Source organism: Stutzerimonas tianxiuensis (genome assembly GCF_053470365.1).
The window spans coordinates 1-53866 of the sequence record NZ_JBPVWS010000021.1 but is presented as its reverse complement, the minus strand read 5'-3'; the positions used below and the strand labels follow the sequence as shown (position 1 = coordinate 53866).

General features: G+C 61.1%; 60 protein-coding genes (1 of these 60 cut by a window edge). 31 read left to right on the top strand and 29 right to left on the bottom strand.

The genetic code is table 11. From position 1 onward, the window contains the following. On the top strand, nucleotides 1–726 hold the 3' portion of the coding sequence (locus ACSSNI_RS20540; protein WP_102835533.1) for an HPP family protein. 414 nt of this gene lie to the left of the window's left edge; only the last 726 of its 1140 coding nucleotides appear in the window; its start codon lies beyond the left edge, outside the window; the stop codon is at nucleotides 724–726. Nucleotides 727–763: 37 nt separating this feature from the next. Here the strand turns inward: ACSSNI_RS20540 and ACSSNI_RS20535 are convergent, their stop codons facing one another. From ACSSNI_RS20535 to ACSSNI_RS20480, 12 genes are all read right to left on the bottom strand, one after another. Next, complete coding sequence (locus ACSSNI_RS20535) at nucleotides 764–1624, bottom strand: LysR family transcriptional regulator (protein ID WP_200638405.1); 861 nt, start codon at nucleotides 1622–1624, stop codon at nucleotides 764–766. Nucleotides 1625–1736: 112 nt separating this feature from the next. Beyond that, entirely contained in the window at nucleotides 1737–3230 is a 1494-nt protein-coding gene (locus ACSSNI_RS20530; RefSeq protein ID WP_200638406.1) for a nitrite reductase, read from the bottom strand. Then, a complete protein-coding gene (gene cobA, locus ACSSNI_RS20525) occupies nucleotides 3221–4066 on the bottom strand; it encodes a uroporphyrinogen-III C-methyltransferase (RefSeq protein ID WP_200638407.1) in 846 nt (281 codons plus the stop codon). The genes ACSSNI_RS20530 and cobA overlap by 10 nt, the downstream gene beginning before the upstream one ends. Before the next feature lie 65 nt (nucleotides 4067–4131). Then, nucleotides 4132–5319: a heme d1 biosynthesis radical SAM protein NirJ gene (gene nirJ, locus ACSSNI_RS20520; RefSeq protein ID WP_200638409.1), complete on the bottom strand. Its 1188-nt coding sequence runs from the start codon at nucleotides 5317–5319 to the stop codon at nucleotides 4132–4134. Between the two features lie 247 nt (nucleotides 5320–5566). After that, complete coding sequence (ahbB, locus tag ACSSNI_RS20515; protein ID WP_200638411.1) at nucleotides 5567–6079, bottom strand: siroheme decarboxylase subunit beta; 513 nt, start codon at nucleotides 6077–6079, stop codon at nucleotides 5567–5569. Beyond that, the gene (locus ACSSNI_RS20510; protein ID WP_200638412.1) at nucleotides 6054–6497 is read right to left on the bottom strand and encodes an Lrp/AsnC family transcriptional regulator; all 444 of its coding nucleotides are present in this window, start codon (nucleotides 6495–6497) and stop codon (nucleotides 6054–6056) included. The genes ahbB (ACSSNI_RS20515) and ACSSNI_RS20510 overlap by 26 nt, the downstream gene beginning before the upstream one ends. Next, nucleotides 6490–7005, bottom strand: a complete 516-nt coding sequence (ahbB, locus tag ACSSNI_RS20505) for a siroheme decarboxylase subunit beta (protein WP_200638413.1) — start codon at nucleotides 7003–7005, stop codon at nucleotides 6490–6492. Before ahbB (ACSSNI_RS20505) ends, ACSSNI_RS20510 begins: the two co-directional genes overlap by 8 nt. Next, on the bottom strand, nucleotides 7002–7460 hold the full coding sequence (locus tag ACSSNI_RS20500) for an Lrp/AsnC family transcriptional regulator (RefSeq protein WP_200638414.1): 459 nt from the start codon (nucleotides 7458–7460) through the stop codon (nucleotides 7002–7004). The genes ahbB (ACSSNI_RS20505) and ACSSNI_RS20500 overlap by 4 nt, the downstream gene beginning before the upstream one ends. A gap of 1 nt (nucleotide 7461) precedes the next feature. Next, a complete protein-coding gene (locus tag ACSSNI_RS20495; protein ID WP_200638415.1) occupies nucleotides 7462–8640 on the bottom strand; it encodes a cytochrome D1 domain-containing protein in 1179 nt (392 codons plus the stop codon). Beyond that, nucleotides 8637–8978 (bottom strand): c-type cytochrome, encoded by a 342-nt coding sequence (locus ACSSNI_RS20490; RefSeq protein WP_178114599.1) that lies wholly within the window; start codon nucleotides 8976–8978, stop codon nucleotides 8637–8639. Before ACSSNI_RS20490 ends, ACSSNI_RS20495 begins: the two co-directional genes overlap by 4 nt. Before the next feature lie 16 nt (nucleotides 8979–8994). Beyond that, the gene (locus ACSSNI_RS20485; protein ID WP_102835543.1) at nucleotides 8995–9309 is read right to left on the bottom strand and encodes a c-type cytochrome; all 315 of its coding nucleotides are present in this window, start codon (nucleotides 9307–9309) and stop codon (nucleotides 8995–8997) included. Nucleotides 9310–9361: 52 nt separating this feature from the next. Then, complete coding sequence (locus tag ACSSNI_RS20480) at nucleotides 9362–11071, bottom strand: nitrite reductase (protein WP_234484523.1); 1710 nt, start codon at nucleotides 11069–11071, stop codon at nucleotides 9362–9364. Nucleotides 11072–11425: 354 nt separating this feature from the next. Here ACSSNI_RS20480 and ACSSNI_RS20475 point away from each other — a divergent pair, with 354 nt between their 5' ends. The 6 genes from ACSSNI_RS20475 to ACSSNI_RS20450 all read left to right on the top strand — a co-directional run bounded on the left by ACSSNI_RS20475 (nucleotide 11426) and on the right by ACSSNI_RS20450 (nucleotide 17142). Continuing rightward, the gene (locus ACSSNI_RS20475; protein WP_200638416.1) at nucleotides 11426–12232 is read left to right on the top strand and encodes a CbbQ/NirQ/NorQ/GpvN family protein; all 807 of its coding nucleotides are present in this window, start codon (nucleotides 11426–11428) and stop codon (nucleotides 12230–12232) included. After that, a complete protein-coding gene (locus tag ACSSNI_RS20470; RefSeq protein WP_234484524.1) occupies nucleotides 12216–12800 on the top strand; it encodes a cytochrome c oxidase subunit 3 in 585 nt (194 codons plus the stop codon). The genes ACSSNI_RS20475 and ACSSNI_RS20470 overlap by 17 nt, the downstream gene beginning before the upstream one ends. A gap of 10 nt (nucleotides 12801–12810) precedes the next feature. After that, on the top strand, nucleotides 12811–13062 hold the full coding sequence (locus tag ACSSNI_RS20465) for a cytochrome C oxidase subunit IV family protein (RefSeq protein WP_200638417.1): 252 nt from the start codon (nucleotides 12811–12813) through the stop codon (nucleotides 13060–13062). 284 nt (nucleotides 13063–13346) lie between these two features. Continuing rightward, nucleotides 13347–13787: a c-type cytochrome gene (locus tag ACSSNI_RS20460; RefSeq protein ID WP_102835547.1), complete on the top strand. Its 441-nt coding sequence runs from the start codon at nucleotides 13347–13349 to the stop codon at nucleotides 13785–13787. A gap of 3 nt (nucleotides 13788–13790) precedes the next feature. Continuing rightward, the gene (locus ACSSNI_RS20455; protein WP_200638419.1) at nucleotides 13791–15218 is read left to right on the top strand and encodes a cbb3-type cytochrome c oxidase subunit I; all 1428 of its coding nucleotides are present in this window, start codon (nucleotides 13791–13793) and stop codon (nucleotides 15216–15218) included. A 79-nt stretch (nucleotides 15219–15297) separates the two neighbouring features. After that, nucleotides 15298–17142: a nitric oxide reductase activation protein NorD gene (locus ACSSNI_RS20450; RefSeq protein WP_200638421.1), complete on the top strand. Its 1845-nt coding sequence runs from the start codon at nucleotides 15298–15300 to the stop codon at nucleotides 17140–17142. Between the two features lie 642 nt (nucleotides 17143–17784). Here ACSSNI_RS20450 and ACSSNI_RS20445 read toward each other — a convergent pair. From ACSSNI_RS20445 to ytfE, 4 genes are all read right to left on the bottom strand, one after another. After that, the gene (locus tag ACSSNI_RS20445; protein ID WP_200638423.1) at nucleotides 17785–17976 is read right to left on the bottom strand and encodes a DnrP protein; all 192 of its coding nucleotides are present in this window, start codon (nucleotides 17974–17976) and stop codon (nucleotides 17785–17787) included. Between the two features lie 142 nt (nucleotides 17977–18118). Then, on the bottom strand, nucleotides 18119–18802 hold the full coding sequence (locus ACSSNI_RS20440; protein WP_102835551.1) for a Crp/Fnr family transcriptional regulator: 684 nt from the start codon (nucleotides 18800–18802) through the stop codon (nucleotides 18119–18121). A gap of 197 nt (nucleotides 18803–18999) precedes the next feature. Continuing rightward, a complete protein-coding gene (locus ACSSNI_RS20435; RefSeq protein ID WP_234484525.1) occupies nucleotides 19000–19215 on the bottom strand; it encodes a hypothetical protein in 216 nt (71 codons plus the stop codon). A gap of 56 nt (nucleotides 19216–19271) precedes the next feature. Beyond that, a complete protein-coding gene (gene ytfE, locus ACSSNI_RS20430) occupies nucleotides 19272–19943 on the bottom strand; it encodes an iron-sulfur cluster repair protein YtfE (RefSeq protein ID WP_200638426.1) in 672 nt (223 codons plus the stop codon). A 147-nt stretch (nucleotides 19944–20090) separates the two neighbouring features. Between ytfE and norR the strand changes: the two genes are divergently transcribed. From norR to ubiT, 5 genes are all read left to right on the top strand, one after another. Next, on the top strand, nucleotides 20091–21620 hold the full coding sequence (gene norR, locus ACSSNI_RS20425; RefSeq protein ID WP_200638427.1) for a nitric oxide reductase transcriptional regulator NorR: 1530 nt from the start codon (nucleotides 20091–20093) through the stop codon (nucleotides 21618–21620). 108 nt (nucleotides 21621–21728) lie between these two features. Continuing rightward, nucleotides 21729–21938 (top strand): hypothetical protein, encoded by a 210-nt coding sequence (locus tag ACSSNI_RS20420; protein ID WP_102835554.1) that lies wholly within the window; start codon nucleotides 21729–21731, stop codon nucleotides 21936–21938. 317 nt (nucleotides 21939–22255) lie between these two features. Next, nucleotides 22256–23251, top strand: coding sequence for a ubiquinone anaerobic biosynthesis protein UbiU (gene ubiU / locus ACSSNI_RS20415; protein ID WP_200638428.1), 996 nt, complete (start codon nucleotides 22256–22258; stop codon nucleotides 23249–23251). Nucleotides 23252–23273: 22 nt separating this feature from the next. Continuing rightward, the gene (locus ACSSNI_RS20410; protein WP_200638429.1) at nucleotides 23274–24164 is read left to right on the top strand and encodes a U32 family peptidase; all 891 of its coding nucleotides are present in this window, start codon (nucleotides 23274–23276) and stop codon (nucleotides 24162–24164) included. Further along, the gene (gene ubiT / locus ACSSNI_RS20405) at nucleotides 24158–24652 is read left to right on the top strand and encodes a ubiquinone anaerobic biosynthesis accessory factor UbiT (protein ID WP_200638430.1); all 495 of its coding nucleotides are present in this window, start codon (nucleotides 24158–24160) and stop codon (nucleotides 24650–24652) included. The genes ACSSNI_RS20410 and ubiT overlap by 7 nt, the downstream gene beginning before the upstream one ends. A 54-nt stretch (nucleotides 24653–24706) precedes the next feature. Here the strand turns inward: ubiT and ACSSNI_RS20400 are convergent, their stop codons facing one another. Together ACSSNI_RS20400 and ACSSNI_RS20395 are read right to left on the bottom strand one after the other, a co-directional pair. After that, on the bottom strand, nucleotides 24707–25102 hold the full coding sequence (locus tag ACSSNI_RS20400; protein ID WP_200638431.1) for a putative zinc-binding protein: 396 nt from the start codon (nucleotides 25100–25102) through the stop codon (nucleotides 24707–24709). 97 nt (nucleotides 25103–25199) lie between these two features. Then, nucleotides 25200–25877 carry a Crp/Fnr family transcriptional regulator gene (locus tag ACSSNI_RS20395; RefSeq protein ID WP_200638432.1) on the bottom strand — a complete coding sequence of 226 codons (678 nt, stop codon included), beginning with the start codon at nucleotides 25875–25877 and terminating at the stop codon, nucleotides 25200–25202. A 237-nt stretch (nucleotides 25878–26114) separates the two neighbouring features. Here ACSSNI_RS20395 and ACSSNI_RS20390 point away from each other — a divergent pair, with 237 nt between their 5' ends. The 3 genes from ACSSNI_RS20390 (at nucleotide 26115) to ACSSNI_RS20380 (ending at nucleotide 29141) form a co-directional block, all read left to right on the top strand. Further along, nucleotides 26115–28121, top strand: coding sequence for a ribonucleoside triphosphate reductase (locus ACSSNI_RS20390; protein WP_200639752.1), 2007 nt, complete (start codon nucleotides 26115–26117; stop codon nucleotides 28119–28121). Nucleotides 28122–28278: 157 nt separating this feature from the next. After that, nucleotides 28279–28443: an anaerobic ribonucleoside-triphosphate reductase gene (gene nrdD, locus ACSSNI_RS20385; RefSeq protein WP_045430017.1), complete on the top strand. Its 165-nt coding sequence runs from the start codon at nucleotides 28279–28281 to the stop codon at nucleotides 28441–28443. Nucleotides 28444–28445: 2 nt separating this feature from the next. Further along, entirely contained in the window at nucleotides 28446–29141 is a 696-nt protein-coding gene (locus ACSSNI_RS20380; RefSeq protein ID WP_148926783.1) for an anaerobic ribonucleoside-triphosphate reductase activating protein, read from the top strand. 199 nt (nucleotides 29142–29340) lie between these two features. Here ACSSNI_RS20380 and ACSSNI_RS20375 read toward each other — a convergent pair whose 3' ends face one another. Genes ACSSNI_RS20375 through ACSSNI_RS20360 form a run of 4 tightly spaced genes read right to left on the bottom strand, consistent with a single transcriptional unit; the run spans nucleotide 29341 to nucleotide 32472 of the window. Next, a complete protein-coding gene (locus ACSSNI_RS20375; protein ID WP_200638433.1) occupies nucleotides 29341–30717 on the bottom strand; it encodes a 4Fe-4S binding protein in 1377 nt (458 codons plus the stop codon). Further along, entirely contained in the window at nucleotides 30714–31571 is an 858-nt protein-coding gene (locus ACSSNI_RS20370; protein WP_200638435.1) for an FTR1 family iron permease, read from the bottom strand. The genes ACSSNI_RS20375 and ACSSNI_RS20370 overlap by 4 nt, the downstream gene beginning before the upstream one ends. A 21-nt stretch (nucleotides 31572–31592) precedes the next feature. After that, the gene (locus ACSSNI_RS20365; protein WP_073301263.1) at nucleotides 31593–31925 is read right to left on the bottom strand and encodes a cupredoxin domain-containing protein; all 333 of its coding nucleotides are present in this window, start codon (nucleotides 31923–31925) and stop codon (nucleotides 31593–31595) included. Nucleotides 31926–31938: 13 nt separating this feature from the next. Next, nucleotides 31939–32472, bottom strand: a complete 534-nt coding sequence (locus ACSSNI_RS20360) for an iron transporter (RefSeq protein WP_200638437.1) — start codon at nucleotides 32470–32472, stop codon at nucleotides 31939–31941. A 328-nt stretch (nucleotides 32473–32800) separates the two neighbouring features. On the opposite strand from ACSSNI_RS20360, the gene mdtD reads away from it, so the two are divergent. After that, nucleotides 32801–34210: a multidrug transporter subunit MdtD gene (mdtD, locus tag ACSSNI_RS20355; RefSeq protein ID WP_200638439.1), complete on the top strand. Its 1410-nt coding sequence runs from the start codon at nucleotides 32801–32803 to the stop codon at nucleotides 34208–34210. 12 nt (nucleotides 34211–34222) lie between these two features. Here mdtD and ACSSNI_RS20350 read toward each other — a convergent pair whose 3' ends face one another. After that, complete coding sequence (locus tag ACSSNI_RS20350; protein ID WP_029404662.1) at nucleotides 34223–34438, bottom strand: hypothetical protein; 216 nt, start codon at nucleotides 34436–34438, stop codon at nucleotides 34223–34225. 447 nt (nucleotides 34439–34885) lie between these two features. On the opposite strand from ACSSNI_RS20350, the gene ACSSNI_RS20345 reads away from it, so the two are divergent. Further along, nucleotides 34886–35146, top strand: a complete 261-nt coding sequence (locus tag ACSSNI_RS20345) for a hypothetical protein (RefSeq protein WP_306109790.1) — start codon at nucleotides 34886–34888, stop codon at nucleotides 35144–35146. Between the two features lie 26 nt (nucleotides 35147–35172). On the opposite strand, the gene ACSSNI_RS20340 is transcribed toward ACSSNI_RS20345, so the two are convergent. Together ACSSNI_RS20340 and ACSSNI_RS20335 are read right to left on the bottom strand one after the other, a co-directional pair. Then, on the bottom strand, nucleotides 35173–35922 hold the full coding sequence (locus ACSSNI_RS20340; protein ID WP_200638441.1) for an MBL fold metallo-hydrolase: 750 nt from the start codon (nucleotides 35920–35922) through the stop codon (nucleotides 35173–35175). Between the two features lie 12 nt (nucleotides 35923–35934). Beyond that, nucleotides 35935–36369, bottom strand: a complete 435-nt coding sequence (locus ACSSNI_RS20335) for a hypothetical protein (RefSeq protein WP_064481552.1) — start codon at nucleotides 36367–36369, stop codon at nucleotides 35935–35937. 207 nt (nucleotides 36370–36576) lie between these two features. Here ACSSNI_RS20335 and ACSSNI_RS20330 point away from each other — a divergent pair, with 207 nt between their 5' ends. Beyond that, nucleotides 36577–36897 (top strand): ArsR/SmtB family transcription factor, encoded by a 321-nt coding sequence (locus ACSSNI_RS20330; protein ID WP_372239384.1) that lies wholly within the window; start codon nucleotides 36577–36579, stop codon nucleotides 36895–36897. Nucleotides 36898–36946: 49 nt separating this feature from the next. On the opposite strand, the gene ACSSNI_RS20325 is transcribed toward ACSSNI_RS20330, so the two are convergent. Together ACSSNI_RS20325 and ACSSNI_RS20320 are read right to left on the bottom strand one after the other, a co-directional pair. After that, nucleotides 36947–38329, bottom strand: coding sequence for an ATP-binding protein (locus ACSSNI_RS20325; protein ID WP_200638443.1), 1383 nt, complete (start codon nucleotides 38327–38329; stop codon nucleotides 36947–36949). Continuing rightward, entirely contained in the window at nucleotides 38326–39021 is a 696-nt protein-coding gene (locus tag ACSSNI_RS20320; protein WP_200638445.1) for a response regulator transcription factor, read from the bottom strand. Before ACSSNI_RS20320 ends, ACSSNI_RS20325 begins: the two co-directional genes overlap by 4 nt. A gap of 205 nt (nucleotides 39022–39226) precedes the next feature. On the opposite strand from ACSSNI_RS20320, the gene dsbD reads away from it, so the two are divergent. From dsbD to ACSSNI_RS20295, 5 genes are read left to right on the top strand one after another with little or no spacing between them, the layout of a single operon-like run. Next, entirely contained in the window at nucleotides 39227–40972 is a 1746-nt protein-coding gene (gene dsbD / locus ACSSNI_RS20315) for a protein-disulfide reductase DsbD (protein ID WP_200638447.1), read from the top strand. Continuing rightward, nucleotides 40972–41787, top strand: a complete 816-nt coding sequence (locus tag ACSSNI_RS20310; RefSeq protein ID WP_159968940.1) for a TlpA family protein disulfide reductase — start codon at nucleotides 40972–40974, stop codon at nucleotides 41785–41787. Before dsbD ends, ACSSNI_RS20310 begins: the two co-directional genes overlap by 1 nt. Continuing rightward, on the top strand, nucleotides 41784–42563 hold the full coding sequence (gene dsbG / locus ACSSNI_RS20305) for a thiol:disulfide interchange protein DsbG (protein ID WP_200638449.1): 780 nt from the start codon (nucleotides 41784–41786) through the stop codon (nucleotides 42561–42563). Before ACSSNI_RS20310 ends, dsbG begins: the two co-directional genes overlap by 4 nt. Before the next feature lie 56 nt (nucleotides 42564–42619). Then, complete coding sequence (locus ACSSNI_RS20300; protein WP_200638451.1) at nucleotides 42620–43267, top strand: c-type cytochrome; 648 nt, start codon at nucleotides 42620–42622, stop codon at nucleotides 43265–43267. Further along, nucleotides 43264–44181, top strand: a complete 918-nt coding sequence (locus tag ACSSNI_RS20295) for a c-type cytochrome (RefSeq protein WP_200638453.1) — start codon at nucleotides 43264–43266, stop codon at nucleotides 44179–44181. The genes ACSSNI_RS20300 and ACSSNI_RS20295 overlap by 4 nt, the downstream gene beginning before the upstream one ends. A gap of 660 nt (nucleotides 44182–44841) precedes the next feature. Here ACSSNI_RS20295 and ACSSNI_RS20290 read toward each other — a convergent pair. Further along, entirely contained in the window at nucleotides 44842–46842 is a 2001-nt protein-coding gene (locus ACSSNI_RS20290) for an ATP-binding protein (protein WP_200638455.1), read from the bottom strand. A 473-nt stretch (nucleotides 46843–47315) separates the two neighbouring features. Between ACSSNI_RS20290 and ACSSNI_RS20285 the strand changes: the two genes are divergently transcribed. From ACSSNI_RS20285 to ACSSNI_RS20250, 8 genes are all read left to right on the top strand, one after another. Then, entirely contained in the window at nucleotides 47316–47534 is a 219-nt protein-coding gene (locus ACSSNI_RS20285; protein ID WP_045429958.1) for a hypothetical protein, read from the top strand. Continuing rightward, the gene (locus ACSSNI_RS20280) at nucleotides 47531–47695 is read left to right on the top strand and encodes an Arc family DNA-binding protein (protein ID WP_200638456.1); all 165 of its coding nucleotides are present in this window, start codon (nucleotides 47531–47533) and stop codon (nucleotides 47693–47695) included. The genes ACSSNI_RS20285 and ACSSNI_RS20280 overlap by 4 nt, the downstream gene beginning before the upstream one ends. After that, complete coding sequence (locus ACSSNI_RS20275) at nucleotides 47692–47910, top strand: hypothetical protein (protein WP_200638457.1); 219 nt, start codon at nucleotides 47692–47694, stop codon at nucleotides 47908–47910. Before ACSSNI_RS20280 ends, ACSSNI_RS20275 begins: the two co-directional genes overlap by 4 nt. Next, complete coding sequence (locus ACSSNI_RS20270) at nucleotides 47903–48292, top strand: hypothetical protein (protein WP_200638458.1); 390 nt, start codon at nucleotides 47903–47905, stop codon at nucleotides 48290–48292. The genes ACSSNI_RS20275 and ACSSNI_RS20270 overlap by 8 nt, the downstream gene beginning before the upstream one ends. A 452-nt stretch (nucleotides 48293–48744) precedes the next feature. Continuing rightward, the gene (locus ACSSNI_RS20265) at nucleotides 48745–50025 is read left to right on the top strand and encodes a hypothetical protein (protein WP_200638459.1); all 1281 of its coding nucleotides are present in this window, start codon (nucleotides 48745–48747) and stop codon (nucleotides 50023–50025) included. Beyond that, on the top strand, nucleotides 50025–51008 hold the full coding sequence (locus ACSSNI_RS20260) for a phage integrase (protein ID WP_200638460.1): 984 nt from the start codon (nucleotides 50025–50027) through the stop codon (nucleotides 51006–51008). The genes ACSSNI_RS20265 and ACSSNI_RS20260 overlap by 1 nt, the downstream gene beginning before the upstream one ends. A 47-nt stretch (nucleotides 51009–51055) precedes the next feature. After that, nucleotides 51056–51409: a type II toxin-antitoxin system RelE/ParE family toxin gene (locus ACSSNI_RS20255; protein ID WP_200638462.1), complete on the top strand. Its 354-nt coding sequence runs from the start codon at nucleotides 51056–51058 to the stop codon at nucleotides 51407–51409. 3 nt (nucleotides 51410–51412) lie between these two features. Next, on the top strand, nucleotides 51413–51742 hold the full coding sequence (locus ACSSNI_RS20250) for an XRE family transcriptional regulator (RefSeq protein WP_200638464.1): 330 nt from the start codon (nucleotides 51413–51415) through the stop codon (nucleotides 51740–51742). Between the two features lie 981 nt (nucleotides 51743–52723). On the opposite strand, the gene ACSSNI_RS20245 is transcribed toward ACSSNI_RS20250, so the two are convergent. After that, nucleotides 52724–53866: IS1182 family transposase (locus tag ACSSNI_RS20245; protein ID WP_342408000.1), on the bottom strand; the 1143-nt coding region annotated here is incomplete at its 5' end.

Sequence of the window (53866 nt, the reverse complement as noted above, 5' to 3'; positions counted from 1 at the left end):
ATCAGCGAATTGGGTTATGGCCTGCTGCTCCCGGTGGCCTTCAACTCGCTGTTGCTGATCGCCGCTGCGCTGGTCTACAACAATCTCACGCGCCATCCCTATCCCAAGCCTCGCGCTGCCAGTAGCGGCGAGCAGAGCGGCAGTGTCCCGCTGGGCGAGGAGCACATGAGCTTCACCAGCGACGACGTGGACCGCGCACTGGAGGATTTCGGTGAGTATGTGGACGTCACCCGCGACGACCTGGTCGAGCTGATCAAACGCACCGAAACCCATGCCATCCGCCGCAGCATGGGCACGGTGGCCGCTGCCGACATCATGTGTCGCGAGTTGCACTGGGTCGATCCTGCGGCGCGCATGCGTCAGGCCTGGGATGTCGTGCGTCGGCACCGGCTGCACTCGCTGGCCGTGGTTGAAGCAGGCAGTGGCAAGCTGGTGGGCATTCTCACCCTGACCGATCTGCTGCAGCATTTCGAGCCCAGCCCCTCACGGCTCAACCTGCGGCGGCTGACGTTTGGTCGCGAAATGCGCGTGGAAGGGATCATGAGCGCGCCGGTGGTCTCCGTGCATGAGGATGCCCAGCTCGCCGATCTGGTCCATCTGCTGGCCGACCGCCGCATGTCCTGCTTGCCGGTCGTCGACGCCGAGCAGCGTCTGGTCGGCATGATTACCCAGAGTGATCTGGTCGCCGGGCTGTACCAGAACTGGATGAAGCGGCTGAGCGACTGAGCCGTCGTTGAGCCAGCGCCTCACCGGAAGCGACCGGCTAGATTTCGTAGTTCCAGCGCGACCAGTCGTACTCCTCTTCAGCAGCTTCTCGCAGCAGGTCAATGGCAAGCCGCAACGCCGGCGACTCGGCGGCGCGCGGGTACACCAGATAAACCGGGTAGCTGAACTCCGGCGCCTGCTCGACCCGCTTGAGCAGGCCTTCATCGAGGTAGCGCTGGACCACCCGCGTGCGGAAGTAGCCGCGACCGCCATGCTGCAGCAGAAACTGCAGCGCCAACGGGCCGAGACTGAAGGAGAGCGCGGCGCGGATGTGTTCCGGCAGCGCGCGATCATGCTGGCTTCGAAACGCGGGCCCCCAGTCGACGTACAGGTAGGGGTCGGGAACATAGCTGTGAACCACCTGAATCAGCTTTTCTTCGAGCAGCTGCTCTACCTGCAGCCCAGGCCAATACTCGGGCTGATGCACCAGCGCCGCATCCAGCGCGCCGAGGCCTAGCTGCTTCTGCAATTCCTCGCCGCTGGCCACCTCGTTACGAAAGGCATGGTCCGGCATCATCTGGCGCAGCCGCTGGACCCAGGCCAGCATCAGTGGATTGCACAGGCTGATCTCGGCGCCCAGCGACAGCAGCTTGTCGTAGCCGCGTGGCAGCGGCAGATCACGCCGGGCGGTTTCCCAGGTCTGCACCAACTGGGTGGCGTAGGTGACGAAACGCTCGCCGTTACTGGTCAAGCGCGCACCGGCGCGGTTACGCACGAACAGCCGGCAGCCAAGTTGCGTCTCCAGGCTGCGCACCCGTGCAGTGACCGCAGTCTGGGTAATGTGCAGTCGCTCGGCGGTGGCGATGAAACTGCCACTGCGGATGATCTCGAGAAAGGTGCGGGCGAGATCGATGTCCATGGGCAGCTCATATCAAAAGGGCTGATATGAAAGCAGTTTGGTATGAAAAAGGACAGCGGTCGGCTCTAGGCAACTGCTGAAACCAACCGCCTTTTCATGCTCGATGCTGCTGTCAGTGCGAAGTGCCTTCGGCAAACTCGATCTTGTTGCCGACGTTGTATTTGCCGGACGGCTTGTTCATCGGGATGCGTTTGACCTCCTCCAGTGTTTTGGCGTCATAGACGATCAAGGCGCCATCGGTGTCCCAAACGCTGAGCAGGGCGTAGCGGCCGTCGTTGGTGAACTCGACATGGGCAGCATTCTTCCCCGGCATCGGCCGTAGCGTATGGGCGACCTCCAGGGTCTGCTTGTCGATCAGGTGCACGGCATCGTTGTTCGGGCCGAAGAAGACGTCGGTCCAGGCATAGGGCGAGTTCAGGTGACTGCGCATGAAGAAGCCGGGCCCTTCGGTGGGGATTTCCTTGATCAGTTTCCAGCTCTGCAGATCGAGCACGGAGATCAGCCCCTTGCTCACGTTGGGCGTGGCGAACACCCAGTCGCCGCCGCGCTTCCAGTAGATGCCCGAGCCCAGGTGTGGCATGCCCGGCAGCGGGATATCGGTGACGGCCTTGCCGGTGTCCAGGTCGATGACCTGCCCACCGAGCGCCTTGCGCGAGGTGGCCAGCAGGTAGCGGTAATCCGGGGTAAAAGAGAAGTCGTCGAGAAAGTCGGCCGCCTCGATGCGCCGTGGCTGGAAGTCCGGCTCGCCGGCGTAGGACAGTTCCCAGACTTCCTTCACATCCTTCAGCGCCACCACGAAGCTGTCACGCGGTGGGGCGGTGTAAACGGCGCTGACCCGCGATTGGGTGCCGTCGGCAGCGACGGCAGGGATGTGCTTGACCAGCGACAGGTCGCGCGCGTCGAGCAATACCAGATTGCCCGGCAGGTAGTTGCCCACCAGCACCCAGCGCCCATCGTTGCTAACGGCGAGGTTACGGGTGTTCAGCCCCGCGCGTACCTCGGCGATCATGGTCAGGTTGTGCAGATCGTACACACTGATCCAGCCGTCACGCGAAGCGAAGTAGACGAAGCGGCCATCCGGCGAGAATTTCGGCCCGCCATGCAGGGCAAAGTGCGAAGGGAAATTGGCCAGTTCCTCGAAGCGATCACCGTCCAGCACGCGCACATGATGGTTGCCGGCCTCGACCACGACAAACAGGTTGAGCGGATCGGCGCCGTGCTGCGGTGTGCTCGGCAGCGCGGCGACGTCAGCGAGAATGCGGTGGCTGGCGCGGATGTCGTCGTCGCTCCAGGTTGGTGGTGTGGCGGCCGGCTGGTAGAGGTAGCTGACCAGTCCGTCTATCTGGGCGCTGCTCAGGCGGTCGCCAAACGCGGCCATCTGGCTGGCCGGACGACCGTTGTGGATCACCGCGCGCGCCTCATCGGGTTTGATTCGGCTGAGGCTCTCGGGCAGCAGTGCCGGCCCGGCGCCGCCTAAGCGGTTGACGCCATGGCAGCTCTGGCAGTGTTGTTCATAGAGCACGCCAGCCTGATCCAGCGACACGACTTCGGGCGCGGCCTGAACGGCGCCACAGAGGATGAGCAGGGCGAAGGGAATCAGTCGCATAGCGCCTCCAGAACGGCGGACTCAGGCTTGTGCTCAGCACAGAGACGCGCCGGAAATTCCAGGGAATGATTCGCGAACAGGCCGACCACTTCACCAATCACAGTGAGCGTCGGTGGCTTCAGTTGTTGTTCCTGCGCCATCGACGGCAGCTGTTTCAGCGTGCAGCGCACCACACGTTGATCGGCTCGGGTGCCGTTGCCGATCAAGGCGGCAGGGGTGTCGACCGGCAAGCCAGCGGCTATCAGGTTACGCGAGATTTCACCGAGGCTGGCCAGGCCCATGTAGAACACCAGGGTCTGCTTGCCCTCGACCAGGCTGTTCCAGGGCAGCTGCAGCGCGCCATCTTCCTGCAGGTGACCGGTGATGAACTGGCAGGAATGCGCCAGGTCGCGGTGGGTCAGCGGGATGCCGGCGTAGGCGCTGCAGCCGGCAGCCGCGGTCACCCCGGGAACCACCTGGCCATTGATGCCATGCGCCAGCAGGTATTCGAGTTCTTCCGCGCCGCGGCCGAAGATGAACGGATCGCCGCCCTTGAGGCGCACCACGCGCAGGTTCTGCTGCGCCAGGTCCACCAGCAGCTGATTGATCTGCGGCTGCGGCAGGCTGTGGTAGCCGCTGGTCTTGCCAACGTAGTGGCGGGCGCAGCGGGCCGGCAAGAGCTTCATCAGATCGTCGCTGACCAGGCGGTCGTAGACCACCGCGTCGGCCTGCTGCAGCAGGCTCCAGGCGCGCAGGGTGAGCAGGCCCGGATCACCGGGGCCGGCGCCGACGAGGGCGACTTCGCCAGGGGCCAGCGTGGCGCCGAGTGCAGCGGGGAGAATGGTTGGCTGATCCATGCGAACTCCTGAAAATCTCATCGGACGGCGGTAGGTCTCGGGCGGCCTCGGGGCCGCGCTCGGTATCAAAGGGCGATGCTGGGGATGCGCTGCGGTTGCGGCAGGCCGATCTCCTGGTCACTGAGGTAGCAGCCAGGGTCTTCGCCCCAGAGGTTGCCCTCGGCCCAGGCGCGGGTACGGGTGTTGCCGTTGCAGATCGACAGCCAGCGGCACTCGGCGCAGCGGCCTGTCACGGCACGTGGGTGCTGGCGCAGCTCGGTGAGCAGCGGCTCGGGCTGTTCCAGCCACAGCTCGCGAAACGACTGCCGGCGCACATTGCCGACGGTGTGTTGCCACCAGTAGGTATCGGGATGCACATCGCCGATGTTGTCGATATTGGCGATGCCGCTGCCCGACGCGTTGCCGCCCCAGGCGCGCAGCATCCGCTCCAGGCGGTCACGGTGCTCGGGCAGGCGGGCCTCGACCCACTGCAGCAGGAGCACCGCGTCGGCGTCGTTGTTGCCGCTGACGAAATCGGTCTCGCGGCCGTTCTGCACGTCGTCCCAGGCCTGCTCGAACAGTTGGTACATGGCGTCGCGGGTCATCTGGTGATGCGCATCGGCCTTGCGGCTGCGGCTGCGTTTGCCGCGGCCGCTGTAGTTGAGGTGCGACAGGTAGAACTTCTGTACATCGTGTTCGCGCATCAGCGCCAGCAGGGCCGGCAGCTGCGGGTAGTTTTTCTGGGTCAGGGTGGTGCGCAGGCCGACGCGGATGCCGTGCCCGCGGCACAGGTCGATGGCGTGCATCGAGGCGGCAAAGCTGCCCTTGAGCTGGCGCCAGTCGTCATGCACCGCTTCCAGGCCATCGATGCTGATGCCGACGTAGTCGTACCTCGCGGCGGCGATCTGCTCGATGTTGTGCTCGTCGATCAGCGTGCCGTTGGTCGACAGTGCAACGAAGAAGCCGCGCTGGCGCGCGTACTCGGACAGCTCGAAGATGTCGTCGCGCAGCAGCGGTTCGCCGCCGGAAAGGATCAGTACGCGGACACCGGCTTCGTGCAGATCGTCGATGACCTTGAGGGCTTCGGTGGTGTCCAGCTCGTCGCGAAATACGCTGTCGGCAGAGGTGGCGTAGCAGTGCTTGCAGGTCAGGTTACAGCGCCGCAGCAGGTTCCAGATCACCACCGGCGGCCGTGCGCCACCGGTGCTGCGTGCGCCCAGTACCGGCATGGCGGGCCGGGCGAGGGCACGCAGGTAATGGCTGATTCTCAACATGAGCGTCTCTCCCCGCGTCACGCGTCTTGCGTGTTTCGATGGAGGCAGCATCCCCGACTGGCGATTGCCAATCCTTGACCGTAAACAATAAAGAGGTGGGCCCTGCCCCGTGGTAGAGCGTGGCGCCACAGGACGGGCGTCCAAGCGAGGGGTGGGTGCAGCCCGCCAGGACAAGTCGCGTTCGTTGGAGACAACGGTGGCCGAAGCGGAATGCCGCCTGGCGAATCCTGCAAGACCGATGGCGGCGCTAGCGGAGACCGCCCACGCGCAGCCCGGTCTTCTTGAGGATGCGGCTGCTGACCAGCATTTCGTCGGTGCGGCAGGCGCTGCCGAGCAGCTGACGGATCTCGGCGCGATAGGCGTCGATCTCCTCGGCACTGCGTCCATGCACCATGGCAAACAGGTTGTAGTGCCAGCTTTCCTGGCGCGGGCGACGGTAGCAATGGCTGACGAAGGGTTGCGCGCCGATCAGCGGACCAAGGCGGGCAATTTCGGTATCGTCCACGTCCCAGACGGTCATGCCGTTGTGCCGGTAGCCGAGGCGGTAATGGTTGGGCACGGCGGCGATGCGGCGGATCGCGCCCTCGGCCTGCAGCTGCTGCAGGAGCTCCAGGGTGGCGTCGACACTGATCTCCAATCGCTCGGCCAGCCAGCCCCAGGGATCCTCCACCAGCGGCAGTCCGCCCTCGGTGAGCGCAACCAGGCGTTTGGCCAGCTCCTCCTGCTCGGAGGAGTCAAACGGCGAAGTGCAAGCCGACATGGTAAGTCTCCTCCTTGGGCAGGTTAAGCACCGGCAGGCTAGTCTGCGCTTCGATCCGCGCGATGGTGTCGGCGATGCCTTGCGGGGTTGCGCAGCCAAGCACGAACCACATGTTCCAGGCGTGTTCGCGGCGGTAGTTGTGCGCCACTTCAGGCATCGCTGCCAGTAGTTCGGCGACCGCATCGAAACGATCTTCGGGCACCGACAGTGCGGCGAGGGTGAAGGCGCCGCCCAGGCGCTCGATGTCGAACATCGGCCCGAAGCGGGTCAGGGTGCCATCGTCGAGCAGGGCCTGGACGCGCTCGCGCAGCGTCTGCGGGTCTGCGCCCAGCTCCTCGGCCAGTGCCTGCCACGGATGACGGACCAGCGGCAGGCCATGCTGAAGACGGTTGATCAGGCGGCGGTCAAGCTCATCCATGGGCGCGCTCCATCGCGGCGGGCGGTGCGTAGCGGCCGCCACACTGCTTGAAGGCGCGGGTGCTGAACAGCAGTTGATGCGGTACATCACTGAGCCCGTGCTCGGCGAGCATCATGTCGATCAGGCGGCACACCTGCTCGCGTTCGCGGCCATGCACCATGCAGAACAGGTTGTAGGGCCAGTCAGGCAGTCGCCGCGGGCGTTGGTAACAGAGGTTCACGCCTGCGGCCTGGCCAAGTTTGCGGCCGACCTCATCGACCTGATCATCAGGAATGTTCATCACCAGCATGGCGTTGGCGCGAAAGCCCATGGCGCGGTGCTTGAGCACCAGGCCCACGCGGCGAAACAGTCCGCTCTCACTCCAGTCACGCACCTGTCCGAGCACCGCCTCCTCGTTGGCGCCAATGCGTTCGGCCAGTACTTGATAGGGCCGTGCGGCGAGTGGCAGGCCGGCTTCGAGCAGGCGTCGCAGCTGCAGTGCCTGCAAATCGTTGAGGAGTGACGTCATGGCGTATCTCCAATCGGAAAGCCGAGGTCGATGCGGTAGGCCGCCTGCATGGGCAGGTCGAGGGGGGCAAGCCCGGTTTGCGCTTCGATTGCGGCTAAAAGCGCATCGATGTACTGACGATCCGGCCCGGTGAGTACGAACCAGAGGTTGTAGCGGTGTTCACGCAGGTAGTTGTGATTGACCTCGGGGTAGCGGTTGATCAGTTCCGCAATCTGTTCGAGCTGTGCTTCCGGCACGGCCAGCGCCACCAGGGTGCTGGCACCGGCGCGGCTGTGTTCGAACACCGGGCCGATGCGTGAGAGGCCGCCGCTGCTTTCCAGGTGTTCAAGGCAGGCCAGTACCTGGTCTTCGCTGCATTCGAGGGCATCGGCCATGGCGCGGTAGGGTTCGGCGCAGAGCGGCATACCGTGCTGGAAGCGGTCGATCAGGCGGCGGCTGAGAGCATCGATATGCATGTCACAACCCCGTCTCGTGCGCGCGGCTGGTGAAGAAGATGCCGCTCGGACTGTCGGCCGGCAGGCGCTTGAGCAGCTTCAGTGTGTAAGGGTCCCAGACCTGCACCTCGTTGCCGTCGCGTACCGACAGCCAGAGCTGATCGCCGCGGGCGGTGAATTCCATGTGCAGTACGGCGGGGCCGGGTTCCAGCTGAGCGATGATCTCGTGGGTCTCGCTGTCGATGACCTGTACCTGGCCGTTATCGGGGTGGGCAAAGTTGACCCAGATCTGCCGGGCGTCCGGGCGTGCCATGACAAACACCGGCTGGCCGGCGACATCGATGGCGTCGGTCTGCTTCCAGCTCTGTGAATCCATCACCAGCACCTGGTGATGACCGATGGCCGGAACGAAGGTCTGATTGCCGGCGACCGTCCAGCCTTCCAGATGCGGCATCTTGTAGACCGGCAGTTTCTCCTCACCGCGGCCGTAACCGTCGATGATCCGCTCGACACCACGGTCGGGGTGCCAGAGGTCAATCTTGGCCATGCCGTCCTCGCCGAACAGGCCGGCAATGTAATAGCGACCATCGGGTGTCAGCAGACCGTCGTAGGGCTGCTTGCCGATGTTCTCGAAACGGGTGATCTCGGGGCTGTTGCCTTGGCTGAAGTCCAGCAGCCAGGTTTCATGGGTGTCGAACAGGCTGTAGATGAAACGGCGGCCGGGGGCGTCGATGACGCCGACCACCCGCGAGTTGCGGCTGCCATCGGCCAGCGGCGTGGCGGGAACATCGGCCACCAGCTCAAGGGTGTCGGCGTCGAAGACCTTGACGCCGCCGGGTTCGTAATTGCCGACGGCAATCAGCTTGCCGTCCTGGCTGATGGCGCCGCCGATGCTGTTGCCACCCTGGATGACGCGTTTGTCGATGCGCTGGCGCAGCAGGTCGACCTTGGTCAGACCACCGTCACGGCCAAAGACATAGGCGAAACGCTCATCGCGGGAAAACACCACCGAGGCGTGGGACAGATCACCCAAGCCTTCGACGCGCGCCAGCCGTGTCTGGCCGCTGCTCTCGATGATCTGCAGGGCGCCGGTGGCGCGCTCCACCACCACGCCCATGTCACCGGTGCCGCGCAGCGGTTGCCCGGCACAGGCACTAAGCAGCAGGCTGGCAGCGGCCAGCAACAGGGTAGGACGCATCATGGCTTTGGGTATCCTTTGCGCAGTAGGTCAACCAGCCAGGCGATGTCCTGATCGTCGAGCAGGGCATTCCAGCCGGGCATGGCGGTGCCGGGCCGTCCGTGGGTCACGGTGGCAATCAGAGCGTCGCGGGGTTTGTCGGCGATGGCGTCGCGGGTCAGTGCCGGGCCAAGGCCACCGGTCATACGCAGGCCGTGGCAGGAGCCGCAGTCCTGCACCAGCAGGTGTTCGAGCTGAGCCTGGCGAGCGGCTGTAGGCGTATCGGCCAGGGCAGCGGAAAAGGGGAGGAGGGACACCAGAGTGAGCCCCAAACCGAATACTGCGTGTCGGGACCTGATCATGATGCCCTCCTGGGTGTTACTTGAGGCTCAGAACCCACTCAGCGAGGGTTTTGGCTTCTTCTTCGGTGACGGGGTTTGGCGGCATCGGGATCGGACCCCAGTTACCCTGGGTGCCGTTCTTGATGTGGCCGGCGAGCAGATCGGCAGCGCCATCCTGACCGGCGTATTTGGCGGCGACTTCTTTCAGAGCCGGGCCGACCATTTTGGCGTCGATGCTGTGGCAGGCCGCGCAGGGCTTGCTCTTGAACAGCGCTTCACCGTCCTGAGCCACGGCGGGCTGCAGGACCATTGCGCCGCCGAGGGCGAGCAGTGGGATGAGAACTTTTTTCATGAGTTACTTCCTCAAGGCTAGAGGGGGATCTTGGCGTCCCCCCCGGTTTTACTCAGTACACGTCGTGCTGAGTGTTATGGACGTTAAATTTACCGGTTGGGGTAATCAACCTTTTGTCCTTGATCACCTTTTTTAGCTTTAACGTCTTGTCATCGACCACGACGATAGCTGATTGCTCGTCCTGGCCACTCCAGACAGAGAACCAGACCTCGTCGCCCGCTTCGTTGTACTCCGGTTGCACGACGCGCTTGGCACCGTCTGTCACTCCGGCCCATTCGGCGATTGGCAACACGGTAAAGCCTGCGCCCAGATCGTCGATGTTAAAGACGGCTGCCGACTGGCTGATCTTGGCGTCCGGGTTGAAGGTGGTGTCCAGGTAGATGTGGTTGGACTTCGGATGGGTCTTGATGAACAGGGAACCACCGCCCTGGCCCTTGAGCGTCTCGACCACTTTCCAGGCCTGATCGGGATGCTTGTCCGGGTCAGTGCCGATCAGCGAAATGGTTTCATCGCCCAGGTGGCTGGTTGCCCAGACCGGGCCGAATTTCGGATGGACAAAGTTGGCGCCGCGACCTGGGTGCGGGATTTTGCCCACATCGACCAGTGCCGCCATCTTGCGCTCTTTCGAGTCGATTACCGCCACCTTGTTCGAGTTGTTCGCCGCCGTCATGAAGTAGCGATGGCTGACGTCCCAGCCGCCGTCATGCAGGAACGGCGCGGTGCCGATCATGGTGGTGGTGAGGTTGTCGATGTCTTCATAGTTGACCAGCAGCACCTTGCCGGTTTCCTTGACGTTGACGATGAACTCCGGGTGCTCGTGGGAGGCGATAATCGCCGCCACGCGTGGCTCCGGATGGTATTCCTGGGTGCCCACGGTCATGCCGCGGGTGGAGACGATCTGCAGCGGCTCGAGGGTTTCGCCGTCCATGATGGTGTATTGCGGCGGCCAGTAGTCGCCAGCAATCACGTACTTGTCTTCGTAGCCCTCGAACTTGGAGGTTTCGACCGAGCGAGCCTCGATGCCGACCTTGATTTCGGCGACCTTGAGCGGCTCCTTGGCCCAGAGGTCGATCATGTCGATCTTGGCATCTCGACCGATCACGAACAGGTAACGGCCAGAGGCGGACATGCGCGAGATGTGCACCGCATAGCCGGTGTCGATGGTCTTGATGATTTCTTTGCTCTTGCCGTCGATCAGCGCAATCTTGCCGTCGTCACGCAGGGTGACCGAGAACAGGTTGGGCAGATCCAGCTTGTTCATCTGCTTCTTCGGCCGGTCTTCCGGCTTGACCAGCACCTTCCAGGAATCCTTCATCTCGACCATTCCCCACTCTGGCGGGGTTGGCGGAGTGTGCTGGATGTACTTGGCCATCAGCGTGATTTCGTCTTTGCTCAGCGCGTTGGAGGTGCCCCAGTTGGGCATGCCGGCGGGGGAGCCGTAAGTGATCAGCGCCTCGAGATAGGCCTGTCCACGCTCCTGGGTAATGTCCGGGGTCAGTGCCTTGCCGGTGGCGCCCTTGCGCAGTACACCGTGGCAGCCGGCGCAGCGCTGGAAATAGATCTCTTTGGCCTGCTCGAATTCGGCGGCGTTCAGGTCGGGAGCACCGGGCGAATGGACGACCTGGGCGCTGGCCGGATCGATAGCGGAGGCTTGGCCCTTGTAGGCGGCATCGGCGTTTTCTGGATTCATCGCAGCCTGGGCAACTGCCAGGCCGAGCAGTGAAAAGCCGGCAATGATGCCCGCCAGTATGGGTTTGCTCATAGTGATCTCCTCTGACCGCTTCGTGCGGTTCCTGCTAGTAACGGCGATGTGGCAGTTCCCGGGTCTTGCTGTGTGCGCTTGCATCCTATGGTGGGCTTTGCACGAAAGCGCTTGATGGCAATCAAGAGTCGATCCGGGATGGGCCAGGCGTGACGTCGTGTCGCGGGGAGCGCAGGAAAGCCGAACCTGGTGAGAAAAAGCGCAGTCAGAACGGGCCGTTCGGAGGCGTGCGCTCGTCCATTTCGAGTCGGGCTTGACCGTAATCAAGCTTCGCCGCGGGTTGGCTTGAGAGGGAGCGGTGCGGCGTTTAGCGTGGCAGTGGACAAATCCAACCGCTGCAGTGAGGTATTGCCAATGAGCGCGCCCGAAAATGTTGTCGGCTTGACGACTGCCCCGTTCTATCAGTTGCTAGGCAACGAAGAGGTGCTCTTCGAACAGGCCTGGCGGCACGGCATGCCGGTGCTGATCAAGGGGCCGACCGGCTGCGGCAAGACCCGATTCGTGCAGCACATGGCGCATCGGCTAAACCTGCCGCTGTACACCGTGGCCTGTCACGATGATCTGAGCGCCGCGGATCTGGTAGGGCGGCATTTGATCGGCACTCAGGGCACCTGGTGGCAAGACGGCCCGCTGACCCGCGCCGTGCGTGAGGGCGGTATCTGCTACCTGGACGAAGTGGTGGAGGCACGGCAGGACACCGCCGTGGTGCTTCACCCGCTGGCGGATGACCGCCGCGAGCTGTTCATCGAACGTACCGGCGAGGCTTTGAAAGCGCCGCCGGGCTTCATGCTGGTGGTGAGCTACAACCCGGGTTACCAGAATCTGCTCAAGGGCATGAAGCCGAGCACCCGGCAGCGTTTCGTCGCCATGCGTTTCGACTATCCGCCGGCAGCCGAGGAGCAGCGTATCGTTGCCAATGAGGCGCAGGTCGATGCCGCGCTGGCAGCACAGGTGGTCAAGCTCGGGCAGGCGTTGCGCCGGCTCGAGCAGCACGATCTGGAAGAAGTTGCCTCGACCCGCCTGCTGATCTTCACCGCCAGAATGATCCGCTCGGGCATGAGCCCGCGCGAGGCCTGCATGGCTTGCCTGGCCGAGCCGCTGTCGGATGACCCGCAGACTGTCGCGGCGCTGATGGATGTGGTCGATGTCCATTTCGGTTGATCGCACCAGTCTGTCTCGGCGATTGCCCGGTGATCTGGCGATGTGGTTCTTCATCCTCGCCGAGTTGACCGTCTTCGCCATCCTGATTCTGGCGTTCGCGGTGACTCAGGTGCTCCATCCGGAGTTGTTCCGTGAAAGCCGTGCGGCGCTGGACAGCTCGATCGGACTGGCACTGACCCTCAGCCTGCTGACCTCCGGTCTGCTGGCCGCCCTGGCCGTGGAGCAGGTGCGCCTGGCGCGGCCGCAGCGCGGGGCATTGCTATTGTTCGGCGCGCTGCTGATCTCCTGTGTCTACGTGGTGCTCAAGCTCAACGAGTACGGCCATCTGTCATCGCTCGGGCTAGGACTCGAGCACAACACTTTCTTCACCCTGTACTGGATCCTTACGGGCTTTCACTTCCTGCATGTGTTGCTGGGGCTGGTCATCCTCGGCTGGATGGCCGAACGCTGTCGTCGGCGCGCCTACAGTGCGCAGGACTGCGCGGGGCTGGAGTCGGGGGTCCTCTACTGGCACATGGTGGATATGGTCTGGGTGCTGCTGTTCCCGCTGGTCTACGTCATCAACTGAGGAGGCCGTGATGTCCGCTTCAAAGGTGCTGATCGGGTGCTGGCTGGCGCTGGCCGTTCTGTCCACGGCCACCGTATTGCTGGGCAACGCCGGCTCGACTCTGTTGCTCGCCGGCGCCGTGCTGGCTGTCGCGCTGGTCAAGGCCTGGGTGATCACCGAAGGCTTCATGGAGCTGCGTCATGCGCCGCGCCTCTGGCGCTTGCTGCTGCTTGGTTGGCCAGTGGCAATGGCTGGCGGCATCCTGCTGGCGATGAGCCTGTGACGCTGCGCAAGCGCGCAAACTGCACCTGCTAGCAGCAATCGTCGGCGCTCGCCCGGCTTGTTTCTCGCCTCATAGCCGCGATTGCAGCCCTCCTGCACGACCTGTCTTCTGCCCACCGTTCTAATCAAAACCTCGCCACAAGAGGCTCGATATCCGGTCAGCCGCCGGCAGCCGTGGGCCCGCAAAGACCCAGTGCCACGTTCAGGTTTTTCTTGATTGCCATCAAGCAGATTTCGATAGCTCCCTTCTTAAACTGGCCACGCCAACGCCATGAGGAGGCGACCATGTCCGAGACCTTTACCAAGGGAATGGCCAGAAACATCTACTTCGGGGGAAGCGTGTTCTTTCTCCTGGTATTTCTGGGCCTGACCTATCACACAGAGCAGACCTTTCCAGAGCGATCCAACGAGTCGGAAATCTCCGAAGCAGTGGTGCGAGGCAAAGCGGTCTGGGAAAACAACAACTGCATCGGCTGCCACAGCCTGCTCGGCGAGGGTGCCTACTTCGCGCCGGAACTGGGCAACGTCTTCGTCCGTCGCGGTGAGGATGCGGCGTTCAAGCCCTTCCTGCAGGCGTGGATGAAAGCTCAGCCGCTGGGCGTGCCCGGACGCAGGTCGATGCCCCAGTTCAATCTGAGCGAGCAGGAAGTCGACGATATGGCCGAATTCCTCAAGTGGACCTCGAAGATCGATACCAACAACTGGCCGCCAAACAGGGAGGGCTGAGAGATGAGCATCATGAATCCGCATCTCAAGTTTCAATCGCAGGCCGTCGCCAAACCCTACTTCGTGTTTGCGCTGATGCTCTTCGTGGGCCAGATCCTGTTCGGTCTGATCATGGGGCTGCAGTACGTTGTCGGTGACTTCCTGTTCCCGCTGCTGCCCTTCAACGTGGCACGGATGGTTCACACCAACCTGCTGATCGTCTGGCTGCTGTTCGGCTTCATGGGTGCGGCCTACTACCTCATCCCCGAGGAAGCGGACCGCGAGCTGCACAGCCCGAAACTGGCCATCATCCTGTTCTGGGTGTTCGCCGCTGCCGGCGTGCTGACCATTCTTGGCTACCTGTTCGTGCCCTATGCCGGGCTGGCCGCCATGACCAAGAACGAACTGCTGCCGACCATGGGCCGTGAGTTCCTGGAACAACCGACGATCACCAAGATCGGCATCGTGGTGGTGGCCCTGGGCTTCCTCTACAACGTCGGTATGACCCTGCTCAAAGGCCGCAAGACCGCCATCAGCATGGTCATGATGACGGGGCTGATCGGCCTGGCCGTGTTCTTCCTGTTCTCCTTCTACAACCCTGAAAACCTGGCACGCGACAAGTACTACTGGTGGTTCGTGGTGCACCTGTGGGTGGAAGGTGTCTGGGAACTGATCATGGGATCGATGCTGGCCTTCGTCCTGATCAAGATCACCGGCGTCGACCGCGAAGTGATCGAGAAGTGGCTCTACGTGATCATCGCCATGGCCCTGATCACCGGCATCATCGGTACCGGTCACCACTTCTTCTGGATCGGTGCGCCTGAGGTCTGGTTGTGGCTGGGTTCGATCTTCTCTGCGCTCGAGCCGCTGCCGTTCTTCGCCATGGTGCTGTTCTCGCTGAACATGGTGAACCGTCGCCGTCGTCAGCATCCGAACAAGGCAGCTTCGCTCTGGGCCATCGGCACGACTGTCACCGCGTTCCTCGGGGCTGGCGTGTGGGGCTTCCTGCACACCCTGGCACCGGTCAACTACTACACCCACGGTTCGCAGATCACCGCTGCCCACGGCCACCTGGCGTTCTACGGCGCCTACGCCATGATCGTCATGACCATGATCAGCTACGCCATGCCGCGCTTGCGGGGCCTGGGTGAAGCACCGGATGCGCGGGCTCAACGCATCGAAATCTGGGGCTTCTGGCTGATGACCCTGTCAATGGTGGCGATCACCCTGTTCCTTACCGCTGCTGGCGTGGTTCAGGTCTGGTTGCAGCGTATCCCGGCTGATGGCGCGGCAATGTCCTTCATGAACACCGCTGACCAACTGGCCGTGTTCTTCTGGCTGCGGCTGATCGCTGGGGTGTTTTTCCTCATCGGGCTGGTGCTCTACCTCTGCAGCTTCAGGCAGCGTGGGCGGGTAACCGCTGATGTGCCCGCGGCCGCGGTTGCGGCCTGAGGCAAGGCACCGATGTAACTGACGGCCCGGCTTACACAGCGGGCCGTTGCTGTTTTCAAACCGCTACGGAGCGATCGTCATGGCCTTTACCATCGAAGTCGAAGAGTGGGTCGGCAGTGTCTGGCACCGTTTCATCACCCGCCGCGCCAGCCCGGACTTTCCCGACGCCAGCGTTTCGCTGGAAAGCATGCAACGGCCGCTGTCGGTGCTGTTCCGCGCCATGGGCGGTGCCAGCGGTATTGGTGTCGAAGCGGCCAACGCGCGCGATCTGATGCTGCGTCGGACGCTGCTCCAGCAGGTGGCCGGCACCTGCAAACAGCTGCCGGTCGCCTGGTGCGATGCCAGCAACCTGCGGCTGCCACAAAACCTTGCGGTGTACCCCGACGTTTCACTCAACCAGGATCTCTATCGCTGGCTGGCGCTGCTTGCGGCGCAGGCTGGCGAGATGCGCCATTGGGCGCGTGACAACCAGCGCTGGACGCAGGTCATCCTCGAGCGTTTTCCGGCCATGCAGCCTCGCTACGCGCGCTTGGTCGAGGCGCATCTGCAGCTGCGCCCCGACCCGGATACGCTGCCCCGCGCCGAGGCAGCGCTGGAACGGGCCATCTGCCGGGCCCTGCGGGAGCCGGGCAGTGTTCAGCAATTTCCGCGTAGCGAAGTGGCCCCCTGGCCGCTGCCCATGTGGCTGTACCCGGCGGAAAATCTCGGCGTGCCGCAGGCCACCGAACTCGCTGAGGAAGATCAGGACAACAACCTGCAGGCGCCGCCGACCGAGCAGAAAGGCATGCGCAAGCGCGCCAAGCGCGTTGAGGACAGCACCAGCAAGGGCGGCCTGATGCTGTTCCGTCTGGAAAACCTGTTCAGCTGGTCCGAGCATGTCGAGCTGGATCGCCAGGGCGATGACAGCGAAAACGAGGACGCTTCCCGCGTCGCCGAGGACCTCGACGAGATTGCCATGTCGCGTCAGCGCATGCGCAAGGGCGGCGGCCTCAAACTGCACCTCGATCTTCCGCCCGCGGATGTCGATGACATTCCGCTGGGCGATGGCATCAAGCTGCCGGAATGGGATTACCGCAAACAGCACATGCAGGAGAACTTCGTCAGCCTGCAGATGATGCTGCCGCGAGGCTCCGAACCCATGGGCCTGCCGCTGCGGCTGAGCCCGCTGGCGCGCAAGCTGCGCCGGCAGTTCGAACACCTGCGAAATGATCGGCAATGGCTGCGCGGTCAGCCCCAGGGCTCGGAGCTGGACATGCAGGCCTGGTTGGACTTTCACGTCGAGCGTCAGCATGGCCAGTGCGCCGAACGTGGGTTGTTCATGGAACAGCGGCAGAATCGTCGCGACCTGGCGTGCCTGCTGCTGGCCGACCTGTCGATGTCCACCGACGCGCACCTGGACGACGAGCACAAGGTGATCGACGTGATCACCGACAGCCTGCTGCTGTTCGGCGAAGCACTGTCTGCCGTAGGCGACGATTTTGCGCTGTACGGTTTCTCCTCGCTGCGTCGACAGCAGGTGCGCATGCAGGAGCTCAAGAGCTTCAAACAGCGTTATGGCGACGACACCCGTGGCCGGATCCAGGCGCTGAAACCCGGTTATTACACGCGCATGGGTGCGGCCATTCGCCAGGCCACCGAGCTGCTCGGCAAGTGCAGGCAGCGGCGCAAGCTGTTGCTGCTGGTGACGGACGGCAAGCCCAACGACCTGGATCTATATGAGGGGCGCTACGGCGTCGAGGACACCCGCCAAGCTGTGCTCGAGGCCAGGCGTCAGGGGTTGCTGCCGTTCTGCATCACCATCGACCAGGAAGCCGGCGATTACCTGCCCTATATGTTCGGTGCCAACGGCTACACCCTGATCAAGGAGCCGCAGCAACTGCCGTTCCGCCTGCCGCAGCTGTATAAGCAGCTGACCCAGCCGTAGGGTGGACGTCGCCTTTCACATCCACCGTGACTGCGCTCGGTGGACCGCCACCCGGTGGTTGGCCACCCCGTGGACCGCCACCCGGTGGATCGGTGAGGCGTGATCCACCCTACTAATCGCCTGGGGCAGATTGCGTGGAAACCGTAGCGTAAAACGGGCGGCGTTCCGTTTGCGCCCACAAGCCTTTGCGCCGCTTGATATCTCACCGTTCACTGCGGGCATGGCCTGTTTATGCCGCGACATTGACGCAGTGTTCCGAGGCTATGTTTTTAGCGCCGTTGCTTCGCTTGACTCTGACGCATTCATCGGTGGGCTGAAGCCCACCCTACGAAGTTATGGCGCGCCGTACTCTGGCTTGCCCGTTTGGGAAGGACGTTGCTTTGATGGACGCAAGCCCACTCTGCCGGATGGCCCATCAATGCGGTCAGAGCACACCGGCGGTTGTAGGGTGGGCTTCAGCCCGCCAAGGCATCTATCGAGCGGCTGTTGCCCGCCAAGCTTGATGCCGCTATCCATTCTCCCGAAGCTGCCTTGGGGGACGGTGATTCGTAGGGTGGATGTCGCCTTTTACATCCACCACCACACCGCTCGGTGGATCACCACCCGGTGAATCGGTCAGGCGTGATCCACCTTACCACCGGCCTAGAACAGGTTGCGCGGCAACCAGACGATCATCACCGCGCAGAACACCGCAAGACCGATACAGAACCAGAAGAATCTGTATTGACGGCGATCCCCTGCGGTGTCGGCCAGGGCGGGGAGGGGCATGCCGCAGTTGCTGCATTCGGCTTCCTGCGGCGGATTGGGTTGCTGGCAATACAGGCATCTGGGCATGGCAGCGTCCTCTCTAGTTCACTTCCAGCTTGCCATGCAGTGCTGCTGTTAGAGGTTGACGGTAATCAATGAGTTGCAAGAGGTTCGCGCCCCTGCGCCAACTGCCCCCGAGGGGCTGGTGAGCAGGTGTATCGCTGGCGCGTTACTCGAAGGATTCGAGCCTTTGACGATCGAGAATGGTGATCTGCCGGCCTTCCTGGGTGATGATTTCCTCATCGATCAAGCGCCTGATGATCCGCGAGAACGTCTCCGGCTGGATCGACAGATGGCCGGCGATCAGCTGCTTGGCCATGGGCAGCTCGAAGCTGCTGCCTTCATCCTTCAAACGTGCCAGCTGAGTCATCAGATAGCGCACCACGCGGTGAGTGGCGTTCTTCAGCGAAAGGGTTTCGATTTCGTTGATGCGCTGGTGCAAGCGCACGCTGAGCTTGCCGAGCAGGGCGAAGGAAAGCTTCTGGTTCGCCTCCAGCAGTCGCATGTAGGCCGCGTTGGAGAAGCGATAGACCTGCGTCGGACAGACAGCCTGGGCCGAGGCGACATAGTTGGGCGTGTCCATCAGCATCATCGCTTCGGCAAAGGTCTGGCGATTGCCGATCACCTCGAAGACTTTCTCCTGGCCGTCCGGGGTGAGGCGGTAGATTTTCACCGCGCCGGAAATTACGAAATAGAACGAATGCGCCGGTTCGCCCTGATGAAAAAGGTTGTCGCCCTTGTCCAGGTTGAGCAACTGACTTGCGCTCATCAGCTCGTCCATCTGTTCGTCGTTCAAGGGTTCGAACAGGTGGTGGCTGCGCAGAATCTGGTTGTGTACGCGGTGAAGCACCATGCAAGGCATCCTTAATTTCTAATAATTGAGTCGTCTGCAATCATGTTTGCAGAGCGGAACGGTACCTGCGCTCAAACAGGCAGGCCGAAGCCGCTTCGAGAGCGCAGTGAAAAGTCTTACAGAGCCTAGCCCAGATGCCATGGCGCGAGTATTGATGCAGGCCGGATTAGGCTGATGCAAATCCTTCCGCGCATGCCTTACCGAAGCGGTTTTCGGTCTCGCTGCAGTGAGGCGGTGTCGGTGGTCCATCGCTGATCGATGTCAGCGGGCAACGCAGGGCGCGTACCCAGCTCGTTGTGACTGCCTGTCGCCTGTGCGGTATCGATCACCACGTCGAGTGCCACGCCGCTGGCCAGCGCCAGCATCGACGCCATTGCAAGGCCCCAGGCCAGGGGTTGGATGACTGCTTTCATGTGCACCTCCGGTACTGCAGGGGGCGGGCCGTCTGGCCCGTAGCGTTGAGATCGTTTCAGTGTGCGGGTGCCTGGGCGAACAGGATGTTGTTCTCCAGATGAATGTGCTGCATCAGATCGCCACGCAGTTCTTCGAGCCCGCGATACAGCGCACGCCAGGTGTTGCAGGCGTTCGCGGGCGGGGTGATGTCGTTGGTCAGTTCGGCCAGCCGTTGCAGCGCGGCGCCGTGCTGATCGTGTTCATAGCGCATCACCGCAATCGGACCCTGGGTCTGGGGTAGCTGAATGTTGCGTTGCAGCATGGGGAAGAGAATCTGCTCTTCCTTGAGCATGTGGCTCTCCAACTCCTGCTGCATGCTCCAGAGGTGCTCGGCGAGGCCGGTCGGGCAGTCCGGCTTGTTGCCGTGGACTGTTTCGACACGACTGGCCAGGCGAATGAGTTCGGGCAGTTGGTCGCGATGACGCTCGTGGAAGCGTTCGAGGATGAATTCGATCAGCGCACCTGCGGGCTCGCCACGCCAGTCTGGCTCCGTCGCCGGTTCCCCCGTCAGTGCGGCGAGCTCGCCTGCGATGACTTGGGCGTCGAGGTTGCGCTGCAGGGCGGCGTCGCGCAGCGGGGTGTCTCCACCGCAGCAGAAGTCCAGTTTGTATTGGCGAAACACGCGTGTGGCACCAGGGATCCGGCAGGCCAGGCTGCCCAGGGTTTGCTCGGTAAGCGCAGTCGTCATGGCGGCGTTCCATGAGTGGATGTTGCTTGTACTGGAGCAAGCCCTATGCCATTAGCAAATAATTGATTATTAAAAGGAAAATAATTTGATTGGTGAATTTTACCCAGGTGGTATAGGGTTTAAAAAACCTTACGGGTAGTAATCACCATGATGGAAGAAGCCCTGCTTGCCGATCTTGTCACTGAGCTGCCCAATGCGGTTCGCCTGCAGCGCCTGGTGCACACGCTGCATCAGCGGTTTCGCTGTGGAGCAGTAGTGCTGCTACGCCTCGATGACGACACGCTGCGCCCGCTGGCGGCGGTGGGGCTGGTGCAGGAGGCACTGGGGCGGCGCTTCGTGGTGGCTCAGCATCCCCGGTTGGCGGCCATCCTCTCGCAACGCGAGCCCACCTGGTTCGAGCCTGACAGTCGATTGCCCGACCCCTACGACGGTCTGCTTGATGCGCATGTCGGCGAACCCTTGCCGGTGCACGACTGCATGGGCGTCAGCCTGTTCGTCGAGGGCAAACTGTGGGGGGCGCTGACCCTCGATGCACTGCACGCAGGGACTTTCGACGACGACGCGCGGCGCGACCTGCAGCGCTACACCCTGGTGATCGAGGCGGCCATCCGTATTACCCGGTTGGAGCACGAAAACCGCGGCCTGCGCCTCGCACGCAGTGACGTGCTGGAAACCACACAGGTGCCGGGCGATGGCGAAATTCTCGGGCAAAGCACGGTGATCCGCGAGCTGTTGCGTGAGCTGGAAGTGGTGGCCGACTCGGAGCTGCCGGTACTGCTCCTGGGTGAAACCGGCGTGGGCAAGGAATTGTTCGCGCGCTGGCTGCATCGTCACTCGCGGCGGCGCAACAAACCGCTGGTGCTGGTCAATTGCGCGGCGTTGCCCGAATCGCTGGCCGAAAGCGAGCTGTTCGGTCATGTGAAGGGTGCCTTCTCCGGTGCAACCACCGACCGGCCTGGCCGTTTCGATGCGGCGAACGGCGGCACGCTGCTGCTCGATGAAGTCGGCGAGCTGCCGTTGGTGGTGCAGGCCAAGCTGCTGCGCACCCTGCAGAATGGGGAAATCCAGCGCCTCGGGGCTGACAAGCCGCGTCAGGTCGATGTGCGCATCATCGCGGCGACCAACCGCAACCTACGTGACAGCGTGCGTGACGGGCATTTCCGCGCTGATCTCTATCACCGCCTTTCGGTTTATCCAGCGCCGATTCCGCCCCTGCGCGAGCGTGGCAACGATGTCCTGATTCTGGCGGGCTACTTTCTTGAATTGAACCGCGCGCGTTTGGGCCTGCGCAGCATGCGGCTGTCGCCCGCTGCCGAGCGGGCATTGCTCGGCTATGGCTGGCCGGGCAACGTCCGGGAGCTGGAGCACGTGATCAGCCGGGCGGCGCTGCGGTTGCTCAGTCGGGGCGCCTCGCGCAGCGAAATACTCACGCTGGAACCGGACCTGCTGGCGCTGGACAACGAGCACGCCAGCTCTTTCGCCCCGGCTGCCGATGTCGAGCCCGCGCCCGCAGTAGAGGAGATCGTCTCGTTGCGCGAAGCCGTCGATGGCGCCCAGCGCCAGGCGATTATCCGCGCGCTGGAGGCCAGTGGAGAGAACTGGGCGCAGGCCGCGCGGTTGCTGGACGTCGATTCGAGCAACCTGCACAAACTGGCGCGGCGGCTGAAATTGAAATGAGGCGTTCGACCAAGCCGCAATGCCGCTGGGGGTTGTTCCGCCAGTCGGCGTGAGTTGTCTTCGAGGTGTCGCGGTCTAAGCTCCAACTATCACCAACAGGAGACTTCCATGGCTCTGGACCATGACCAGTTCAACCAGCTGCTGAGCGAGGCCCAGGCCCACGCCGACCGTGCCGCCAGCGAGAACAACCCGCAGCACTACCAGCAGGCTTTCGAATCCAGCCTCAAGGCGATGCGCCTGCTCGCTGAAGAGTCCGGCAACTGGCGGGACGCTGTCGTTCGTGCGACCGAGGAGTTTCAGGGCGACGAAGGGATATAGCGCGACGCCAGTCCGAGCGGAGGCCGCGCACCATTGCGCTGGCCTGATTTCCCGGCAGCGCACGCTGGGAACGCGTCTGCTCGGGACTTGCCTCGCCGGGCAGTCTTGAGCCTCCGCCAGCGCTGCCCTTTACCCTGTCCCGGCGACTCGCTTCGCTCGGGGCGCCCTGTTCAGAGCGCCTCCTCAGCTTCGCCTCCTTGACGCTTATCAATGCCTCCCACTGGAGGCCTACCTAGACTGCCGACTTTCCGTCCGGCCCGGACGGGCACCTTTGCCGCAGGCAGGGTGCGCATGATTCCGCATGTCTAGGAGTTGCCATGCACTTGGTCTGTCCAGCAGGTAGCCTGCCCGCGCTCAAGGCTGCCGTCCAGCAGGGTGCCGATGCCGTTTATGTCGGCTTTCGGGACGACACCAACGCCCGTCATTTCGCCGGCCTCAACATGGATGCGAAACAGCTCGACAAGGGGCTGCAGCTGATCCGCGAAAAGCGTCGCCAGCTCTATATTGCCGTCAACACCTACGCCCAGCCGCAAGGCTGGTCCCGCTGGCAGCGTGCGGTCGATCAGGCCGCCGACCTCGGTGTCGACGCGCTGATCGCCGCCGATCCCGGCGTGCTCGGTTACGCCGCCAAACACCATCCGCAGCTCAACCTGCACCTGTCGGTCCAGGGCTCGGCGACCAATGCCGCCGCGCTGGCCTTTTACCAACAGCGCTACAACATCAAGCGCGCCGTGCTGCCGCGGGTGCTGTCGCTCAAGCAGGTCAAGCAGGTCGCCGCCAGCAGTCCGGTGCCGATCGAAGTCTTTGCCTTCGGCAGCCTGTGCATCATGGCCGAGGGCCGTTGTCACCTGTCTTCCTACCTCACCGGCGAATCTCCGAATCTGTGCGGCGTCTGTTCGCCAGCCAAGGCGGTGCGCTGGAGCGAGGAGCTGGAAGGGCTGACTTCGCGGCTGAACAACGTGCTCATCGACCGTTATGCCGAAGGCGAATCAGCCGGCTATCCGACGCTGTGCAAGGGCCGCTTCATGGTCAACGGCGAGCGCTTCCATGCACTTGAAGAACCCACCAGCCTGAATACCCTGGACCTTATTCCGGAGCTGGCCAACATCGGCGTTACGGCGATGAAGATCGAGGGGCGGCAACGCAGCCCCGCCTATGTCGAGCAGGTCACCCGCGTCTGGCGCTCGGCGCTCGATGCCTACCTGCAGGCGCCGCAGCGTTATGCCGTGCAGCCCGGCTGGCGGGACGTCCTAGACGGCTTGTCGGAGGGCTCGCAAACGACCCTCGGCGCTTACCACCGGGCTTGGCAGTGAACCTCTTCAGCAAGGAGCAGATATGAAACTCAGCCTAGGCCCCGTGCTGTTCTATTGGGATCGCCAGCACACCCTCGATTTCTACGCCGACATGGCAGGCATGCCGCTGGATGTGATCTATCTCGGCGAAACCGTCTGTTCCAAGCGCCGCGACATGGGTCTGGACGACTGGCTCGGTCTGGCCCGCGAGCTCAAACAGCAGTCGACGGCGCAGCTGGTGCTGTCCGGCCTGGCGCTGGTCGAGGCGGCTTCGGAGCTGTCCAGCCTGCGCCGGCTCTGCGAGAACGGCGAGCTGCTGGTCGAAGCCAATGACGTGGGCGCCGTGCAGTACCTGTCCGAGAGAGGCCTACCCTTTGTTGGCGGTCCGGCGCTCAACCTCTACAACGGCCATGCACTGGCCGAACTGGTCAGCAGCGGCATGCAGCGCTGGGTGCCGCCAGTGGAAATCTCCGGGACCATGATCCGCGACGCGCGTGCGCAGTTGTCACAGCTCGGTGTCGCCATGCCGGAAATCGAGATCTTCGCCTACGGCCACCTTCCGCTGGCCTATTCGGCGCGCTGCTTCACCGCTCGCGCCGAAAACCGACCGAAGGATGATTGCCAGTTCTGCTGCCAGAACTATCCCGAAGGTATCCCGCTGTTGAGCCAGGAGGGCGAGGCGCTGTTCACCATCAATGGCATCCAGACCCTGTCGGCCTCGGTCAGCAATCTGCTGGCAGACTATCCGGCGCTGGTCGACAGCGGGGCCGAGCTGCTGCGGCTCAGCCCGCGTGCGTCGGGCATGATCGAGGTGGTGCAGGCATTCGACGCGGTGCGCAACGGCGGCCTGCCACCGCTCGCCGTCGACGGCTGCAACGGTTACTGGCATGGCCAGCCCGGCATGCTGCGCGCCGAGGAGGCCGGATTATGCTGAAGCCTCGGGCGCACCTGTTGAAACTCGGAGAGCATCTGTTGCCGCTGGCCGCGCGAACCCCGTTCGCGCTGCAACGTATCGCGCTGGAGCGCAGCCTCAATCAGGTCTTCGCTGAGCCCCTGGCTGATGATGCCTTCGAGGCACTGGAAGGTAACTGGATGCGCCTGGAAGTAGTCGACCTCAACCTGGCCTGGTGCCTGAGTTGCGATCGGCAGAAGTTGCGCATCGCCGAGCAGGCCCCGGTTCAGGTCACCATCCGTGGCAACTGGCGTGAATTCCTGCTGCTCGCCAGTCGCCAGGAAGACCCCGATACGCTGTTCTTTCGCCGCCGGTTGGTGATCGAAGGCGACACCGAACTAGGCCTGGCCATCAAGAACCTGATCGACAGTCTGGACTCGGACCTGCTGCCGCCATGGTTGTGGAAACTGCTGCAGGGCGCGGGAGAGGAAGTGGCGCTGGCGGGTCGTGCGCAGCCGGTCAGTGCCTGATCGAGCATTGACCGGTTAGGCCGACATCTCCCACCCAGTCGCCGCGGTGAGCCGCTACACCGAGTGCAGCTGGTGCCGCGGTTTCATCCGGTCGCTGGCGATGATGTTGCGCATGTCCTCGAACAGCGCATCGGCTTCGGCTTCGGAGCAGTCTTCGCGATAACGCTTGCGTAGACCGTAGCTGCTGAGGGTGATGTGAACGTTGGCAATAACGCCATGCTGCGCCAGGCAGGCACGCGCGCAATGCAGCGGACAGCCGTCGATGGCCAGGATCGCCCGGCCGGAGTTGGCCTTGTTGACCAGCGAGCTCACCCGGCCACCGACACCGGCGATGCAGGACATTTCTGCTAGGCCGGCACGGTCCAGACGCACTGCGAGGGTATTGGCCAGTTGCGCCACGTTGGAACAGCCCGAGCAGGCATACACCAGGGGTAGGCGAGGTTTGGACATGCTGTTCTCCCGATCTGTTAGGGCTAACGCCAGTATCCGCATCAATCCAGAAGTGGCCCATGACGGCCATCAAGAAGCTGGGGCAATCCGCCGCAGCTCAGTCCTGATAGGCGGCCAGGCCCTGGCTGTCGAGTATCTCGATACGCCGGCGCTGCACGCTGATCATTCCGGACTCGATGAGCCGGTGCAGGATGCGCGAAAAGGTCTCCGGTTGAATGCCCAGCTTGGACGCGATCAAGCGCTTGGGCACATCGAGGGTGACGACGCCGCTGTCATCCTCCTGCGATTGATAGAGAAAGCGCACCACGCGGTGGCTGGCGTTGGCCAGCGTCAGGGTATCGATCTCGTTCAGGCGCTGGTGCAGGCGGATGCTCAAGGTGCCAAGAATGTCCAGGCAGATGCTCGGGTGCTGCTCGAGCATGCGCCGGTAGTGCGGCCCGTGGAGACTGGCCACCAGGCTGGCTTTCAGGGCGGTGGCGCTGACCGGATAATTCGGCGCGCCGGTGAACAGCAAGGCTTCTGCGAACGACTCGCCGGCGCGGATTACCTCCACCAGTTTTTCCTGCCCGTCGCAGACCACGCGGTGCAGCTTCACCTGGCCGCTGAACAGAAAGTAGAACCGCTCGGCCTTGTCACCTTGATGAAACAGCGAGGCGCCCGCTGGCACGCGCTTGAGGTTGGCCGAGGCGCACACCTCCTGCAGCGCCGGCTCGGGCAACCGGCTGAACAGGTGGTGTCGGCGGAGGTCCGCAACAAGGGATGTTTCGGTCAACATGATTCCTCCGCCGGTACCTGTCCGGGATTGTTCGACGTTGCATCCTAGGAGCACGCATCACCCAGCTTCCTTGATCGCAGACAAGATCCTCGACCGTGAATGCCTCGGAGCCTGTTTTAAAAATACGGCAGAGGTGAATTGACGATGGTCAATTCGCTCTGCGTCGCTTTTTCCTAAATTCCACACCATCTAGTGCTTATCAAATTTTTAACAACTACATATGGTGATGGAGGCGTGATGCTGGGGCTTGGGGAAGTGGATCGGCCGGTTTCGTTGCGCAAGCGGGACGGGCGCCTGGTAGCGTTCGAACTGGACAAGATCGGTGCTGCGATCGAGGCCGCTGGCCTTGCGACCGGTGAATTCGAACCGGTCACTGCCCAGGCGCTGGCTGCTCAGGTCCTGGCGCGTATGCCGCAGCGGGTAGTGGCGGTCGAGCAGGCTCAGGATGCCGTCGAGCGTGTGTTGATGGAGGCGGGTTACTACGACACGGCGCGGGCGTACATCGTCTACCGCGAGCGTCATGGACGGCTGCGGCGCGATCGCAAATCACTGGTCGACGTCGCCTCGTCGATGAACGAATACCTCTCGCGCGAGGACTGGCGGGTACGCGCCAACGCCAACCAGGGCTACTCACTGGGTGGGCTGATTCTCAACGTGTCGGGCAAGGTCACTGCCAACTACTGGCTGGACGAGGTCTACAGCCCGGAAATCGGCATCGCCCATCGCGAGGGCGACCTGCACATCCATGATCTGGACATGCTCGCCGGCTACTGTGCGGGCTGGTCGCTGCGCACGCTGCTCAACGAAGGTTTCAATGGCATTCCAGGTCGGGTCGAGGCCGGGCCGCCGAAGCACCTGTCCAGCGCGCTGGGGCAGATGGTCAACTTTCTCGGCACCCTGCAGAACGAGTGGGCCGGCGCCCAGGCATTCAGCAGCTTCGATACCTACCTCGCGCCCTTTGTGCGCAAGGATGGCCTTGGCTTCGCGGAAATCCGCCAGGCGATTCAGGAATTCATCTACAACCTCAACGTGCCGTCGCGTTGGGGCACCCAGACGCCCTTTACCAACCTGACCTTCGACTGGGTCTGCCCGGAAGACCTGCGCGAGCAGATTCCCTACATCGGCGGCGAGGAAATGCCTTTCGCCTACGGTGACCTGCAACCCGAGATGGAGCTGATCAATCGCGCCTACATCGAGGTCATGCAGGCCGGCGACGGCCTGGGCCGGGTGTTCACCTTTCCGATCCCGACTTACAACATCACCCACGATTTCCCTTGGGATAGCGAGAACGCCGAGCGCCTGTTCGAGATGACCGCGCGTTACGGCTTGCCGTACTTCCAGAACTTCCTCAATTCGGACATGCAGCCCAATCAGGTGCGCTCGATGTGCTGTCGCCTGCAGCTGGATGTGCGCGAGCTGCTCAAGCGCGGCGGCGGGCTGTTCGGCTCAGCGGAGCAGACTGGCTCGCTCGGCGTGGTGACAGTCAACTGCGCGCGCCTTGGCTACCTGCACGCCGGCGACTGGACCGGCCTGATCGAGCATCTCGATGCGCTGCTGGAGCTGGCGCGGCAGAGCCTGGAGGTCAAGCGCAAGGTGATTCAGCACCACATGGATGCCGGGCTGTATCCCTACACCAAGCGATACCTGGGCACGCTGCGCAACCATTTCTCCACCATTGGCGTGAATGGGCTGCACGAGATGGTGCGCAACTACACCGAGGACAGCGAAGGCCTGCACACCGAGGCCGGACGGCGTTTGGCCGTCGATCTGCTCGACCATGTGCGGGAAGAGCTGGTGCGCTTTCAGGAAGAAACCGGCCACCTCTACAACCTCGAGGCGACACCGGCCGAAGGCACCACCTACCGCTTCGCCAAGGAAGATCGCAGGCGTTTCCCAGAGATTTTGCAGGCGGGCTCTGCCGAGGCGCCGTACTACACCAACTCGTCGCAGCTGCCGGTGGGCTTCACCGATGACCCGTTCGAAGCGTTGATGCTGCAGGACGAGCTGCAGACCAAATACACCGGCGGCACCGTGCTGCACCTGTACATGGCCGAGCAGATTTCCTCGGCGCAGGCCTGCAAGAACCTGGTGCGCACCGCGCTGGGTCGATTCCGTCTGCCTTACCTGACCATCACTCCGACGTTCTCGATTTGCCCGGTGCATGGCTATCTCAGCGGTGAACATGAGTTCTGCCCGAAATGCGACGAGGCGCTGATCGCCAAACAACAGAGCTGCTGCGTCTGAGCCTCTTGTGACTGGTGCGCGGTCGTTGCGCGCCCCGGCGTCAATGCGCATCGGACCAGCCATTAGGCGCCAGCTCGCAGCAATCACCGTTATCGACGCGTCAGCTGACGCATCGACCGGAGCTACAACAAATCATCCACCCCTGAAGGAGCGACACATGACTCAAACCACCCAACTGCCTGAAGCCCAACGCCAGCGTTGCGAGGTCTGGACCCGCGTCATGGGCTATCACCGCCCGGTCGCGGCATTCAATCCCGGCAAGCAGTCCGAGCACCGTGAGCGGACTCATTTCACCGAGCAGGCTGCTGGGTTGGCTCGCTAGCCATGGGCGCCGCGCTACGGGTCGGCGGCATGGTGCCGCTGACCACGCTCGATTTCCCTGATCACTTGGCCTGCGTGCTGTTCTGTCAGGGTTGTGGCTGGCGTTGTCGCTATTGCCACAACCCACAGTTGATCCCGACTTGTGGTGCCGAGGAGCGCGGCTGGGACGAGATTCTCGGCTTCCTCGACCAGCGTGTCGGCTTGCTCGAAGCGGTGGTGTTCAGCGGCGGTGAGCCAACCCTGCAGCTCGCCCTGCCGGACGCCATCGAGCAGGTCCGCGCCAAGGGATTCAAGATCGGTCTGCACAGCGCCGGCATCAAGCCGAAACTGTTTCGCCAGGTGCTGCCGCTGGTGGACTGGGTGGGCTTCGACGTCAAGGCGTTGCCCGAACATGGCCGGCTGATCACGGGCGTGGAAGGCAGTGGTGAGGCCAACTGGAAAAGTCTCGAAGCGCTTGTTGCGAGCGGCGTGGACTATGAGTGCCGCACCACCGTGCACTGGCAGCTGTTCGACGCTGAACGCCTGTGGGACATGGCGCAGCGCTTGCGCAAACTGGGTGTAGAACGGTTCGCCGTGCAATGCGTGCGCACCGCGCGGATGCTCGATGAATCTCTATCTGACAGCCGTGCGCCCTACGATCAGCAAAAACTCTGGGACCGCATGGGGCGGTTGTTTCCGTCGTTCGTTCTGCGAGGTTGAGTTCGTACCTAGTGGGCAAGCTCACTTCTGTAGGAGCGAGCTTGCTCGCGAACGGGCTTGTGCGCTCGCGCAGTCTGGGTGGGCTTCAGGCCACGAATCAGTGCGTAGGGTGGGCTTCAGCCCACCGTCGTCATTCCAAACGGAGCGAGCCGATCCAGCCGGGTAGGCTGCGCTTCAACTCATCGTCAAAAGCGAACGATCAGCTCCAGCCCCAGAACTGCAGATACCAGCCATAGCCAACCACCGCGGTCGCCAATCCAGCGCAACCGAAGGCGAGCAGCCGACGCAGGCCGTTAGCGCCGTAACGGCTGATCACCTTCCAGGCCAGATACAGACTCCAGCCAATCGCACCGGCCAAGAGCAGGGCGCGTGTCGGCTGCGCCCAGGCGAGGATGAAACCTTCGTAGCGCAGCAGTTTGATGGTGGTGGCTGAAAGGCCGAGAAACAGTCCGGCGCCGCCCAGCGGCGTGAGCGTCAGCGCCAGATGGTGGAACACCTCACCTCGGCGATTCATCAGGCGCACAGCACCTTGCAACAGCAGCCAGAGCGCGCCGCCGATGAGCAGCGAACTGGCGCCGATATAGGCAAGGATTGCCGCACCGTCGAGCCAGGTGAAGGCGTCGTTGTTCTGCGGGTAATGGGTCAGCAGCCACCAGGGTGCATTGGCCTCCAGCGGCCAGAAGATGTCGCGATCGACCAGCCACTCGGCGGCGGCCTGCTTGAGGCTGATGAACCAGGGGCTGACTGTCCATTGGAACGCGCCCATGGCCAGGCCGATCATGCCGAACAGCAGCAAGCTGCTGTCCCAATGGCCATGCTGCGCCTGGTTGCCGACGATGAGGATTTCCTGGTTCGGCGAGCGGGCGGCGAGGGCGACGGCGCCGCGCTGGCCACTGCAACGACCGCAGGCGTGACATTCACTGTTGCCCTGCATACGGCGGATGTCGATCAGCGGGGCGCAGTTGGGCGTGGCCAGTCGCGGCCCTTCGTTGGCCTGCCAGCGTTCTTCGTCGACCTTGTAATGCATCGGCGCCAGGCGGGCGAGCAGGCCGAACACGCCGCTGACCGGGCACAGATGTCGGCACCAGACACGTTTGCCGCGCCCATAGAGATAGCCGACGAGCATCGCCGCGACCGTTGAGCCGCCCAGGATCAGCGCGGCAGCCCGGCCGTAGTCGTAGACGCTGATCAGCTGGCCGTAGACGGTGGTCAGCACGAACGCAATGGTCGGCCAGCCGCTCCAGCGGATCCATTGCGGGGTGCGTCTGTTCAACCCGCGCCAGCTGATCCACTCGCTGAGCGAGCCCTCCGGGCAGAGCACGCCGCACCAGAGGCGACCGAACAGCACCATCGACAGCAAGACGAAAGGCCACCAGAGCCCCCAGAACAGGAACTGGGCGAACACCGTAATGCTGTCGAGCATGCGCGCTTCGGACGGCGGCAGCGACAGAAACGCCGGCACCAGCAGCAACACCAGGTAGAAGCCCACCACCAGCCACTGGATCAGGCGAATGGTCCTGGCATGCTGGCGCAGCAGGTCGCCGACGCGGGCCAGCCAAGGGGCATTGGTGATCATGCGGGGCTCGCCTCGAGACGGGCCTCCGTCTTCGGTCGCAACCACGCCCAGACGGCCAACCAGTAGAGCCCCATCAGGATGACCGCCGCCAGCGAGGGCATGGCGCGGTAACCGGTCAGCCCGGCAATGGTGCTGCCCAGGGTGCCGCCGTCATCGAGCAGGGCGGAGGTGTCCCACAGCGGATCGCCGAAGACCGTGTACAGCATCTCCGGAACCTCCATACCCATCAGCTGGCCGCTGAAGCGGTCTAGCCCACCCATCAACAGAGCCGCGCCGAGCAGCAGCAGCAGGGCTTCGCTGACCTTGAAAAAGTGCTTCCAGGAAAACAGCCGGCTGCCGGCCTGCAAGGCCGCGTAGCTCAGCAGTGCCAGTGCAAAGCCCAGCACACCGCCTATGACGAAGCTGGTCAGGTCCGCTCCGTCTTGCTGATGACCGATGCCGTAGAGAAACACCACCGTTTCGCTGCCTTCACGCGCCACGGCGAGCATCGCCAGGACCAGCAGGCCGATGCCGCTGCCCTGGCTGAGGTGCGACGCGGCTCTGTCCACCAGATTGCGCTTGAGGTCGCGGCCGTGGTGGTGCATCCAGCCGACCATCTGCAGGATCAGCAGCGCCGCAGCCAGCAGCATGGCGCACTGGAACCACTCACCGGCGGGACCGGCCAGCCAGTCGCCGGCGCTGAGAATGCCCCAGGCCAGCAGCGAAGCCAGACCCAGGCCGGCCACCACGCCGCCCCAGAGCATGCGCAGCGCATGGCGGTTGCCCGGCTGCTGACTCAGCCAGGCATGCAGGATGCCGATAACCAGCAGCGCCTCGACGCTTTCGCGCCAGACGATGAACATTGATTGGCCCATGTCGCTTCTCCTGTTGAGAGACTACTTGGCGATGATTTCGCCTTCCGGGAGGTCCATGTGGAACTCGTCGAAGAAGGGATAGCGGCCGGGTTTGAGGGGGTGAATCACGACAAACGAGGTGACGCCGGGCGAGAGCACCTTTTCCACCCGCAGGGGCGTGCTCTCGAACTCGGTCGGGCCATTGCCGGCATTGATGACGACGATCTTGAAGCGCTGGCGCGCCGGGACTTCAATGGTCGCCGGCTCGAAATGGCCGTCGCGAATGGTCAGCTCATACGTCGGCAACCCGGCCTGGGCGCCGCCGGCAAAGCCGGCAACGAGCAGGGCGAGGGCAGGAAGCAGGGCGCGTTGCATGCTCACCTCCGACTCAGTAACCACCTTTCTTGCCGATGCCGGCATAGGTGAACTCGTAGTTCAGCGTGCACTGCTCGAACCAGGGTGCAACGCCGGTTTCCTTGTCGACGTGACGGCCGAACATGGTGTGCTTGCCATCCTGCGGCGAGACGATGAAGGTCAGCTGGTACTTGCCTGGCCCCATCAGCTTGACGTTGTCGCCATAGTGCGGACCGTCATTGGCGACCATCGGGTGGAAGTCGCCTTCGATTTTTTCGTCCGAACCCTTCTTGCTCAGCGCATAGCGGATGTTCAGGTAGGAGACGAAGCTGCCTTCCTGCCAGCCGTTGCGGTTGCCTTCGGTGGCGGCGATGTCAGCCTCCAGGTGCACGTCGGATTTGGCAGCATCGAGCATCATGCCGGCGGGCTCCATCTCGACCGGTTGCAGGTAAACGGCGCCGACTTCCATGCCACCGCACTGCTGCGGTTCACCGATGGGGTATTCCTTGGCCTGAGCGAGGGGAGCGAGCAGCAACGAAGCGATGGCGAGGGTTGCGGGAATGCGCATGAAGCCTCCGAGGAGAAGCGATGAATGACGTGGAGAGGTTCGCACCTGTGATGCTTAACGATAATGATTCGCGTCAATTTTGAATGAAATACTTTGTAACGTATACCCTCGATTGCAGCTTGTCGTTGCGTCTGATCGAGCGCCAGGCCGCGTCTCTAGGGGCTTTTAAGCCCTTTGTGCGTTGAGTTGTCACACCCGGTTCGAGCGCTCAGTCGACGGCAATCTGTTCGCTGCAGCTGCGACGGGTGGATAACGCTGCAGACGATTTAAAGCTGCGAGGCAGATCGATAGCGGCCTACCATATGCACTTTCGGAGTCGGGGAATTTCATGACTCAAGCTGTACTGGATGCCAGAACCGCCCGTGTACTGCCCTGGCTGGTCGCTATCGCATTCTTCATGCAGACCCTGGATGGCACCATTCTCAATACCGCATTGCCGGCGATGGCCCGCGACCTTGCTGAAGATCCACTGCGGATGCAGGGTGTGGTCATCGCTTACATGCTCACCGCGGCTCTACTGATTCCGGCGTCGGGCTGGGTAGCGGATCGTTTTGGGACTCGGCCGGTTTTCTTTTCCGCTATCGTGCTGTTCACGCTGGGTTCACTGCTGTGTGCGATGAGCACCAGCTTCAACCAACTGGTGATGTCGCGTGTGGTGCAGGCGGTTGGGGGCGCGCTGATGCTGCCGGTCGGACGGCTGGTGATACTGCGGGCCTACCCGCGCAGCGAGTTTGTCCGGGTGATGACCTTCATCGCGCTACCGGGCATGGTCGGGCCTCTGATGGGGCCGACGCTCGGCGGTTGGCTGGTCCAATATGCGTCCTGGCACTGGATCTTCCTGATCAATCTGCCGGTCGGGCTGATCGGCTGCATCGCTGCCTTTCGTTTCATGCCCGACCTGAAGAGTGCCGAGCGCATGCGCTTCGATACCGTCGGCTTTCTGCTATTCGGCGGCGCCATGGTGCTGATCACCATTGCGCTTGAAGGCCTCGGCGAGATGCAAATGCCCCACGCCCGCGTGATGTTGTTGGTAGCTATTGGCGGTGCTTGCCTCGCGGCCTATTGGTTGCGCGCCGGTCACATCGACAAACCGCTGTTCAGTCCGACGCTGTTCCACACCCGCAGTTTTGCCGTTGGCATCTTTGGCAACCTGTTCGCGCGATTGGGCAGCGGGGCATTGCCGTTCCTGCTGCCATTGCTGCTGCAGGTCGCGCTGGGCTACTCCCCGTCGCAAGCGGGCATGACCATGATTCCGTTGGCGCTGGGTGCGATGTTCATCAAACCCTTGGCCAAGCCGCTGATCGACCGCCTCGGCTATCGGCGTATCCTGATCGGCAACACACTGCTGCTGGGCAGCCTGATCGCCAGTTTGGCGACCATCGACGGGCAGACTTCGACTGTGTTGTTGCTGCTGCACCTGAGCCTGATCGGCATGGTCAATTCCATGCAGTTCACGGCGATGAATACCGTGACGCTGGTGGGGCTCAGCAACCAGAACGCCAGCAGCGGCAACAGCCTGCTATCGGTGGTGGTGCAGTTGTCGATGAGCCTGGGTGTCGCCTCGGCCGGTGCCCTGCTGGGCGGCTTTACTGTGCCGGGTGCGGATGGGACGGCGTTGCTGGAGGCGTTTCACCTGACCTTTCTATGCATCGGGGCGATGTCGATGCTGGCCGCATCGTTGTTCTTTCAGCTGGACAGCAAGCAAACCATGGCCGCTCGACACATAGACACTGAGTGACCGAACCTCGGATCAGCCGATGCAAAGCTCGGCTTCTTCCTCGTCCTCGGGGATCTCATCGGTGACGATCACTCGCGCGTGGTGGCTGGTTTCCTCCTCCATGCGCAGGCCGAAGTAGCGGTTGTCATACGCATCCCAGAATGCTTCGACCTGCTCCATTGTGGCGGCCTCAAGGAGTACCTCCAGGCTGTGCTCCAGAACAATGGTGTAGAGTTTTTCGGCAGACATGATTAGCAGGCTCGTGCTCGATTCAAGAGGCGGCTGCTCCTCTGCAGCCGTGATGTCATTCTGACAGCTGAAGAGCCTTTGCAAGCTTCCGCTCATCGCCTGAAAAGAGATTCCCGCTGAACGGTTGGCCGATTTGGAACTGTTTGGATCGGGCAGATCCGGCCCATGTTCTGTTCAGCCAGACCGCGAGTCGCGCATCGATGTGTCGTTATTTGCGACATAGGGGTTCGCTTACAGGTCACTGCTGAGGTCTCCTCTCACTTAGCCTTCTGGCACGCAGCACTAGGTATGCCACCGCTGGGGACACCCTTGGGACCCTCATTGAGTTCGCCCAAAACCCGCTGCCTTTGTTTACCTGTACGAGTAAACATTATCGACCTGTAAGTTGTGGCGACATATTGTTTAGCCATCGCCGGATATGCCGGTGGCAACAGAAGGATTTGATCTATGGGAACAATGGGGACGTTCTGGATGGTGACGGGAGGTTCGCTTTGCGCTGCGCTGGTGTTGGCCATCATTCTGTGGCTTCAGTGGTTGCAGCTCAGGCAACACAAGGTGGAACTCGCCGTGCTGCGTGATCTGCTAAAGGGGCTCGGTGAGATCATCCAGCGTCTGGAGCACGAAAAGGCCGAGCTTAGCGCAGGCCTGCGAGCGGAAACGGGGCAGGTCGAGTTGCTCAAGCGGCAACTGAGTCAGCTACGTGGATGACTCAGTCTGCTCGCGTTCTTTGTGTTTTACCCCTGAGGGCTGTGTTCCGCCTGCTCGCAGTACTGCCGGTAGCTTTCTGATAAGTCGGACGGGCACACACCACACTGGCGATTGCCAGGAACCGCGTGATCGATGAACTTCGGATACGGCAGATCCAGCTCCGCCATGATCGTTCTGAATTGCTCCAGCGATACGGCTTCGCCCAGTCGCGGGTTGCGTCGCTTTTCCTGGGCGATGGTCGATACGCGGCGGTCATGGTAATCGTGGGCGGGATAAACCAGGGTGTCGTCCGGCAAAGCGAACAGCTTGCCTCTGACACTGTGGAACAGATCATCCGCACTGCCGTTCTGGAAATCGGTCCTGCCGCAGCCGCCTATCAACAGTGCATCGCCACTGAACAGTCGATCGCCGAGCAGGTACGCGAAATGCCCGTCCGTATGGCCCGGCGTATGCAACGGCGTCAGCTGCAGGGTGCCGACCTCAAACGGAGTGCCTTCCTCGATGCCTACGTCAGTACAGGTCAGCTTGTCGATGGCCGGGCTGGCGATACGGCAGCCTGTCTTCCGTTTCAGCTCCAGCGCGGCGGTGATGTGATCGGCATGTACGTGCGTGTCGAGCGTGAACGCCAGCTTCAAGCCCAGGCCGGCCAACTCGGCCAGATCGCGATCCATCGTCGAAATGACCGGGTCGATCAGCACTGCTTGTCCGGTATCCTTGCAGCCCAGCAAATAGGTGTAGGTGGAGGAAACGGGCTCGAATAGCTGGCGAAAGATCATCGTCTTCTCCGTTCAGTTGTGGGATGGCTGCGGCGCTTGGTTCAGCGTTTCCAGCAGTGCAAACTTCTCACGATCGATCTCGCCGCGCGTGCGAATCCCCAGTCGACGCATGACCGGCAGTGGCGGGCACCAGCCTTGCAGGCCGTGTTGCAGCAGAAACGGCAGCACAATACCGGGGAGCAGGAACCATTTACGGTTCACCGTCAGCCCGAGCAGCAGGCCGGACAGCGCAAGCGAAGAAGCGTTGACCTCCAGCGCGCGCTCGACATCCCACTCGCGATCGAGTGCTTCGATGCGTTGGATGATCGAGTGTCGATCCAGATTGCTGAAGTGGCGGATGTTTTCTTCGGTTTGCTGATCAATAGCGTGATTGATCGAGGCGGATGTCGAGCGGCGAACTCGATCCGTCTGGTCACTTGTGGCAAGGTCCTGATGGATTGTGGTCATGGCAGTCTCCTGATGCACGCCCACCAGTGGGGCTGGCGGGGTGAGAAAATGACTACTGGAACAGGTGCGAGGCAGTACAACGCCCATAAGTTCCGATGAAAATCGCTCCGATGAGCAGGGACACTTTATTGAGATATATATCGGTAAAATGTTCCGTCAACCTGTCCTGATTAACGGTGGAAAATGGACGCTGCGTCAGAAATCGATATGGAAACGCTCCGTAGCAGTGCAGCGCAGGCCTGCGGTTTGCTCAAGGTTTTGGGTAACCCCGACCGGTTGCTGCTGTTGTGCCAACTGACTCAGGGCGAGTACTGCGTGGGCGATCTGGCGACCCAGACGGGCATCACTCAGCCGACCCTTTCTCAGCAACTGACCGTGCTACGGCATAACGGCATGGTCAGCACCCGTCGCGAAGGCAAGCAGGTCTACTACGGCATCGCCAGTCCCCAAGCGATGGAGGTCATGCAGGTGTTGTACAAGCTGTACTGTCAGGCGCCTCACGTCGAGGAGAACGTCAGCGAGCCTTGAGCAGGGCGCACGATGGCGCGTCTCGCATGCGGCATACGTAGCGTAAGCGTCACCGGTCAGTCGGTTGATATGGCGAATCACTCAGCCGCGAAGTCTTCTCAATAACGTCCTCCTGCAAACCAGCGATCAGCTCGACCTGCAGTCCATCGCCGTGGGCGACGAACCTGAGTTCACAACCGCTGCGCTCGGCGATGGCCTTGACGATGGAGAGCCCGAGCCCGCTGCCGTCCCCCTCGCTGTTTCGCCAGAATCGTTCGGTAAATCGTTCGACCTGTTGTGCAGCGATGACCGGTCCGTGATCGACCACCGTGAAGCAAACCTTGTCTTCAGCATGCTGCTGCAGTGACAGCTGAACGTGGGACCCTGGGCGCGTATGCCGACGTGCGTTGTCCAGCAGATTGCGCAGTGCGGCGATGGCCAGAGCGGGCGGCATGGCCAGGGCACGCAGGGACACGTCTGCTGCCGCGTTCAACTCGATGCCGGGACCTGGCTGCTGGCTGGCGTCAGCGATGGCCAGTTGCGCCACCTCGATGGCCGTGCACCGTTGGCCGTCATCGAAAGACACTCGTCCCTCCACACGGGCCAGCATCAGCAGCTGCTCCAGTGTTCGGTGCAAGCGATCGGTGCCGAGCTCGGCCTGGGCCAACGCCCGTCTGGCGGTATCGCCCTCGGTCATGGCTGCGACCTGCAGATGGGTCTTGATGGCCGTCAGCGGGCTGCGCAACTCGTGGGCGGCATCATCGGTGAGCCGGCGTTCACGTTCGAGCGCCTGCGCGATCCGTGCAAACAGCTGATTCTGTGTTTCTACCAAAGGCGCCAATTCCGGCGGCAGCCGTTCGATGATCAGGGGATCGACCGAGTCGGCACTGCGCTGCGCCAGAGCGGTGCGGATTCGCCTGAGTGGCGACAGGCCTTTGCCAAGGCCAATCCAGAGCACGACCAGACTGCCGAGCAGGGCGACCAGTACCGGCAGTGCTGCAGCCAGCAGCACCGAGCGCTTGAGCGTCGCGCGTTCATCGAGTCGATCAGCCGTGGTGATGCGCATCCCGTCGCGGATCATGGTGAAGGTTCGCCAGGCCGTGTCGCCGATCAGCTGGTTGTGAAAGCCGGTGTGCTGGGCGTCGAGCACGCTGTCTGGCGCCGAATGGCTGCGCGCGAGTACCTCACCGCGCAGCGAGCTGACCTGGCAGGCCAGCCCGTTCTCGATACCGAGCTGCTCTGCGCTCAAGCGAGTTATACCGCCTTCACCCAGCTGCGGCTGCGGCAGTTGCACCAGCAGCCCGGTGACCATCCGAGCCGATGCGGCCAGTCGCTGATCGAGCGACAGCATCAGCTGGTTGCGTACATCGAACAGCATCCAGGTCGCTGCCGCCGACCAGAGCAGCACAAAAGCGGCGCCGAGTGCGAGGGTCAGACGCAGGCGCAGACTCATGTGTCGGTGGCTCGGGCCGGTTCGGTCACGGGCCCGGCGGGTCCCAGCCGATAGCCGAGGCCCCTGACGGTTTCGACAATGCCGTTGCCCAGCTTGCGACGCAGATGATGGATGTGGACGTTGAGCGCATTGCTTTCGACCTCGTCGTCCAGCCCGTATACCGCGTCTTTGAGCTGCTCGGCCGAAAGCACCCGGCCGGGGTTCTGCAAGAGCGCTTGCAGCAGCGCCTGTTCACGCCGGGACAGGTCAACTGGTTCGCCCGCCATGGAGGCGGAGCAGGCGGCCGGGTCATAGCTCAGCGGACCGTGTTCGATCAGGTGCGTCGTTCGTCCGGCGACGCGGCGCAGCAGAGCATGCAGCCGCGCCGCCAGTTCGCGCAGATCAAAGGGTTTGACCAGGTAGTCGTCGGCGCCTGCCTGGAGCCCCGAGACACGTTCGGCCACCGCATCCCGGGCTGTCAGAACGAGCACGGGCAATTCGAGCCCGCGACGCCGCAGTCGCCGGAGAAAGTGCAGGCCATCTTCGTCTGGCAGCCCCAGATCGAGAATCATCAGATCGAAGCGGGCCGTGCGCAGCAGCGCGTCCGCCTGAGCGGCAGTCGCGGCATGGGCCACGCCGAAGCCCTGGGCTTGGAGCCCGGCAACGATGCCACTCGCGATGAGCGCATTGTCTTCTGTCAGCAGTACCTGCATGGGAAACTCGTCTTGAATGCACCGGCCAGTATCACGCTTCTCGATTAACGGAGCGTTATCAGAGGGTACGCTGAGTTGCTCGCGTAGCCTCGCATGTCGGTCTCTTCTCTGTCGGTCAGTGGTCAGCTCCAAGCCAATTCGTTAACGGCCACTTAATCCCCAGTCGCCATGCTCGCATTGAATTTGCTGATGGGGTGTGTAGTTCATGCGAGCGGTCCTTTTCTCTCTGGCCTGCTGCCTCTGGCTTGTGCAGCTGGCGAGTGCTGCGCCGTTCGCGCTTGGTCAGAAGCAGGAGACCTTCTTACCGGTCGACCAAGCGTTCAGCCTGCGGGTCGAACGCCCAGCCAGCGGCGGTGTTGTGCTGCGCTGGGACATCGCGCCAGGTTATTACCTGTATCAGGAGCGGCTGCGGTTTGGTGGTTTGGCAGCAGGTAACGAACCGCAGTTGCCACCGGGAGAGCCCTATCACGACGAGTATTTTGGCGATTCACAGGTCTATCGCAACAGCCTGGAAGTCACCCTCGCCGAGCCAGGCCTCGCTACGCTAGAACTGGGATGGCAAGGCTGCGCCGAGGCCGGCTTGTGCTATCCGCCGCAGACTCGCACGGTCGATCTGAGCGGGTCTGCAGCGGGACCCTCTGAGCCTGTTCAGGCCGATGATCAGGCACTGGCAAGCAGACTGGCGCAACAGCCGCTTGGCTGGAGTCTGACGATCTTCTTTGGGCTTGGCTTGTTGCTCGCCTTTGCGCCGTGCTCCCTGCCGATGCTGCCAATCCTTGCCGGTATTGTGGTCGGCAGCCGGGCCAGCCCTCGCCGCGGCATGCTGCTTGCCGCTTCCTATGTGGTCAGCATGGCGCTGGTCTACGCCGCGCTGGGTGTCGTGGCTGCGCTTCTCGGTGCGAATCTGCAGGGATGGCTGATGCAGCCCTGGCTGATCGCCAGTTTTGCCGGCCTGTTCGTTCTGCTTTCCTTACCAATGTTTGGTTTCTTCGAGCTGCAGTTGCCGGCTGGTCTGCGTGATCGGCTGGAACAGGCCGGACGCAAGCGACAAGGCGGTAGCCTAGCTGGGGCCAGCGCACTCGGGGTGTTGTCCGGCTTGCTGGTCGGGCCCTGCATGACCGCTCCGCTGGCTGCGGCACTGCTGTATATCGCCCAGAGCGGCAGTGCCGTCAACGGAGGGCTGGTGCTGTTTGCCCTTGGCCTGGGCATCGGAACGCCGTTGGTATTGCTGGTGACGGTCGGCAATCGCTTCCTGCCGAAACCGGGGCCCTGGATGGACCGCGTCAAAACCACGTTTGGTTTCATATTTCTGGTCGCGGCCCTCTATGTGCTCCGCCCGTTGCTGACGGATTCGTGGTGGGTGGGTGTGTGGGGTGCATTCTGGCTGCTGGCTGCCAGCGGACTCCTGCAGCTGTCGCGTCAGCTCAAGCAGCATCGGGCGTTGCTCAGCTCCGTTGCAGCGTTATCCGGCGTATGGGGCGTGGCGCTGGTGCTGGGTGCGGCGGGTGGCGCGGAGGATCCGAGCCGGCCGCTTGCCGTGTTCACCAGCAGCGTCGCTTCGACAACTGAGATCGAAGGTCCGCAGGGTTTCGTTGGTTTCACCGATCCGGCTGTTCTTGATCGTGAGCTTGCTGCCGCCAAAGCTGCCGGGCAATGGGTACTGATCGACTACTACGCGGACTGGTGTGTGTCGTGCAAGGTCATGGAGAAGGAAGTGTTTGGCAACGGCCAGGTGCAAGCCGCGCTCAAGGGCGTACGCATGCTGCGACCGGATGTGACGCAGACCAATTCCGCCAGCCGCGAGCTGCTCGGTCGCTATCAGGTCATGGGGCCGCCGACGCTTTTGCTGATTGGCCCGGACGGGGCGGAGCGCCGCTCGCAACGGATAACCGGTGAGGTCGACGCCGGCCAATTCCTGGGTACGTGGAACGAAACGATGGAGAAAGGCTGATGATGACGATGAACGTGGGGCCGTTCGCACTGGCCGTTCCCCATGTATTGCTGCTGGCGAGCCTGTTCTTGGCGATGCTGACCGGTTGGTGGGTTGGGCGGCGCAGCGAGCGCAACCCCGAGCAGCAGTTGTTCAGGCTGCTACTGGTGGCGCTGCTCGTCGCCAGGTTGGCGTTCGTGGTGGTCTACGTCGAGCATTTCCGAGATGAGCCCTGGCGCGTGATCGACATTCGTGACGGCGGGTTCATTGCCTGGCCGGGCGTGCTGGTGGCCGTGCTGCTTGGCGTATGGCTGGCCAGGCGTGAGCTCGGATTGCGCAAACCGCTGGGCGCTGCGGTCGCTGTCGGTGTGCTGAGTTGGGGGTTCGGGACCTTCGCATTGCATGCCTTCGAGCAGGGCACGCGCCTTCCCGAGATGGGGCTGCGCGACAGTCAAGGTAAACCGGTTGCCCTGCAGGATTTCGTCGGCAAGCCGCTCGTCGTCAATCTGTGGGCCACATGGTGTCCGCCCTGCCGACGGGAGATGCCAGTCCTGGCAGAAGCACAACGCAACGAGTCCGAGGTGACCTTTCTCTTCGTCAACCAGGGCGAAGGCGAGCGGGTCATCGCGGACTTCCTCAGCGCTGAAGCGCTCGGTTTGGACAACGTGCTGCTAGACACCGGCGGCCGCCTCGGCCAGCACATAGGCTCTTCGGCGCTCCCGACAACGCTTTTCTACGACGCCGACGGGCGCCAGGTTGGCAGCCATCTCGGTGAGCTTTCTCGCGCCAGTTTGGCGCGCGCCCTTGAACAACTGGAGGTAACCACTCAGCCATGAAAAATCTGCGACCGCTTTCTTTGTTCTATTCAACGCTGGCTATGCTGCCCGCATCCGTGGCGCTGGCACAGGATCTGCCTCCTGCGGTCCAGGCCGTTGAGGCTCGCGGCGCCGAAGTGGTCGGTAGCTTCGACGCGCCGGGCGGATTGAAGGGCTACGCAGCACGCTATAACGGACAGGGCATCGCGCTTTATCTGACGCCCGACGGTGACCACGTGCTGATCGGCAGCCTGCTCGATGCCACCGGCGAAGATCTGACGCGGGCTCCCCTTGAAAAACTGGTCTACGAACCTCTCAGCAAGGAAATGTGGCAACGGCTCGAGAGCAGCACCTGGATTCAGGACGGCGCTGTTGAGGCGCCGCGAATCGTCTACCTGTTCTCCGATCCGAATTGTCCGTACTGCAACATGTTCTGGAAGCAGGCCCGGCCTTGGGTCGAGTCCGGCGATGTTCAGCTGCGCCATGTCATGGTCGGCATGCTGCGCCCGGACAGCGCGGGCAAATCGGCCGCATTGCTGCAGGCTGAGAATCCAGCGGCCGCCTTGAACAGGCACGAAGCTGCAGGAAAGGCGAGCAAACTGGAACCGCTTGAAGAGGTATCGCCTAAGCTGACTGAGAAGCTTGAGGCGAACCTGACGCTGATGGGGGCGATGGGCGCCTCGGCAACGCCAGCCATTTACTACCTGGACGGCAACGGACGTTTGCAGCAGCAACAAGGGGCGCCGCGTCCCGATTCCCTGGCCGAGATCATGGGGCCGCTGTCAACGAAACGGTAGAAAGGTCAAACAGCACTGCCTGCTGCCAAAACTATAAAAAACGATCTGGAGGCTTTATGAATATCGCTCACTGGCCGCTGACGGGAGTGCTGTTAGCAGCCTTTCTGCCCGCCCATGCCGCCGATTCGACGGTGGTCTATATCAAGGGCGGCTCCAATCCTGCCGCCATGGCTTGCGTCACCTGCCACGGAGTCGAGGGCGAGGGAATGGCGGCAGCTGGCTTTCCCAGGCTTGCCGGGCTCCCGGCTGGTTACATGAGAAAGCAGCTGGCCGATTTCGCTTCTGGCGCGCGCGCCAATCCCGTCATGCAGCCTATTGCTGCTGCCCTGAGTGCCGAGGAAGCGGACGCAGTCACGGCGATGCTGGCTGACAAGCCGGGACCGCAGGTGGAGCTGGTCGGCCGTACTGCGGCAGCCGAAGGTCCAGGTGAAACGCTGGCCCTGCGTGGGGCCTGGGAGCGCAACATCCCTGAATGCGTCGCCTGCCACGGCCCCAGCGGAGTGGGTGTCGGCGACGCCTTTCCGCCGCTGGCGGGACAGTCTGCGCAGTACCTGGCCTCGCAGCTGACCGCCTGGCGTCAAGGCACGCGCAAGAACGATCCCAACGATCTGATGGGGCATATCGCCCGTAGCCTGACCGACGACGAGATCAAGGCCGTCTCGGCGTACTTCGCCGGTTTGACTGACCAAGGAGCAGCAAGATGAACACTCAAACCAGCGCCTTGCTGTTGATCGCCCTGGCCGCACCAGCCTATGCCGATGACATCGTGATGGAGGACCAGTCTCAGATTCTCACCGGGGCGGGTGAGACGGCCAGCAGCCGTTACTTCCAGCCACCCCAGGAGAGTGAGCTTCCCGATAATGCTTATGGAAAACTGGTCCAGGAAGGCCGCGCCATCTTTGTCGATACCAAAAACCGGGCTCCGGAATACGTGGGCAACGGCCTCGCATGCGTGAACTGTCACCTTGAGCAGGGCCGCAAAGCCAACTCCGCTCCGCTGTGGGCGGCATACACCATGTATCCGGCGTACCGGAAGAAAAACAACAAGGTCAACAGCTACGCCGAGCGGCTACAGGGGTGTTTCCAATTCAGCATGAACGGCAAGGCCCCAGAAGCGGACGGACCGGTGATCGCGGCATTGTCGGCCTATTCTTATTGGCTCGCTACTGGGGCCCCGACTGGTCAGGAGCTCCCCGGTCGTGCCTATCCGGAAGTGCCAAAACCTGAAAACGGCTATGACCTGGCCAAGGGCGAGCAGGTCTATGCGGCCCAATGCGCTGTATGTCACGGGCAGAACGGGGAAGGGCAGAAGTCCGGTGACGATTATGTGTTCCCACCCCTTTGGGGCGCGGACTCGTTCAACTGGGGGGCAGGCATGCACCGGATAAACACTGCCGCCGCTTTCATCAAGGAGAACATGCCCTTGGGCAAGGGCGGCAGCTTGTCGAATGAGGACGCCTGGCACGTGGCCGCGTTTATGAACAGCCACGAACGGCCCCAGGATCCGCGGCTGATCGACGGTTCGGTCGAAAAGACCCGCGACAAGTACCACGCCAACGACGGCGTGAACCTCTACGGTGAAATCGTCAACGGCACCATGCTGGGCAAGGGCCTTTAGTCGATAGCCGCCATCTCGCAGCGGGCAGGACTGCCCGCTGACGAAAGAGTAAGTTACCGCTTCCAGAAAGAGATGAATTTGCCGCGGTTGGCGGCCTTCTCGCACCGCCTGTCGCTATCACGCCTTGATGCTTGGCGGCAGCCGGGGGCGCATTTGGCTGGCTGATGTGATCTCCATATGCCGACAAGCCACGCATCCAGGCGTGGGCGCGACCCGCGAGCACGCATTGCACGAGTGAACGTGAGCCAGCGCCGCTTCGGTGCACCGCACGGTTGAAAAAGATCAAGTCGCTCCGGCTGATCTCTCATGCTGAGATCCAACACTTTCATTCGACATTCGAAGGTGCAGCGTACGGATGTCATTAACCTTGGGGATACACAGCTGGATACACGAAGGGAAGTTAGAGGCGTAGACAGGCAAATACAGTCAGAAACAAGAAAGCCCGCACGGGGCGGGCTTCTTGAGGTGTTTCGTAGACTGTCTGAGACAGGTCCAAACAGCTATTTGGGCCGGGGGGATTTGAACCCATGTCGACGATTCCGCAATGCTCCGCTTTCGTACGCTTTCCCAAACAGATCAGCCTATTGCGGCCGCCGCACTATCGCATTAGCCGGCTATACCTTGCTGTGTCTGTGACACTTTTGAGACATGACTATTCGTTTAAGCAGTACTTCGGGCGCCTTCATATTCAATTGGTGCGTCAGATGTACGTTTCTTGTTGACGATGTCATCTGCATCTTCGTGCTCTCCTTCTGAGAGTCGTTCTAGTTCAAGTTTTAAGTTTCGGTTTAGAAACTCATGCTTGAGTTCAAACTCTATAAATATCTCGCTCCACTTGAAGGCGTACACTTTGTACTCGCCGACAAAAATTAAGCCTGGCTCTCCATGTGATTGGTGGCTTTGGATTTGGCTGTCAATGTATCCAGTAGAATCGAAGTCGTTAGCTATTAAGTAGAACTTCCATTCCATATTAGATGCATTGAACTGATCTACAGACTTTATAACTTGGTAGTAATCGTATATCTGGTCAAACTGTTTTTTGCCTAGTCGAACGTTAACAGGATGCTTTAGTTCTAGTACAACGTTTTCAATGTTGCTTTGTTTTTTTCCTTGGCGAACAAGAAAGATATCCATCTCCCTGTTTTTGCTTTGGTGGTCTATCGTGGTTTCTTGTTTTGTTCCGTGTAGTAGGTGTGTATATCTTCGAAGTGCTTCTTCAAACTTTGGTTCTGCTGCGGTTAGGAGAAGGTACTCTTCGCCGATAAGCCAGTAATTTTTCTCCATCATTTTTTGTAGATGGGGAACCTCTCCAGCATACATGCTTGGTTCAAATACTAGTCTTTTAAATTCCGCAACGGACTTGTAGCGATCACTGATTAGCTCAATGGTGTTAACAATGGAAGACATTTTAGTTGTTTTAAGTTGTCTTGCGAATGTCGCTCTTTCAGACGAGTTTAGACTTATCACGCCATCAAGTATTTCGAATAGGTCGCCTATTTCCCCCTTGTCCACGGATAGCGCTATAAAGCTAATCAGTGTTCGCTTTTGTACGTTATTAAGGTTGGTGAAAATTTTTGGTTCCACTTGATAGAGTTGTACGACCGTCGCTTTCAGATCTTCATGCCGGATTTGCTCCCAGCGGTTGCCTGAGTTGAACTCTGGGAATATCCCGGTTTTTTCATATTCTTCTACAAGTTTTCTCGCATGGTCGACAATAAATGGTTTTCTTTTAGTTCTTAGTATTTCGTTGACTTGCTTTATGAGTTCTTTGAACTCGTCGGATTGGTCGTTGGTTCCTAATAAGTCGTTAGATGCTAGGGGTGTCCCGGGTGTAAAGTTTTCAAAGTATTCACTTGTTATGTATACGCTATGATAAAACTCGTCGCCTCTATTATTTAGTGTGGTTGGGCGCGAGTATTTGAATTTACAATTTTGGTCTTTGCAGTAGTATCTTGAGTAATGTCTATTTAATTTGCTTGCCCAGCGAATAAATGTAATTTCGAAGTTGTGAGTGTCTATCGATATTGCTGTGGATTCCCGGTCTTGAACTATGTTTTCATATTCAAGTTGGGTGCCGTTTATAAAAATCGAGACGCCACTATCTTTTTTTAGCTCTAGGAACCACGCGAATTCTTTCTGAAGATAGCGTTTTAACTCGTTTTGCATGTAGTAGTCAGATAGCTCGAATATGTTTTCAAAGCTTACCGTTGTACCAGTTTTTTCTTCTTGTGTTTGCGTTTCTACGGATGGAAGGTAGTTGTCTATATTGTCTGCATCGACAGCTATTTCGTAACTTAGCTTGATTTTGTTCTCTGCCTGATAGCATGTTTTCCACTTGGCTTTTTGTGCGAAGTGAAAGAAAGTCAGTCTTCCTAATCCATTCTTGCCATGTATTAGTGAGTGCTGTACTTCCTGATCAGCTTTCTCCGAAGAGAGTACGGGTGTGAATTTTTTATCGACTAAGGAGAACGGTATACCTTCTCCATCATCTTTTATGATTAAGTGGGTTACATTTTCCATGGCGTTGCAGTCATAGCATATTTCTACAGTGCTTGCGCCAGCGTCGATTCCGTTCCATATGTATTCGGCAATGGCTCTGTAAGGTTTTACAGTTTTTAGCCTGTTTTTGATCCCTCTTGCTTTTACTTCTACTTTTGCCATCTATGTAACCCTCCCTAGAAGTAGGGGTTAAGCGCTTCGTGAGCCGTTCGTTTTATTGCAGTCTTTGATCGATCTGCGCATTCTTTAATCCGTGGTGGTTTGGCTCACACCCCGGTTTTCTGCGTCATATTCAGGGCTTGTCTGCCCGCACTCAGGTGCGATTTGGCCGCTAGCGAGCCATAGAGCGTATTGGGGGAAAATCTGGACTAGCACATCGATTTCTTCCGTACTGACTCGTACCACACCCTTGCTGACATTTCTCCAGCGCTCATACGCGCCTCCTCGCTCGCTTGCCCTTTTTACACCGACAATCTTGATCAATGTACGTGCTCTATCAGCTGCGCGTTCCATATAGAAAATATTTGCTGGGTATCTATTGCTCCACTGTGGTGTCTGGGTAACAATCACCCAGTGGTTAGCTATTACCCAATATCTGGGTAGTTATTAATGCCGAACATAGTGGAACAAAGCTTATGGATACGGAAGGTCTTGACCCGCAAAAGCTGCACGGTGCACCGCCCTTGATGCCGTGGCAGAAGTTCGCCGAGTGGATCGGCATGGGCGACGAACCCATCGTGGTGCGCACCTGGGTGGAGCGGAACTACCTACCTTCGAAGCGGGTAGGCAAACGGACCATGGTCAATGTGGCCCTGCTGACCCAGCAGCTTCTCGAACAGGAGTGGACGCTATGAGCCGAACAGACCCGCAATTCAAGCTGCGTGTACCGCCGGAACTGCGCGCCAAGATCGAACAGTCCGCCTCTGCTGCTCGACGTTCCATGAATGCCGAAGTCGTGATCCGCCTCGAAGCCAGCTTTGCCCAGGACAAACCCCAGCAGGAGCAGCCGCTATGAGCGCCAAGAATGACGACAGCCTCGACCTGTGCAGCATCAAGACCTTCGCTGAAATGAGCGGTGTCACCGTAGAGGAGGCCATCAACTGGGCGGACTCCGGCGCCATCCCGAGCATGAAGCTGGCCGACTTCCGCATGGTCAATCTCGCTCGCCTGCGGGAAGACCTGCTCAAAGGGAAAACCGAGTTCCAACCGGGAGATTACAGCCATGTCTAGCCAGCGCCTCGCGCTCGACGCACAAACCGCGCTGACCTATGTCGGCCAAACCGTTCTGGTGGAACTGCGCTGGGACGATGAACCCGATTCGTTCTGGCAGTGCATGCATGTCCTGGGCGTTGTGCTGCCGATGGAGGGCGTCTGTGATCTGGCCTATTTCATGGGGCTGAACGTCTCCAGCCAGCTCGACTACCCGAACGAAGTCTACTTCTCCGATATCTGCACCATCAGGGTGATGCGGCACCGCGACCGGCATGGTTCCGGCAACGTACTGGACCGCATTGCCCTCCCTAATGCCGGGAGGTCAGGGGCCGCGCTCCCGGCTCGTCGGGACAGCCTCACCGTCCCGTCGAACGGAAGCACGGGCGCAGCGCACCCTTGACCCTGCACGACTATGAAAAGCCTATCGCTGGGAGTGTGGGGTAGCTTTTTCACCCCACGCTCCCGAGCCCTCGGCGGCAAGAGCGGGATGACAAGGGCCGCGCCCTTGGTGTTATTCGTCCTCGCGCGCCGCGCCAATCTTCCTCACCTGCTCGCGCTGCCCAGTCTTGCGTTCTGCCTCGCCTGGGTCAGCACGCCGCCGCCTGACCGTCCCTACCTGATGACCTTCACCCAGGAACAAACCTGTCCTGGTGATTCCGTTACGTCATTCACCGACCCGATCACTCGTATCGATAGCCCTTGCTGCGCGCTGGCCGAGCACTCTCACACGTGCCGAGGGACGAGGCGCGTGAGCGAGCGCAGCCAGCGCGCGCCTCCGCGCTGACGTCCCTGTAGCACGTCAGATAAATACAGATTAACTACCGCATTAGTCAGCATTAGGAAGTGAACCAAATGAGCAAACCAAAGGATTTTCTTCGCCTAGACATGCTTGCCCGTGAAGATCGCAACGGGCGTCTGTTCGTCGATCCTGGTACAGCCGCATTCGTCGATCTGTCCAAGGTCCGGTTGCTGCGTTGCGGCGTGGATACGGTCCGCCAGTTGTACCGCGGGCTGATTCGCCCCGAGATCATGGCGCTGTTCGAGAAGCCGGGCGCGATGGTCGAGTTTGCCGGGGAGATCTGGCACGCCGGGCGTGTTGGCCGGGACTCGGGCTACCAGTACAAACTGCAGAACGCCGACCTTGGGTTCATCCTGCTCATCAAGAACTTCAACGCGAAGCTGGAGCAGATCGGCCCGCACCTGAAAATCGAGGTGTCACCGCACGCGATCGACGCGCTGTCGCCGGAACGGCTCCAGGAGCGCATGGACTATTACGCTGCCGCCGTGATGACCCACCGGGAGCGCAACCAGTGTGCCGTCCACCTCGCCCTGGATCTGCAAGGCTGGACGCCTCCGGCTGACCTGACGGCCCGCATGCACTGCCGCGCACGTGCCAACCGCGATATCTCGGGCATCAAGGAAATCCAGTGGACCATGGAAGCCGCCACCTATGGAAAAGGCCAATCCTTCCTGTTCGGCTCAGCCGGGGGCGTACAGCTCGGGATCTACAACAAGACGCTGCAAGCCCGCGCCCATGACAAGCTCGACTACTGGGAAAGCGTTTGGCGTCGCCGTGATTCCTTCGATGCGAAAGACCCGGACAACTATGACCCGACCCAGGATGTATGGCGCGTTGAGCTGCGTTACCACCATTCGGTCATCCAGCAGTTCGCCAGCGGCTCGACAGACGTGAAGACCGGCCAAGCCATCGACACCGATTCGTTTGCTGCCTTCTCAGCCCATCTGGAAGGCCTGTGGCGCTACGGTATGAGCCAGTTCAAGCTGCTCGCTCGCCCTGGCTACTTCGAACCCATCTGGACGCTGTTGCGTGAAGACGCACGGGTTGATCTGCCGGTCGATTCCCTGGTCGATGAGACGGAGTACAAACGCTACTACAAGACGAGCCGGGGCTTCTCGGGCAAGAACGTGGAACTGTTCCTGGGAAACTTCGTAAGCCTGCTGGCAAGGGAGCGAGTGGGCGCTAACAAAGCATTCGAGACCCTAAAGCAATGGGATTGCTGGCCGGTCATCCGCGATCACTACGCCGCCAAGGAGATGAGCGAGCGGGATCTGTACAAGCACATCAAGAACCTGCTTCAGGAGCGTCATGTGAGGTGGGGTAGGGCGGTCTGATGGCAATCGAACAACTGCCTGACGGTCGTTGGAAAGTCGATGTTGAGCCGATCAAAGGCAAACGCTTTCGCAAGACGTTCAAGACCAAGGGCGAAGCCCAACGATTCGAGGCGACGTGTCGATCAAAGGTAATCGAGAACCGGGAGTGGTCGCCCAGCACGGCTGATACGCGACGGCTAACCGGGCTTATCGAATCCTGGTATGACCTGCACGGCCACTCTCTACGGGACGGGTTGCGGCGTCGCCATAAGCTCGATGCTTTGGCCAAACGGTTGCGAGATCCCATCGCCTCGCGAATCGACCCGCAAGCCTATGCGCATGATCGCCGGGTACGTATGGAAGCAGGCGCCTCACCGAAAACGCTCAACAATGAGCTGGGCTATCTGCGCTCGGTATACAACGAGCTACGGGGCCTGGGAGTCATCAAGTATGAGAATCCGCTCGCCCTGGTAAAGCCATTGAAGATCCAGGAACGAGAGCTTTCCTGGCTGACGAACCATCAGATTGCGGAGCTGCTCGATTCGATCCGTACTGGCTGCGATAACCCTCACGTCGAGCCGGTTGTGATGATCTGCTTGGCGACCGGTGCTCGATGGTCCGAGGCGGAGAAGTTGAAGCCAACCAGTGTTCGGAATGGCGTCATCACGTTCAGCGGGACGAAAAGCGGAAAGGTGCGATCTGTGCCGATCTCGGCCGAGCTGGAGAGGCGGATCGTGAAACACTGGAAACAGCACGGTCCCTTCATGCACACGATCACTTCGTTCCGTCGTGCCCTAGCCCGAACGACCATCAGGCTACCGAAAGGGCAAGCCGCTCATGCGCTCCGGCATACCTTCGCCAGTCACTTCATCCAGAACGGCGGGAACATCCTGACGCTGCAGAAGATCCTGGGTCACTCCAGCTTAGCCATGACCATGCGCTATGCGCACCTGGCGCCGGATCATCTTCAAGATGCGGTACGGTTGGGGCCGGCTTTACCTTGAGTAACAGTATTCCGTTGAAGGAATATTCCATAGGAGCTATATTTCGCATGACTTGGGACGTTGAGTACACCGATGAATTCGGTGACTGGTGGGAGTCGCTCTCGGCTGAAGAGCAGGAATCCGTCGCGGTATCCGTGCTGTTGCTAGAGGAACGTGGACCCTCGCTTGGCTATCCGCATAGCAGCGCCATCAACGGGTCGCGCCATGGGCATATGCGTGAGCTGAGGACCCAGCACAACGGGCGCCCGTTCCGGACATTGTACGCATTCGATCCCAGGCGCTCGGCTATCTTGCTGATCGGTGGTGACAAGACGGGCGACAACCGCTGGTACGAAACCAACGTTCCGTTGGCGGATCGTCTCTACGATGAACACCTGGAACAGATTCAAAAGGAGGGCTGATAGATGGCCAAGAAGTTTGCAGACTTGCGGGCAAAAATGTCGCCAGAGGCTCAGGCTCGCGTAGAGACCAATGCCCAGGAACTGCTCGCTGAAATGCCGCTGAATGAGCTGCGTCAGGCGCGTGGTTTGTCACAGAAGATGCTGGCCGAGCTGTTGCATGTTCAGCAGCCGTCGATCGCGAAAATGGAAAAGCGAACCGACATGTACATCTCCACGCTGCGTAGCCACATCGAAGCTATGGGCGGACAGCTCGAGGTAGTTGCCCGGTTTCCAGATGGCTCGGTGAGGATCAGCAACTTTGCCGAGATCGAAGCTGCCGCTCAGCAGGCGTGAGCCTTCGACACTCTTTCGACATCCGCTATCCCAGAAAGCAAAAACCCCTGAAATTCACTAGGAAAATCAGGGGTTTAGGTGTTTCGAATTGGTGGAGCCGGGGGGATCCAAAATATATGCATAACCTATTGTTCTTAAATACTTTTTTGAAAGATCTATTGTTAGATGCCCCCATAAGTGCCCCGTGCACGTATTTCCGATGAGCGGCCTTTAGAAGGAGTTGAACTGGCGTCCTGAACTCTCGTTTCGCGACAGGGCGATGCCGGTCGACCACCGAGGAGGATTCAGTAGAATCAGTCGCCTACAGCATAACCCCGGTTACCTGGGCGGGAGGGTTCGATGCCCAGCTTAGCAGCAGGTGTTGGCTAGATGTCAGGTCCGGTAGTTGGGGTTTTTCCGCGGTAGCGCACCATGGGCTCATCTAGGACGATTTGAGCTGAGGTGCGGTATGAGACACTCGATGGTTACCTGTCACAACTGTGGCAAAGCGATGGTTCCGAGGGCGTCATATAGCCGTGGTTTCTGGGGTTATTCGCCTTCGTCCAATCATTGCCCCTTTTGCCTGAGTGAGAACTGGCACGGCGGAAATCCAGGGCTAGGGGCTCGGCTGTTCGCTTTGGTTGGCCTGGGTCTTGGTGTTCTGGCCTGCGCGTTGGTGGGAGCTCTTCTATTTAAAGTGCAGTGGTGGCTTGGTGTCGAGGGACAGTGGCCTCTATTGACGCTGGGCACATGTGCTGTGTCAGTTAGCGCGGGATACCATTTTTACAACTGGTTTGTTGATTGCTGACCGGTGACCATGCTGTGGAAGGCAGCAATCGGCCGATTCTGTTGAAAAAGTAGGTTTAGCGGCAGCAAGGCGGTCGGATGTACCTGCTGTCGAAATGGCTGCAAGCCACTTCAAGTTGCCTTCCGGCGTTTCACTGAGCGTCCTTGCTCCGGTTTAAGGGTTAATTTGAGGGTTTCTGCTCGTAGCAGGCGTACCTATCCCGTCAGCGGTGGCCCTTGAGGCAAAAGCTTGGCCATGCGGCGCAGGTTCTGCACCATCGCAGCTAAGGTGAATTCGTCAGTGGCACCCGTTAGGCCACGCAGTCGTAAACGGTCGAGTTTCATGATCCGTTTGAGGTGGGCGAAAAGCATTTCCACCTTCTTTCGTTCGCAGCGAGAGACGAGGTATTCCGGTGTCTTGGCGATGCGTCGAGCCACGTCGCGGGAAGACTCATGGATGCTGCGGACGATCTTCCGATTCGGCGTGTTGGGGCAGCATTTCGCTTTCAACGAGCAGGTGGCGCAGTCGGTTTGGCTGGAGCGGTAAATGATGGTGTTGGCCTTGGTTACCCGCGATCTTTGCTGAGTGAAGGCACGCCATTCACTGCGTAGCGGTTTGCCGGCTGGGCAGCGATATTCATTGGCTTCCTGATTCCAGTGGAAGTCGTTACTGGAGAGGCTGTCGTCCTTGCGCTCGGTCTTGTCCCACACCGGCACATGCGGCTCGATGTCCTTTTCTTCTACCATCCAGGCCAGCATCGGGGCGGTGCCATAAGCGGTATCGCCGATAAGGCGTTCCGGCGTGAGATCGAAATGCGCTTCGACACGCTCGACCATCGTCCTGGTCGAGTCGACTTCGGCGGTACGGTGCGCCGGGGTAGCTTCCACGTCCATGATCACACCGTGCTCAGTGTCGATCAGGTAATTCGTGGAGTAGGCAAAAAAGGCCGGGCCACCTGGCGCTGCTGTCCAACGGGACTGAGGGTCTGTGAGCGAAATTTTCTTGGGAAGAGCCTCAGCCAGCGCCTCTTCATCAAGGGCTTCGAGGTACTCACGCACTGCTCGGCTGCTGAGCTTTGGGTCGTTCCAATCGACCTGATCTCCCGCCACCCCACGTTGCCGGCTGGCATCCGCCTTAATGATGCTGGCGTCGACGGCGAAACCTTCACCCTTGACTAGGCCGGCTGCCATGCAGCGCCGCAGCACCTCATTGAATAACCAGCGGAATAGATCGCTGTCACGAAAACGCCCATGGCGATTCTTCGAGAAGGTCGAGTGATTGGGTACTTCGTCTTCCAGACCCAGCCGGCAGAACCAGCGATAGGCCAGGTTCAGGTGCACCTCTTCGCACAATCGCCG

Bases quoted from the DNA above. Each gene is read 5' to 3' on its own strand.
- ACSSNI_RS20535 (WP_200638405.1), bottom strand. From the start codon at position 1,624: ATGGACATCGATCTCGCCCGCACCTTTCTCGAGATCATCCGCAGTGGC.
- ACSSNI_RS20530 (WP_200638406.1), bottom strand. From the start codon at position 3,230: ATGCGACTGATTCCCTTCGCCCTGCTCATCCTCTGTGGCGCCGTTCAG.
- cobA (WP_200638407.1), bottom strand. From the start codon at position 4,066: ATGGATCAGCCAACCATTCTCCCCGCTGCACTCGGCGCCACGCTGGCC.
- nirJ (WP_200638409.1), bottom strand. From the start codon at position 5,319: ATGTTGAGAATCAGCCATTACCTGCGTGCCCTCGCCCGGCCCGCCATG.
- ahbB (WP_200638411.1), bottom strand. From the start codon at position 6,079: ATGTCGGCTTGCACTTCGCCGTTTGACTCCTCCGAGCAGGAGGAGCTG.
- ACSSNI_RS20510 (WP_200638412.1), bottom strand. From the start codon at position 6,497: ATGGATGAGCTTGACCGCCGCCTGATCAACCGTCTTCAGCATGGCCTG.
- ahbB (WP_200638413.1), bottom strand. From the start codon at position 7,005: ATGACGTCACTCCTCAACGATTTGCAGGCACTGCAGCTGCGACGCCTG.
- ACSSNI_RS20500 (WP_200638414.1), bottom strand. From the start codon at position 7,460: ATGCATATCGATGCTCTCAGCCGCCGCCTGATCGACCGCTTCCAGCAC.
- ACSSNI_RS20495 (WP_200638415.1), bottom strand. From the start codon at position 8,640: ATGATGCGTCCTACCCTGTTGCTGGCCGCTGCCAGCCTGCTGCTTAGT.
- ACSSNI_RS20490 (WP_178114599.1), bottom strand. From the start codon at position 8,978: ATGATCAGGTCCCGACACGCAGTATTCGGTTTGGGGCTCACTCTGGTG.
- ACSSNI_RS20485 (WP_102835543.1), bottom strand. From the start codon at position 9,309: ATGAAAAAAGTTCTCATCCCACTGCTCGCCCTCGGCGGCGCAATGGTC.
- ACSSNI_RS20480 (WP_234484523.1), bottom strand. From the start codon at position 11,071: ATGAGCAAACCCATACTGGCGGGCATCATTGCCGGCTTTTCACTGCTC.
- ACSSNI_RS20475 (WP_200638416.1), top strand. From the start codon at position 11,426: ATGAGCGCGCCCGAAAATGTTGTCGGCTTGACGACTGCCCCGTTCTAT.
- ACSSNI_RS20470 (WP_234484524.1), top strand. From the start codon at position 12,216: ATGTCCATTTCGGTTGATCGCACCAGTCTGTCTCGGCGATTGCCCGGT.
- ACSSNI_RS20465 (WP_200638417.1), top strand. From the start codon at position 12,811: ATGTCCGCTTCAAAGGTGCTGATCGGGTGCTGGCTGGCGCTGGCCGTT.
- ACSSNI_RS20460 (WP_102835547.1), top strand. From the start codon at position 13,347: ATGTCCGAGACCTTTACCAAGGGAATGGCCAGAAACATCTACTTCGGG.
- ACSSNI_RS20455 (WP_200638419.1), top strand. From the start codon at position 13,791: ATGAGCATCATGAATCCGCATCTCAAGTTTCAATCGCAGGCCGTCGCC.
- ACSSNI_RS20450 (WP_200638421.1), top strand. From the start codon at position 15,298: ATGGCCTTTACCATCGAAGTCGAAGAGTGGGTCGGCAGTGTCTGGCAC.
- ACSSNI_RS20445 (WP_200638423.1), bottom strand. From the start codon at position 17,976: ATGCCCAGATGCCTGTATTGCCAGCAACCCAATCCGCCGCAGGAAGCC.
- ACSSNI_RS20440 (WP_102835551.1), bottom strand. From the start codon at position 18,802: ATGGTGCTTCACCGCGTACACAACCAGATTCTGCGCAGCCACCACCTG.
- ACSSNI_RS20435 (WP_234484525.1), bottom strand. From the start codon at position 19,215: ATGAAAGCAGTCATCCAACCCCTGGCCTGGGGCCTTGCAATGGCGTCG.
- ytfE (WP_200638426.1), bottom strand. From the start codon at position 19,943: ATGACGACTGCGCTTACCGAGCAAACCCTGGGCAGCCTGGCCTGCCGG.
- norR (WP_200638427.1), top strand. From the start codon at position 20,091: ATGATGGAAGAAGCCCTGCTTGCCGATCTTGTCACTGAGCTGCCCAAT.
- ACSSNI_RS20420 (WP_102835554.1), top strand. From the start codon at position 21,729: ATGGCTCTGGACCATGACCAGTTCAACCAGCTGCTGAGCGAGGCCCAG.
- ubiU (WP_200638428.1), top strand. From the start codon at position 22,256: ATGCACTTGGTCTGTCCAGCAGGTAGCCTGCCCGCGCTCAAGGCTGCC.
- ACSSNI_RS20410 (WP_200638429.1), top strand. From the start codon at position 23,274: ATGAAACTCAGCCTAGGCCCCGTGCTGTTCTATTGGGATCGCCAGCAC.
- ubiT (WP_200638430.1), top strand. From the start codon at position 24,158: ATGCTGAAGCCTCGGGCGCACCTGTTGAAACTCGGAGAGCATCTGTTG.
- ACSSNI_RS20400 (WP_200638431.1), bottom strand. From the start codon at position 25,102: ATGTCCAAACCTCGCCTACCCCTGGTGTATGCCTGCTCGGGCTGTTCC.
- ACSSNI_RS20395 (WP_200638432.1), bottom strand. From the start codon at position 25,877: ATGTTGACCGAAACATCCCTTGTTGCGGACCTCCGCCGACACCACCTG.
- ACSSNI_RS20390 (WP_200639752.1), top strand. From the start codon at position 26,115: ATGCTGGGGCTTGGGGAAGTGGATCGGCCGGTTTCGTTGCGCAAGCGG.
- nrdD (WP_045430017.1), top strand. From the start codon at position 28,279: ATGACTCAAACCACCCAACTGCCTGAAGCCCAACGCCAGCGTTGCGAG.
- ACSSNI_RS20380 (WP_148926783.1), top strand. From the start codon at position 28,446: ATGGGCGCCGCGCTACGGGTCGGCGGCATGGTGCCGCTGACCACGCTC.
- ACSSNI_RS20375 (WP_200638433.1), bottom strand. From the start codon at position 30,717: ATGATCACCAATGCCCCTTGGCTGGCCCGCGTCGGCGACCTGCTGCGC.
- ACSSNI_RS20370 (WP_200638435.1), bottom strand. From the start codon at position 31,571: ATGGGCCAATCAATGTTCATCGTCTGGCGCGAAAGCGTCGAGGCGCTG.
- ACSSNI_RS20365 (WP_073301263.1), bottom strand. From the start codon at position 31,925: ATGCAACGCGCCCTGCTTCCTGCCCTCGCCCTGCTCGTTGCCGGCTTT.
- ACSSNI_RS20360 (WP_200638437.1), bottom strand. From the start codon at position 32,472: ATGCGCATTCCCGCAACCCTCGCCATCGCTTCGTTGCTGCTCGCTCCC.
- mdtD (WP_200638439.1), top strand. From the start codon at position 32,801: ATGACTCAAGCTGTACTGGATGCCAGAACCGCCCGTGTACTGCCCTGG.
- ACSSNI_RS20350 (WP_029404662.1), bottom strand. From the start codon at position 34,438: ATGTCTGCCGAAAAACTCTACACCATTGTTCTGGAGCACAGCCTGGAG.
- ACSSNI_RS20345 (WP_306109790.1), top strand. From the start codon at position 34,886: ATGGGAACAATGGGGACGTTCTGGATGGTGACGGGAGGTTCGCTTTGC.
- ACSSNI_RS20340 (WP_200638441.1), bottom strand. From the start codon at position 35,922: ATGATCTTTCGCCAGCTATTCGAGCCCGTTTCCTCCACCTACACCTAT.
- ACSSNI_RS20335 (WP_064481552.1), bottom strand. From the start codon at position 36,369: ATGACCACAATCCATCAGGACCTTGCCACAAGTGACCAGACGGATCGA.
- ACSSNI_RS20330 (WP_372239384.1), top strand. From the start codon at position 36,577: ATGGAAACGCTCCGTAGCAGTGCAGCGCAGGCCTGCGGTTTGCTCAAG.
- ACSSNI_RS20325 (WP_200638443.1), bottom strand. From the start codon at position 38,329: ATGAGTCTGCGCCTGCGTCTGACCCTCGCACTCGGCGCCGCTTTTGTG.
- ACSSNI_RS20320 (WP_200638445.1), bottom strand. From the start codon at position 39,021: ATGCAGGTACTGCTGACAGAAGACAATGCGCTCATCGCGAGTGGCATC.
- dsbD (WP_200638447.1), top strand. From the start codon at position 39,227: ATGCGAGCGGTCCTTTTCTCTCTGGCCTGCTGCCTCTGGCTTGTGCAG.
- ACSSNI_RS20310 (WP_159968940.1), top strand. From the start codon at position 40,972: ATGATGACGATGAACGTGGGGCCGTTCGCACTGGCCGTTCCCCATGTA.
- dsbG (WP_200638449.1), top strand. From the start codon at position 41,784: ATGAAAAATCTGCGACCGCTTTCTTTGTTCTATTCAACGCTGGCTATG.
- ACSSNI_RS20300 (WP_200638451.1), top strand. From the start codon at position 42,620: ATGAATATCGCTCACTGGCCGCTGACGGGAGTGCTGTTAGCAGCCTTT.
- ACSSNI_RS20295 (WP_200638453.1), top strand. From the start codon at position 43,264: ATGAACACTCAAACCAGCGCCTTGCTGTTGATCGCCCTGGCCGCACCA.
- ACSSNI_RS20290 (WP_200638455.1), bottom strand. From the start codon at position 46,842: ATGGCAAAAGTAGAAGTAAAAGCAAGAGGGATCAAAAACAGGCTAAAA.
- ACSSNI_RS20285 (WP_045429958.1), top strand. From the start codon at position 47,316: ATGGATACGGAAGGTCTTGACCCGCAAAAGCTGCACGGTGCACCGCCC.
- ACSSNI_RS20280 (WP_200638456.1), top strand. From the start codon at position 47,531: ATGAGCCGAACAGACCCGCAATTCAAGCTGCGTGTACCGCCGGAACTG.
- ACSSNI_RS20275 (WP_200638457.1), top strand. From the start codon at position 47,692: ATGAGCGCCAAGAATGACGACAGCCTCGACCTGTGCAGCATCAAGACC.
- ACSSNI_RS20270 (WP_200638458.1), top strand. From the start codon at position 47,903: ATGTCTAGCCAGCGCCTCGCGCTCGACGCACAAACCGCGCTGACCTAT.
- ACSSNI_RS20265 (WP_200638459.1), top strand. From the start codon at position 48,745: ATGAGCAAACCAAAGGATTTTCTTCGCCTAGACATGCTTGCCCGTGAA.
- ACSSNI_RS20260 (WP_200638460.1), top strand. From the start codon at position 50,025: ATGGCAATCGAACAACTGCCTGACGGTCGTTGGAAAGTCGATGTTGAG.
- ACSSNI_RS20255 (WP_200638462.1), top strand. From the start codon at position 51,056: ATGACTTGGGACGTTGAGTACACCGATGAATTCGGTGACTGGTGGGAG.
- ACSSNI_RS20250 (WP_200638464.1), top strand. From the start codon at position 51,413: ATGGCCAAGAAGTTTGCAGACTTGCGGGCAAAAATGTCGCCAGAGGCT.